We start from the raw sequence: 54,179 nt of genomic DNA on the forward strand, positions 1-54,179 counted from the left end.
CCGCCGCATCGATCATGTCCCGCGTTTCGGCCGTCAGCGGCACATGCAGGCTGACCACGTCGGACCGTTCCAGCAACGTGTCCAGCGACATCCGGTCGGCCTGCAGCCAGGCCGGGTGGCGTTCGGGCAAATGCGGATCGTAGGCGGCGATGGTGAAGCCCAGCGCGCGGGCCTTCTGTGCCGTCAGCCGGGCGATGGCACCATAGCCGACCAGGCCTAGCCGCTTGCCCGCCGCTTCGCGCCCGATCAGGTCCATGCGCGGCCAGGTGCCGGCCGCCACGCGGTCGGATGCGAACCAGGACCGGCGCAGCAGCATCAGGGCGGCTGTGATGACATATTCGGCCACGGCCAGGTCATTGGCGCCCGTGGCTGGGCGGACCTTGACATTGCGGGCCGCACAGGCGGCCGTGTCGATATTGTCCAGCCCCACGCCCAGCCGTCCCACCACCCGCAGCTTCGGCGCCTTGGCCAGCAGGGCTTCACGCACCTGGGTGCGGTTGCGCACGACCAGGGCGCGGGCGTCCGCCAAAGCTGCCGCCAGCTTGTCCGGATGGTCGACCAGGGTGGGGTCGTACCGCACGTCGCGGCCGCCCAGCACATTGGCGATCGCTTCCTCGTCCATGAATTCGGTGATGACGATGTCGGGCACTTCTTCCTCCCTTGTTTTTATTGGACCTACGCCGCCAGCCCCAGAATCTCCGCATGCAGGGCCGCCGGGATGGTCACCCCTTCCGTCGCCGCCTTTGCGCGCAGGGCCAGCCGGCGGTCGCCGGGCAGTCTTGCCGGCGCCTCTCCCGCCACGGTCAGCAGCAGATGCGCCATATGGTCGACATAGCCATCGCCGCCGAACCGGGCCGGGTCCAGCACGATCAGCAATTGGCCCAGGTCCGGCGGGCCGCCGTCCCCATCAAAGAAGCCGCTGGCATTCCAGGCGAAATTGCCACCGACCAGCGCCGCACAGATCACTTCCACCATCAGGGCGAGCGCCGCCCCCTTGGCACCGCCGATGGGCAGCAGACTGCCCCCCAGAGCGGCCTTCGCGTCGGTGGTCGGGTTGCCGTCGGTGTCCAGGGCCCAGCCATCGGGGATGGGCTTGCCGGCCTTGGATGCCGCCATGATCTTGCCGCGCGCCGCCACCGACAAAGCCATGTCGATGACCAGCGGGCTGCGGCCGGGCAGGGGGGCGGCAAAGGCGATGGGGTTGGTGCCCATCAGTGACCGCCGCCCGCTTGGCAGCGCCATGGCGCCCGGTGTGTTGGCAAACGCCAGGGCCACCAGTCCCCGGTCCGCCAGCCGTTCGACATGTCGCCCGGCCTGGCCGAAATGGTGGGAGCGATGGATGGCAGCCGCGGCGACGCCGGTCTTCCCCGCCAGCGGCACCAGCCGTTCGATCGCCAGATCGACGGCCGGATAGGCGAAACCGTGCCCGGCATCGATGCGGACCCCGGCTTCGCCGGCCGTCGCTGCCTGTGGCACCGCCTTGCCATCCACCTTGCCGACCCGCGCATGCAGCGCGTAGGAGGGGACGCGCGACAGGCCATGGCCCGCCTGCCCATCCACCTCTGCCGCGACCAGCGCGGATGCCGTTGCCAGTGCGGCCGCCGGGGCGACGCCGCTGTTCCGCAGCGCCCCCTCCGCCAGCCGCAGGGCCTCGTCCAGGCCAAGCGTAACCGTGCTCATGCCGACCGGTAGAGCTTGGTCATCACGAACTCCTTATGGCCCAGCGCCTCGGCCGCGGTCAGGCGACCGTTGGCGGTGCGGGCGATGACGTCGATCAGGGCGTCGCCGGCCTGATCGATGGTCATGTCGCGGCGCACGATGCCCGACACGTCCACATCCACATGCTCGCTCATCAACCGCACGGTGCGCGGATTGCCCGTGATTTTGATGACCGGCATGATCGGATTGCCGATGACATTGCCCTGGCCCGTGGGGAAGCAATGGACGACATAGCCGGCGGCGGCCTGCAAAGTGCAGCATTCGGCGGCGGCCGACGACGTGTCCATGAAATAGAGACCGGGCCCCTTGGCCGGCGCTTCGGCCGGTTCCAGCACGTCGATGAAGCTCGTCTTCTTGCCGATCTTTTCCAGGTTGCCCAGGGCCTTTTCCTCGATCGTCGTCAGGCCGCCGGCGATATTGCCCTTGGTCGGCTGGCTGTCGGACAGGTCGGAGGTCTTGTGCGCCTCGATCACGTCATCCTGATAGGCCTGCCAGGTCTTCATGAACTTGGCGGCGACCTCCGGATTGGCGGCGCGGGCGGCGGCCAGATGTTCGGCACCGGTCAGTTCCGACGTCTCGCCAAAGCAGCCATAAAGGCCCAGTTCCACCAGCTTGTCATACATGTTGCCGACGGTGGGGCAAGAGGCCAGACCCGTCGTCGTGTCGCTTTCACCGCATTTGGCGGCGACCCAGACTTCCGACAGCGGGCAGGGCGTGCGGACCAGTTCGGACGCCCATTGGGAAAATTCCTTGGCCTTGCGGCTGGCGGCGGCCACAGTGGCAATGTCACCATTGCCTTCGATCCAGAAGCCCGCAACAGGCTTGCCGGTGGCGGCGATGCCTTCCACCACCTTCTGCGTCCAGCCTTCCTCGATCCCGATCACCACACAGGCGGCCACGTTGGGGTTGGCGCCGGTGCCGATGATGGTGCGGAAATGCAGGTCCAGGTCGGCACCGAACTGCAACCGTCCATAGGAATGGGGCAGGGCGATGGTGCCCTGGATATGGGCGGCGACGGCCTCGCAGGCCGCGTTGGAAATATCGTCCAGCGGCAGGATGACGACGTGGTTGCGCACGCCGACACGGCCGTTTTCACGGCGGTAGCCCCAGATTTTACGATCGGACAATCCCATGATCCGGGCTCCCCTTACCAGCGCTTGGTTTTCAGATTGTGGGTATGGACATGGGTGCCGGCCGCGATCGGCTGCACCACCTTGCCGATATCCTCCCCGTACTTGATGACCGTGTCGCCCACCGCGAGGTCACGGAGCGCGACCTTGTGGCCGATCTGGACGGGCTGGCTGACGGCCAGGCGGAACTCGCTGTTGTCCTCCGTCACCACGCACAGCATGTCGGTGCCGGCGGCCAATCCTTCCACGACGACGACGCCGACATTGTCGCGCCGGTCATGGACCAAAAGATGTGGTGCGCCCACAGGATCCTCCCTCATTCGTTGGCAAGTCTGAAGTCTTATATAAGACACATATGTTCACAAGGTTTGGGGCTTGGCAAGCGGGCATTTTGAAGATTTTCAGGAATGGCGGTATTCCGCCGATTTTTGCATTGACAATGGGCGATAAAGGGCTGTTCATGTCGGCGGTCTTATATAAGAGCTGGTGACATGACGAACCCGCCATCCGACCCGAAACGCCCCCTGCGCAGCGCCCGCTGGTTCGCATCTTCCGACATGCGCGGCTTTGCGCACCGGCAGCGCACGCAGCAGATGGGATTGCGCCGGGAGGAGTTCATGGACCGCCCGGTGATCGCCATCGTGAATACCTGGAGCGAGATGAGCCCCTGTCACATCCATCTGCGTGATGTGGCCGACGCGGTGAAGCGCGGGGTGCTGCGTGCCGGTGGCTATCCAGTGGAACTGCCGGCGTTGAGCGTGGGGGAGGTGATGGTGAAGCCCACCACCATGCTCTACCGCAACTTCCTGGCCATGGAGGTGGAGGAACTGCTGCGCTCCCACCCTATTGACGGGGCGGTCCTGCTGGGCGGCTGCGACAAGTCCACGCCGGGCCTGATCATGGGGGCCATCAGCGCCGGCCTGCCCGCGATCTATTGCCCGGCCGGCCCCATGGCCAACGGGCAATGGCGCGGCACCAAGACAGGGGCCGGCACCCATACCAAGAAATATTGGGATGAATTGCGGGCCGGGAACATCACGCAAGCCGACTGGCTGGACCTGGAATCGCGGATGACGCGGTCCATCGGCACCTGCAACACCATGGGCACGGCATCGACCATGACCGGCATTGTCGATGCCATGGGGCTGACGCTGCCCGGTGCCTCCTCCATCCCCGCCATCGACAGCGGGCATCGGCGGATGGCCTCGCTGTGCGGGGAGCGGATTGTGGAGATGGTGGCGGAAGACCTGACCCCGGCCAGGATCCTGACCCGCGATGCCTTCCTGAATGGTGTGGCCGCCTATATGGCGCTGGGCGGGTCGACCAATGCCGCCATCCATATGATCGCCATGGCCGGCCGGTCCGGGGTGGACCTGACCCTGGATGATCTGGCCGATGCCGCCCGGCGCATCCCGGTCTGTGCCAACCTGTTCCCGTCGGGCAATGCGCTGATGGAGGATTTCTTCTTCGCGGGCGGGCTGACGGCGCTGCTGGCCAAGCTGAAGGACCATCTGCGGCTGGATTGCCTGACCGTCACGGGCCGGACATTGGGGGAGAATATTGCCGACGCCGCCTGCTATGATGATGACATCATCCGCGACCCGACCAACCCGGTGGTGCCGCTGGAAAGGGGGGCGACGCTGGCCCTGCTGCGCGGCAATCTGTGCCCCGACGGGGCGGTGATGAAATCCAGTGCCGCCGATCCGCGTCTGCTGAACCATACCGGCCGGGCCATCGTCTTTGACAGCAATGCCGACATGCTGGCCGCCATTGATGATCCCGCGTTGGATGTGGACGCGGACAGCGTCATCATCCTGCGCCATGGCGGCCCGGTGGGCGCCCCCGGCATGCCGGAATGGGGCAATCTGCCCATTCCGAAGAAACTGCTGGCCCAGGGCGTACGCGACATGGTCCGCATCTCCGACGCCCGCATGTCGGGCACGCATTACGGCGCCTGCATCGTGCATGCGGCACCGGAGGCGGCCGTGGGCGGCCCCCTGGCGCTGGTGCGCACGGGCGACCTGATCCGGCTGGACGTGGCAGCCGGCACCCTGGACATGCTGGTGGATACTGCGGAGCTGGACCGTCGTCGCGCTGCCTGGGTGCCGCCCGCCAGCCCCTATGATCGATCCTATGCCGCCCTTTACCGCGCCCATGTCAGTCAGGCGCCCAAGGGCTGTGACTTCGACTTCCTGGCGGGCACCGCATCCGTGCCCGAACCGCCGATCTATTGAGGACACGCACCATGCATTCCCCCCTGAACCCGCTGAAGCCGCGGCTGGCCGACATTTCCCGTCTGCTGACCGGCACCTGGCTGATGTCGGGCGCGCCCAGCACGGCCGAGGCGCTGGGCCATTGCGGCTTCGATTTCCTGGTCGTGGATATGGAACATGTGCCGGTGGAGATGACCGACCTGGCCAATATCCTGCGCGCCATCGAATGCACGCCAGCGCAAGCCATCGTGCGGCTGGCCTGGAATGATCAGGTGCTGGTCAAGCGCGTGATGGATGCCGGCGCCCGCACCCTGATGTTCCCCTTTGTGGAGAATGCGGAAGAGGCGCGGGCCGCCGTGTCCTATACCCGCTATCCGCCTGACGGTGTGCGCGGCGTGGCGGCCGTACATCGCGGGTCGCGCTATGGAAGGGAGCCGGATTATCTGAAACGCGCCAATGACGCGGTGGCGGTGATCCTGCAACTGGAGACGCCGGGCGCGGTGGACAGGCTGCCCGAGATTGCCGCTGTGCCAGGGGTGGATGCCTTGTTCCTGGGGCCGGGCGATTTGTCGGCGGCCATGGGCCTGATCGGGCAGATCGGGCATGCCGATGTGCAGGCCAAGATCGCCCAGGCCGCCAGCCTTGCCCGCGCGGCGGGAAAGCCCATCGGCATTGTCGGCCCCAATCCGGACATGGTCGGGCGCTTCATCTCCTACGGCTACAGCTTCGCGGCCGTGGCGTCGGACATGGGCATGATGACGGGCCGGGCCGTGGAATGGCAGCAGGCGCTGCGCGGACAGGAAGTGGTGGCGGCGGCACCGGCGGGGCCTTATTGAAAGGGATATCGACGGCCCGTCGCCAAGGGGGAACCCGCCATGCCAAATACCACCGTCATTACCCTGTCCGCCGGCCCGATGCGGGTGGAGATCGCGCCCGGACTGGGGGCGTGCATCCTGTCCCTGACGCATGACGGCCGATCCATCCTGCGGCCGGCAACGGCGGAGATGGTGGCAGCCGGCGGGACGCGGCTTTCCGGCTGCTATCCCATGCTGCCCTTTGCCAACCGCATCGCCCATGGCCGGTTCCTGTTCGCCGGCCGCTGGCAGCAATTGCGCGCCAACGCGCCGGAGATTGTGGGGCCGCACGCGCTGCACGGATTGGGCTGGCAGCGCGCCTGGGAGGTGCTGGAGACGGGGCCCGATCGCCTGGCCCTGGGCCTGACGCACCGGCCGCAGGCCGACGGCGACTGGCCTTATGCCTTCACCGCCCGGCAGGAATTCCGCCTGTCGCCCGGCGGGTTGCAGATCGGGCTGCGGCTGGTCAATGATGAGAAGTGCAACACGCTGGCCGGCATGGGCCTGCACCCGAATTTCGTCAATACTGCCGACGCCATGCTGCGCTTTGCCGCCCTGTCGCACTGGCGGCCGGGCGGGGATGGCTTGCCAGCCACGGTGACCATGCCGCCGGACCCCGATTTCCGCCATGGCCGCCTGATTGCGGGCACGGGCCTGGACGGTGATTTCGCGGGTTGGGCCGGCATCGCCCATCTGACGGGCCTGGTGCCCGACCTGCTGGTCACGCTGAAGGCGGACCGGCTGTTCGGCACTCTGCGCGTCTTCACCCCGGAAGGCCGCGATTTCTTTGGTGTGGAGCCGGTCAGCCACGGCGCCAATGCCATCAATCAGCCGGGCCTGCCGCCCATGACCATCCTGGCACCCGGTGCCGCGCTGTCCGGCACCATCAGCATCCTTGCGGAGCCGATTGCATGACCCTGTTCACGCCCGTCCTGCCCCTGCGCTGCGCGCTGGGCGAAAGTCCCGTCTGGGACGACGCGGCCGGCATCCTGTCCTTCGTGGATATTCCCGGCCGCTGCCTGCACCGCTTTCGCCCCGCCGACGGGCGCCTGACCAGCCTGGGCCTGCCCGAACATGTGGGCTGTGCTGTGCCACTGGCGGGCGGCGGGTTCGTCGCGGCCCTGCGTACCGGCATTTTCCGCATCGGTGCCGACGGTTCCGTCGGGCCGATGTTGGCCGCCAATCCCAGTGATGCCAGCGATACAAGGTTCAATGACGGGCGCGTCGATCCATCGGGACATCTGATCGTCGGCACCATTGATGAGCCGAAAGCGGGATCGCGCGGTGCCTTGTTCCGGCTGGAACGGACGGGCCTGCGGCGACTGTTCGATGGGCTGCTGACCTCCAACGGGCTTGCCTTCTCCCCCGACGGGCGGACGATGTACCATGCCGACACGCCGCGCTTTGTCGTCCATGCCTATGATTACGATCCGGAAAGCGGGCAGGTGGCGAACAAGCGTGTGTTCGCGCAGCTTGACCCCGACGCGCCGGACCGGGGCCGGCCCGATGGGGCGGCGGTGGATGTCGATGGCTGCTACTGGACGGCGCTCTATCAGGGCGGGCGGGTGCAGCGCTACGATCCGGATGGAAGGCTGATGGCCGAATACCGGGTGCCGGCGCGGTCGCCGACCATGCCCTGCTTCGGCGGGCCCGACCGCAAGATGCTGTATGTCACCAGTGCTGCTGCCGGCAATGACGGGGCCCAGGATGGGGCCCTGTTCGCCATGCCGGTGGATGTGGCCGGCCTGCCCAGCCCGCTGTGCCGTCCGGAGACCCTGCCATGAACGCCGCCGTCCGTTATCACAGTCTGGAAGGCCGTTCGATCCTGATCACGGGCGGGGCGTCGGGCATTGGTGCCGCGATGGTGGAGGCGTTCGTGGCGCAAGGCGCCCGTACCAGCTTCATCGATATTGATGAGGCGGCCGGCAAGGCCATGGCAGCGCGCACGGGTGCCCGCTTCGCCGCCTGCGACGTGACCGACATCGCCGCGCTCCGCGCCGCCATCGCCGATATCGAACAGGCGTCCGGCGGCATCGACGCGCTGATCAACAATGCCGGCAAGGATGACCGGCAGGTTGTGGAAACTGTGGAGCCGGAAAGCTGGCGGCGCATGCTGGCGCTGAACCTGGATCACCAGTTCTTCGCCAGCCAGGCGGTGGCCCCGGCCATGATGGCGCGCGGCAGCGGCGCCATCATCATGCTGGGCAGCATTTCCTGGATGCGCGGCCGGCCGGGCATGGTCAGCTACACCACGTCCAAGGCCGCCATCAACGGTCTGACCCGGACGCTGGCCCGTGAATATGGGCCGGGCGGGGTGCGGGTGAACTGCATCGTGCCGGGCGCCATCCTGACGGACCGGCAGGCGGCGCTGTGGCTGACACCGGAGTTGAATCAGCAATTCATCGACCTGCAGGCCCTGAAATTCCGCCTGACGGCCGAGCATGTGGCGCGCATGGCCCTGTTCCTGGCATCGGACGAAAGTGCCGGCTGCACCGGTGCCAATTTCATCGTCGATGCCGGCCTGACGCAGAATTGAGTGAAGCCGCGCATACGACGCCAGCGTTTGAGGCAAATTATAGAGCCATTTCCGGGTGACCGGAAATGGCTCCGGCGGCGACCGCCGCCGCGCCGCGCGTGCGGCGTAGCCAAGCTGCCGGAGGCGGCGCCGGCGAGTGAGGAACGGCAAAGAGCTTGACCTGTTTCCGGTCATCCGGAAACAGATAAAGTGTGTGACAAGGGGTGTGTGACGTCACACGTCTGTCAGGAAATCACCCACCAGACGGGCAAAGCCGGCCGCCTGCTCGATCTGGGTCCAGTGGCCGCAGCGGCCGAAGACATGCAACTGGCTGCGGTCGATCCATTGATGCAGGTTCAGCGAACTGGATAGCGGAATGATGCGGTCGTCGCGGCCATGGATGATCAGCGTCTCATGCGGCAACGCCTTGATGGCGACCGGATCGCTGGCCAGGGCATCGACCCAGCGCTGGCGCGGGGCGGGAAACAGGGCGGCGAACGCTTCCTGTGCGCCCGGCCGCAGACTGGCCTGATAGCGCAGTTCCGCCAGTTCGTCGGTGACCAGGGTGCGGTCATAGGCGAACAGGTCCATCATCTGCCGCATGGCCTGGAAACTGGGTTGATAGCCCCAGATGCGGTCCAGCCCGTCGGTAATGGGAAAGGCCGTACCCGCCGCCCCCATCAGCACCAGCTTGCCCACCCGGTCGGGATGGGCAATGGCCATGGCCAGCGCGATGGCCCCGCCAAAACTGTTGCCGATGATATGGGCGCGGTCGATGTCGAGCGCGTCCATCAATGCTGCCAGTTGCGCCACCCAGACGGATTTGTCGCAGACCATCCGCTCTCCCCCCGGCCGTTCGCTGTAGCCGAAGCCCAGCATGTCGGGCGCGATGGTCCGCACCCGCCGGGACAATTCCGGGATGGTCAGCCACCAGTTGGCCCAGGCGGTGACGCCGGGGCCGGAGCCATGGATCAGGATGACGGGATCGCCATTGCCGTAGTCATGGTAATTGACAGCCACACCGCCGGCCAGGATGGACCGACCGATTTCGGGGGAGGGGGACATGGGTCGGCTCCTCACTTCACCGTAAAGCCCGTGGCGCCCAGATGCTGCACATCCAGCGACACGGACAGGCCGGGCGACAGGGAGTCCGCCGCCGTCGCCCCGCCGGCCAGGATGATCCAGCCCGCCTCCAGCCGTAGCCCGCTGGCCGCGACCAGGCGGGACGCCGCCGCCAGACTGCGGCCCGGATGGCCCAGGATGGCGGCGGAAGAGCCCACCTGCATCACCTTGCCGTTGAAGCGCATGACCATGCCCAGGTTTGACAGGTCGATATCCGGCCGGTTCCAGGCGCCCAGCACGAAGGAGGAGGAGCTGGAATTGTCGGCGATGACATCGGGCAGGCTGAACTTGAAGTTCCGGTATCGGCTGTCGATGATCTCCAGCGCCGGGGCCACGGCCTCCACTGCGTTCAACGCCTCCGCCATGGTCACGATCCCTTCCAGTGGGCGTTTCAGCAGGAAGGCGATTTCCGGTTCCACGCGCGGATGCACATAGCGGTCAAACTGGATCGCTTCGCCATCCTCCACCCGCATGGCGTCGGTCAGCCGGCCCCAGATGACGTCATGCACGCCCATCTGGTTCATCTTGGCCCGGCTGGTCAGGCCCATCTTCATGCCGATGATGCGCTCCCCCCGTTCCTGCCGGCGGCGGATGGACAGGGCCTGGATGGCATAGGCTTCGTCCAATCCCAGATCATGGCTGTCGGCCAGCTGCGGGATCTCGGTGGCGGTGCGCGCGGCCTCGTCCACGGTGCGGGCGAGTTCTGCCAGGAGTTTCATGGTGATGTTCCTGTTTTTTGGGGGGGCGGAATTACGGTGAAGCGGCTTCTCCCGTCCTCCCGGTGACAAACCCTTGGGCGCCAAGTTAACCCCTTGGAATAAGGTGCCTTCCCCGCGGAAGCGGGGATCCAGGGGCCACAAGCAACAACGGTTGGTGCCCCTGGCCCCTGGACCCCCGCTTGCGCGGGGGAGGCAGGGAGGGTGCAGATGGCTAAGTCAGCGCCCAGGGGCTTGTCGCCAGGAGGATGGGGGAGAGAACCTGCCCGGGCCCCTACCCGAAATGCCCCCGGACGCTGCCCAGGCCGTTGATGCGCAGCTCGATGCTGTCGCCCTTGGCGACCGGTGCCAGCGGCCCCAAAGCGCCCGACAGGACGATGTCGCCCCGCTTCAGCGGTCGGCCCACGGCCACCATCTTGCGCGCCAGCCACAGGGTCGCGGTCAGCGGGTTGCCCAGACAGGCAATGCCGGCACCGGTGGAAACCGGTTCGCCGCGCTTGTCGATGACCATGCCGCACAGGACGGGATCGAAATCCGACAGGGCAACCGGTCGCGTGCCCAGCACGAACAGGTCGGCGCTGGCATTGTCGGCAATGGTGTCCAGGATCTTGATGTTCCAGTCCTTGATGCGGCTGCCCACGATCTCGATCGCGGGCAGGGCATAATCGATGGCGTGGATGACATCGGCGATGGTCAGGCCGTCCCCATCCAGATCATCCTTCAGGGCAAAGGCGACCTCCCCCTCCACCTTGGGCTGGTGCAACTGATCAAAGGGGATTTCCTCCCCGTCGGTGAAGGCCATGTCGGCGAACAGCATGCCGTAATCCGGCTGGTCCAGGCCCAGCATGGTCTGCACGGCCCGCGAGGTGGCGCCGATCTTGCGCCCTACCAGCCGCCGCCCGCCAGCCAGCCAGTGACGCGTGTTCGCCTCCTGGATGGCATAGGCGATGGTGGGATCGTTGGTGCCCAGCGTTTCACGCAAGGGCTGGATGGGCGTGCCGCCCGCCTTGACGGCGCGCAAGCTGGCGGCTGCCGCTTCGATCTGTTCAGGGGTGATATCGGGCATCATGCCTCACAGCTTCACGCAGATGTTGGTCAGTTCGGTGTAGAATTCCAGGCCGTGGACGCCGCCCTCCCGCCCGATGCCGGACGATTTGGACCCGCCGAAGGCCGTGCGCAGGTCACGCAGGAACCAGCTGTTGACCCAGACGATGCCGGCTTCGATCCGGGCGGCGACGCGGTGGGCGCGGCTGCTATTCTCCGTCCAGACCGATGCCGCCAGCCCATATTCGGTGTCGTTGGCCCGGGCAATCACCTCTTCCTCGCTGTCGAAGGGGCTGACATGGCAGCAGGGGCCGAAAATCTCCTCCCGCATGATCGGGCTGTCATCAGACAGGCCGGTCCAGATGGTGGGCTCGATCCAGCTTCCATCGGCCAGGGCACCCGGCATTTGCGGGATGCCGCCGCCGGTGACGATGGTGGCGCCCAGGTCGCGGGCCTTCTGGTAATAGGAATGGACCTTGGCCTGATGTTCCTTGCTGATCAGCGGGCCAAAATTGGCCTGGGCATCGGAGGGCACGCCCAGGCGCAGGGCTTCGGCCCCTTCCTTCAGCCTTGCCACGAATGTGTCGAAGATCGGCCGTTCGACAAAGACCCGTTCCGTCCCCAGACAGACCTGCCCGCAATTGGCGAAGACGGACCGCAGCGTGCCTTCGATGGCCTTGTCCATGTCGGCGTCGGCAAAGATGATGCCGGGATTCTTGCCGCCCAGTTCGAAGCTGACGGGGCGCGTGCCTTCTGCGGCGGCCTTCATGATGGCCGTGCCCGTGCGGGTCTCGCCCGTGAAGGTGATGCCGTTGACGCCCTTGTGTGTGGTCAGGAATTCCCCCGCACTGCCGGGACCGAAGCCGTTGACGACATTATAGACGCCGGGTGGCACGCCGGCCGCGTTCATCACCTCGCCCAGCAAGGCTGCCGTGGCCGGTGTTTCCTCCGACGGTTTGACCACGACGGTATTGCCGCAGGCCAGCGCCGGCCCGACCTTCCAGGTCATCAGCAGCAGCGGCAGGTTCCACGGGCAGATGACCCCGATGACCCCGCGCGGACGGCGCACCCCGTAATTGACGGCCCCGGTGCCGTCCGGTGTCGGCATGGTGAAGGCTTCCGTGGGCACATTCTTGATCAGGTCGGCGAAGACCTTGAAATTGGCGGCCCCGCGCGGAATGTCGATATGGCTGGCCAGGCTTTTCGGCTTGCCCGTGTCCAGGCATTCGGCTTCCAGGAACTCCTGGAAGCGGGCCGTGACGCCGTCGGCCACACGGTGCAGGATGTCGGACCGTTCGGCCATGCTCATGCGGCCCCACGGCCCGTGCAGGGCGGCACGCGCCGCCTTCACGGCCGCATCCACATCCTGCGCATCGGCCTCCGCCACCTGGGCGATGATGCTGTTGTCGCAGGGATTGCGATCCGTAAACCAGCGGCCGGAACTGCCAGCCACGAAGGCTCCGTTGATGAAATTCAGGATGCGCCGGTCGGTCATGGCGGGGTTCCTTTGGGGGGGGGGAGGGTCGTGGGGGCCGTGTTAAGGCGCTGTCTGTTCATTTTTGGCTGACGGTTCCCTTCTCCCTCCCGTCATCCCGGCGAAAGCCGGGACCCAGGCGCAGAGCGGCGTCTGCCGCGATATTTGTCATATCGGCGCTGACCGCGCCTCACGCTGGGCCCCGGCTTTCGCCGGGGTGACGGGAGAGGAAGGGGGACATGACCGCACAAGGGGGTCCGCAACAAAATCCCCCATCCCCGGCGCTGTCGCACCGCCGGGGCCGGGGGCGTGGTTCAGGTCACCACGGTCATGAAGCGGTCGTTCAGCGCGCGCTCGTAATAGAAGATGGCCTTTCCGGCCTCGTCCGCCGTCCAGGTGCGCACGGGATTGTCGGGATAGAACTGGTAGCCGCCCGCGAACACCTCGTTCCGGTTGCCCGACGGGTCGAAGAAATAGATGGTCTGGCCGCGGGTGATGCCGTGGCGCGTGGGGCCGATATCAACCGAAACGTTGTAACGGGTCATCAGGTCGGCGGCGTGGCCGATATCATTCCAGTTTTCCAGCAAGAAACTGACATGATGCAGCTTGCCCTTGCCGGGGAAGCGGACCAGCGCCAGGTCATGCGCCTTGGTGGAGCAGGTCAGGAAGATGGCGATGGTTTCCGCCCCGTCCGGTGTCACCACCTGTTCGGTCAGGTTGAAGCCCAGCACATCGCGGAAGATGGCGGCCGTGCCGTCAATATCATCGCCATAGAGCAGGCAATGGTCGAAGCGGATGACGCGCATGCCGCGCGGTTCGGTGCGCCACAGGTCGGGATTGTCGGTCATGGGGCCATTGTCCGACCGTTCCATGCTGACATACAGGTCGATCAGATGGCCCGTCGGTGTGCCGAAGCGCACGCGCCGGCCCAGGCCCGGCTGTTCCCCGGCGGGCACGTCCTGCGTGTCGATACCGGCTTCGTGCAGCCGGCCCGTCAGGGCGATCAGCGCATCTTCGGATGCGACCTTGAAGCCCATCACATCCAGGCCCGGCTCGTCCGCCTCGCGCAGCACGATGGAATGGCGGTCGAACTCGTCATAGGCGCGCAGATACGCGCGGCCATCGCCGGCCACCTCCACCAGTTCCAGGCCGATACGGTCGCGGTAATGCACCAAGGCCTCGTCCAGATCCAGCACGCGCACCTGGGCGAAGCCGGGGCGCAGGACACCTGTCATGCTCATGATCGTTTCCTTCCCTGTTTTGTTTTGGATGTTTCCTCAAGCGCCGGGCGCCGCCATCCGGCGACTTGGCTCACGGCGCATGGGCGCAGGGCCGGCGGTCGCCGGCCTGCAGCCCTCCGGGTTGCTTTCATCACGCAGAGGTGCGGTCGTATCCGGCACCGGGTAAAGGCAATCCGGGCTGACATCGAGTGCCAGGACCAGGTCGCCGCGGGCGTAAAGCCGACAGGCCAGCGCCAGGCCGCGCGCCTTCTCGACCGGCCCCACATGACGCTTGCTCATCGGCCCCGTCTCATAGGCGCCTTCCAGCACCTGCACCCGGCAGACGCCACAGCCGCCCCCGCGGCAGCCGACGGGGATATCGGCCTGTCCGCTTCGTTCCATGGCGATCAGCACCCGGTCATCGCTTGTGCAGGTAAAGCTGCCGCCATTGTCGCGGACGGTGACGCGGTGGCGTTGGTCCTGTCCCATGGCCTCAGATCCTTTTGTAAAGCGGGCTTTTCGTGACGGTGGCGCTGTCTGCCTTGGTCACGAAGCTCTCCATATGGATGTCCTTTTCGAACAGCCGCCCCTTCATCAGGCTTCTGACGCAGGCGTCGATCATCACGGGCGGGCCGCAGAGATAGGCCTTCATGCCCTTGAAGCTGCTGTTGAAATGGCGCTCCGCTACCTCATGCACAAAGCCGCGCTCGCCTTCCCAGCCATCGCCTTCGGACCCCTGGCAGGTGGCCGGGATATAGGTGAAGTTGGCGTGCCGGCGGGCCAGTTCGTGTAGCAGGACGCCGTCATAGGCGTCGCAGCTCCTGCGCACGCCGTGGATCAGCGTGATGGGGCCGATCCAGCCGCCAGCCAGCAGGTCCAGCACCATGCTTTTCGGGCTGGACAGGCCCGACCCGCCGGCCAGGAACAGCATCGGTTCCGGCTGGGATTTGTGGACATGGAACCGGCCCAGTGGCCCGGACAGGTCCAGCCGGTCGCCGACCGCCAGACGCTCGTGGATATAGGTCGTGCCCACCCCACCCGGCACCCGGCGGACCTGCAATTCCAGCAAGGTCGGATCGGAAGGGGCCGACGCGATGGAGAAGGCGCGCGGCTCCTCCAGTCCCGGCAGGCGCAGGTTGACATATTGCCCGGCCTGGAAGGGCAGGCCCGCACCCGGCACGCGCAGCCAGACGGCCTTGATATCGGGTGTCAGGTCGGCGATGGCCTCTACCGTCGCGGTCACGTCCTGCACGGGGTGATGCTCGGCGTCGGGGTCCACCTCCACATCCGCCTCGATGGTGACGTCGGACAGGGCCCTGGCACAGCAGGCCAGCGTGCGGCCTTCCTCCCGTTCGAAATCCATCAGGGCAAAGGGGCTGGACGCGGCGTGGTCGACATCGCCATCCAGCACGGCCACCTTGCAGGTGCCACAGAGCCCGTGGTTGCACTGGTAGGGCAGGTAGATGCCGTTGCGCAGGCAGGCATCCAGCAGCGTCTGGCCTTCCGCCACCTCGATGGTTTCGCCCAGCGGCTCGATGGTCAGTTGGTAACCCATGACAGCCTCAGGCGTGGGAGCCGTTGATGCCGGTCAGGCCCCGCGTGCGCAGGACCAGCACCGATTTGTGCCCGATGCCCTGCGCCTTCAGACCCTGGGCCGGGTCCGGCGTGAAGGGCGCGCCGTCCAGCTTCCATTCCGCCTTGGCCCAGTCGATGGCGGCAAAGTCCGGATGCTGGGCATAGGCCGCCGGCACGATCTGGTCGTGGAAGGCGGCAAAGGGCATTTCGGGCGGCAGCGGAAAGGCCACCGGTGCGCAGAACAGCAGATGATCTTCCCAATGCAGGTAGACGACCTGGTTTCCGTGGAAATTCTCCAGCCGGTCCTTGGGCTGGAATTCGTAAGGGCCGATCGCGGCAACCGCCATGGCAAACCTCCCCTGTCGGCCGCCCGCAGTGGGGGCGGCCGTTGATGATTGTGTGGTATTTCCGTCGCCGCCGATCCGCCTTTTCCCGTCATCCCGGCGAAAGCCGGGACCCAGGGGCCAGAAGCTCAAAGCTGTCGGCAGTGTCGATCAAAACAGCGCATAGGTCGGGCGCTTGGCCCCTGGGTCCCGGCTTTCGCCGGGATGACGGAGAAGAAGCCAGGCCAACGCCCCCCCTCACCCCGACGCCTTCCCGCGATCCTTGGTCCAGGCGTCCCACAGCTGCTGGTCGGGGGAGCCTTCGTAATCCAGATTGTCGGCGCCATTGTTCAGATGGTACCAGGCCAGCACGTCGGGGATGGTGGCCCCGCCGCAATTGCCCTGGAAGATCTGGTGAACGGGCAGCCAAGACTGGATGTATTTCTCCGGCTCGTCCTTGAAGATGTCGCAGCAGCCGTCAGAGCAGAAATGATAGGTCTCGCCCTTGTACTCGGCCCGGCGGAAGCAGATCTTGGTTGGATCGTCCGGCTCCGTAAACAGCATGGGGATCTGGCAGACGGTGCAAAGCTGGGGCAGGCTGTTATTGTAGAAGCGCTTACCTTCCTCCTGCTGTTTCTGCCAGTACTCGAAGCGCGGGCGGTACAGCTTGTCGAAGGTGTCCGGGTATTTCTCCGACAGCCAGGCCAGTTCGTCCGGCTTCGGCACCCAGGTGTGGAAGGCCGCGGCCTGGGTGTAGTTGTAGAAGGTGCACCAGGCCTCATGGCTCAGGCGTGATTTTTCCTTAGCCGCCACGTCGGCATATTTCGGCTCGCGGATGCCATAGCGGGCCAGATCCTTGAACAGGGCGCCGCCGGCTTCCTCGAAATACATTTCCCAGGCTTCCGACCAGGACATGACGCGCTTGGGCAGCATGTAATCCATCATCATGGCGACGATGGTCAGCAGCCGGTAGCCACGCCAGAACCATTTATCGATCCATTTCTGGACGATGGGCACATTGCCTTCGTCCTGCTCCAGCATGAACTTGATGATCTCCAGCCCCAGCGTCATGTGCCGGCTCTCATCGCTCTGCGCTGAAAAGCCGAAGGTGACCGTGGCCATGTCGCCATTAAAGGCGGCACCCGACATGAAGGGCACGAACAGCAGGTTGGTCAGCACATATTCAAAGCTGAAGCTGATCGCCGTCAGGAATTCGAACGGCCCGGCGCTGGACGCATCGTCGAAGAAGCTTTTCGGCACCGACAGGTACCAGACGCGGTCATGCATGTGCCGGCTGTCATGCAGCCCGTCGAAGAATTTGTTGTAGTGGCTGATCGTATGGATCTGCGTCTGGGCGTGGCGCAGCTCGTCAATGGCCTGCATCTGACAGGCCACGCGCGGGCCGGCGCCGACGAAATGGCGGCCGACCTGGGCATATCCCCGATGGGCCATATATTCCAGGGGCGACACGCCCGTCAGGAACAGCTTGATGGCGTTGATGTAACGCGCATCCGTGATGTTCATCTGCCCGTTATTCTGGGCAAAGCTGTCGATCACGGCATAGAGCTTGCGCTCCTTCTCCGCCTGATATTTCCAGTAGGCGTCCATGGTCAGGCGGAACGGGTCTTCCCAGGCGTCCCAGTCATGGATCTTGATGCCTTCGTAATCGGCGAACGGGAACACCTTGCTCATCGGCTGATAGGTGGTTTCCCAGCCCAGGCCGCGGGTCAGGTGCGCGTAACGCTCCTTCAGCCCCAGCTTGCGGGCGGCCTTCGGGTCCTTCAACAGCGTCGTCATGGATGATGCCTCTGTCGGGATGGGTGGGATCAGTTCTTCCAGGCGATGATGATGCGCTCGTCATCCTCATCGACATTGCCGGCCAGGCTGATGATGCTGAGCTGCAGCTCCTGCAGGTCGTAATCGCGGCCCAACTGCGCCTCGACGCTGTCGCGGCGGATTTCCAGCCGGCCGGGGCAGTTGATCTTGGTCAGCGATGGCATGCTGCTGACGCTGGCTTCCGGATTGTCGCCCAGGATGGCCGTGGTGATGGCCCGGCCCTCGTCCGTGTTCTGAAGCGTGATGGAAACATTCTGCGCCATGGGGCGATCCTTCCTTAAACCGCGAGGCCGATTTTGCGGGCGCGGGTGTCCAGCGCCTGACGGATCTCCGCCAGCGCCGTCACCCCGTCGCAGCCCAGCACATGTTCTGCCAGCGGCAGCAGGGCGTCCTGTGCGCGGGTGGCCCAGGCGGCGTACCAGCCGGACAGAAGCTGTTTGTTGGCGTCATTTTCCGCCGCCACGCGCTTGATGACGGCATCGACCCATTTGGCATTGTCATCCTGCCAGTCGACCATGAACTCGGTCAGCATCGACAGGCCCTGGGCGCCGTGGCGCTGGCCGGCCGCGTCGAAGCGGGCATAGACCAGCGGATAGACCATGCCATCCATGGACAGGTTCTGTGCCACCAGCATTTCAAACCAGTCGGACAGGACGAAACTGTCCTCCACCATGCGGCGCACGCCCTGCCAGACGGGATCGTCCAGCCAGGCCTTTTTCGCTTCCGACAGGGTTGAACCGGAATTGCCGTCCATCACCAGGCCGACGCGGCTGATGATCTGGGCGATGCCCAGCCGGTCCATGGTGATGAACTGGGTCGCCTCGGTGATCGCGGCACCATAGCCGACGGCCGTGATCTCTGAATTGTTCATGTTGGCGCCCCATTCGTAATGACGCAGGGGCAGCAGATAGAGCCGGACCATCTCCGCCCATGGGGCGTCGATGTTGGACAGCAACGCCCGCTTTTCGACGAAGCTGAAATTCTTTTCCGTCGCTTCCATCATCCGCGACCGGGCGATGGTGTAGGAACCATAGTAAAGCTGACGCGGATCGCGCGGCGCGTACCAGTCTTCCATGGTGATGGAGGTGCGCGACTTGTCGAACAGTTCATATTGCGGGGCCCAGGTGGGGCGGTAATGGAAGTTCGCCTCGGGCTGCATGTCGTACATCGACTCTTCATAGCGCGAGGCGGGGCGGTCGGCGCCCAGCCGGCGCGCGACATTGGCAAAGGTCTGCCGCCGCTGCTGAAGGGCGGTGGTCTTGATCTCCAGGCTCATGCCGGGCTCCTGACGGGTTCGGATGATGCGGGATAGCGGGCGGAAAGAAGGGCGAAGCCGGCGGCGGCTTCACCCTCCACCACCATCTCGGCCGCGTTTGCGACGCGGAATTCGCGGAAGGCCGGCATGGGCAGCACCAGCTCCACCGTCAGGTCGGGATCGCCGATGGTGAAATCGAACAGCACGAAGGACCCGCGTGTGCCGGTCACACGGACGCGGCGCTTGGAAATATCGATAAGTGGCGGGTCAGCCGGCGTGGCACTGGCCATGAACATTCCCTCCCTGAAGGGGACCGCCCCTGGTCATCCCCACCGTCCTGGCGGTGGTGGCCCTCTTTCCCTTGGGGTTGGGACGGGGCGGGGTCGGCATCTGCATCCTGTTTCGCAAGGCCCGTGCCAGAGACGGGGGGCAACGGGCACTTGCGGTCAGAATTTATAAGATATTGATATGTATGGAACTATTAGGCCTTTTCGGCGGGGTGGCCGGGGCCGGTTTCTCTGTTGCCCCGGCCATGCCTGCCGGCTTGATCTTTCGGTGAAGCTGGCCTATCGGACCGATTGATCATTTCATCAAGGGCGATCACAGCTTCGCCAGACGCAGCTCTCGCAGATGCTCTTCCAGGAAGTCCACGCGGTCATTGCCCCAGAAGACCTGATCGCCGACGACGAAACTGGGCACACCGATGACGCCTTGATCGAATGCCAGCTCGCTGTTGCGGGCCAGGGTGGCGGCGGATGCCGGATCATCCAGCGTGGCGGCCAGTTCCGCCCGGTCCAGGCCGATGGCGGCCCCGACATCCAGCACGATGTCGCGCTGTCCGATATCCATGCCTTCGGCCCATTCCTTGCGCATCATCTCCACGATATAGGGACGCAGCAGCCCGCGCTGATCCGCCAGCAGGGAACCGTAGCCGGCCAAGGTCGGCTCGGTGGTCGGCGGCGGCGGGTTCAGCGGCACGCCCAGCCGCCGGGCCCAGCGGGCCAGATCCTGCCGGACCAGCGGGATTTTCACCTTGGCCCGTTCCGGCGGCGACCGCCCGTCCCAGCCACCGAGCGGCCGCCAGACAATATTGACATGATACTTGTCCAAGACTGGCCACAGCGTCTTGGAGACGAGATAGCAATAGGGGCTGCGGAAGTTGAAATAGAAGATCACATCGGTGGGGGTCATGGGGGGCTCCGGTTTGGGAGAGGGGGGCGATTTCCCATCCTCTCTCCCGTCATCCCGGCGAAAGCCGGGACCCAGCGCAGAGCGGCGTCTGCCGCGATATGGACTTATATCGGCGCTGACCGCGCCTCACGCTGGGCCCCGGCTTTCGCCGGGGTGACGGGAGAGAAGGGGAGAAAGCGACGGCGTGTCGAAACGCTGGCCGACATCGAAAACAAAAGCCGGACCGGCGGTCGCCCGTCGGTCCGGCAAGGGGGCCGGCGGCTGGATGGGGACCGCCTGGGCGGGAGGATTACCTTCCTTCGGCGCGCATGTTCTGGACGTTGAACATGTTGGCCGGCGACAGTTTGGGATCGACCTGGCCCTTGAACTGGCCTGTCGTGCAATGGCCCGACAGCACATCGATCATGCTGAAACTGTCATCGATGGCCACGCCCGTGCCCTTGTTCACGGCCAGATGATGGTCGGGATGGGACTTGCCGATGGTCCAGGACTTCCACAGGTCGCCCTTCCGGTCATAGATCAGCGTGCGTTGGATGGTCATGGCCTGGGCGTCGATATGGAAAACGCGCTTTGAAATCGGGTGGGCGGGGTCCACCGGTTCGGCTTCCAGCACATAGGTCTTGCGCAACTGCCAGGTGATGTTGGGGAAACAGCCGCCCTTGCCGCCGAAATCGACATATTGATACCCGTCCGGGTCCTTGATGTCGGTCGCCAGCTTCAGGTCGTTATGGTTGTAGAAGGGCAGAAGCATCATCTTCGTGCCCTTGTAGGTCCATTTCATGTCGGCGATGCGGCCGTTATAGCCCTCGAAATCCTCGATCATCAGATCGGAGCCCAGGAAGGCGTCAGTCACCTGACCCGTGGCCAGACGGCGCACGCGGCGCTGGAAGCCCAGATACAGCCAGGCATCGTCGCGCTTGCCATCATCCTCGTAGCGCAGGATCAGCAACTGGGTGTTCTTCAGATCACCCGGTTCCAGCACCTGCACATAGATGCCGCGGAAGATGTTGGACGGATTGTCGGGCAGGTCGGGCAGCGGCGACTGGTCGACGCGATGCTTGAAGTTCAGGAAGTGGAAGTTGAACTTGATCTCGCGCTCAATGGCGCCGGAGCTCAGGTTCTTGAAGCGCCAGTAGAAGGGGTAGATGGCGGCGCTGTCCCCCCAGTTATAGCCGTGCTTGTAATTCCAGGCCAGTTTCTGTCCGGCCAGCGGGTCCTTGGGGTCGGGGTCGGCGGGGAAGGGCCGGCCGGCGACATAGCCGGACAGGTTGCCATCCTGGCCGATGGTCACCTTGCCCACATTCTGTTCCGACGCCTTCACATAGGAGGCGGGCAATGGGAAGTCGGTGGTGGCGCCGACCGTGACCTCCACCCAGCCATCCTTGATGAACTGGTACATGGCCGGGTCCAGATAATCCTTGGCCGCGTCCACATTGCCCTTGTTGATGACCAGACCGGGCGTGATGCCGGGAACCTGCGGCATGCCCTTCTTGTAGGGAAAGAAGCTTTCCTGAAGGTCCTGCGCATTCTGGGCGTCGGCCGTGCCGCCGATGGCCAGGGTGCAGAGCGCCACACCGACCGCTGCGGTCATGCGCAGGGTGCGGGCGAATTTCATCGCTTTCATCTTTGATCCTCCCAGGAATGCTCAGAACCGGTAACGGACGGTCAGTTGGACTTCGTCTTCGCGCTGCGCCATGCCGATGGGGCCGGAGCGGAAGCGGCCCAGCGGCTCGAACCCGCCCAGGCCGATGGAACCGGGCGCCCCGCCCGCATGCAGCGGCGTGGCGGTAAAAGGCGGGAACGGGTTGCAGGACCGGCAATCGTCGAAGGTGCGGATGCCCTTGCCGACCTTGAAATTGCCGCCCAGCACGACCTGCCAGCTGTCATTGATCAGCCAGTCGACGGACGGCGCGATGGCGGCGGCCTTGGCCTTGAAGTCATAGGCCGTGATGATCTGCGGCGACAGGCGGTCGTTCAGGTAGAAGCCCTTGATCAGCAGGGTACCGATCCAGCTGTTCTTCCAATCCGGCATGCCCATCGGGCCCAGCGGCCCCTGTTCCAGTTCATGATCCAGCAGATGCTGACCGAAGATCTGGCCGGAGATCAGGAAGGACCGCGTCGGGTTCAGGAAGGGGATGAAGGTCTGGCGGTCGATGCCGACGACATAGCGGATGACATCGCTGCTGCTGAACAGGCGCGGCCGCAGGGTGTTGGCGAACTCCTCCCCCGTCGTATAGGCGAATTCCATGCGCACGGCCGATTTCAGGCTGTCGACATAGAAATCCAGCGAGGTGCCATAGAGATCGACCTTGGGAAAGTCGATGTCGAAGGCGATCAGATAGGGCCAGGCCTGCGCCTCCACCCCCGGCGTGAAGGCATTGTCGGCCGGGATGCCGCCGCGCAGCGTGGGCAACTGGGCGCGGGTGTGCAGATAATTGAAGCTGAAGCCCACGCTCTGGAACACGCCTTCGACCTTGCCGCCGAACTGCGTATCATCCAGGCTCCATTTCGGCAGATTGGCCTGGCGGATGCCGATGACATGGGACGGGAAGTCGGTCGCCAGATTGCCATTGGCGAAGTTCGACACGGTGCAGCCATTATCCCAGCAATTCTTCATGCCGCGGAAGAAGCTGCCGGCATCCAGGATCGTATAGGGCGTGCCCGCCTGACCGATATTGGACGGTCGGAACTTGTCGAAATTCCAGACGAATTGCAGGTTCAGATCGTCAAAGGGACCGGTGCCGCCCATACGGTATTCGGCCGTCGCGATCCATTGCGGGATGCGGATATCCTCCAGCTCGTCATAGATGTTGTTGCGGCTGTAATCGACGGGGTTGATGACATCCAGCACGCGGAACAGGTCGGTGCGGCCCCAGACCACCTGCTGGCGGCCGATGCGCACGCCCAGTTCCTCGGCCCCACCCACATCCCAGGCGGCGTCGACATAGGCTTCGCGCAGGAAATCCAGCCGCTTGTTGAATTCCGGATAGCGCAGGTCGTTCAGGCTGTAATCCAGATAACCTGGAATGCAGCCGCGGCTATCCACGTCACAGGGGCGCACCGGTACGCCGAAACTGACGCCACCATTGGCGTCATGCAGCGGCTGGCCCAGCACGATCATGCCGTCATTGGGATTCTTGGTCAGGTTGATGGGGCCGGCGGGCAGCGGGATGCCGCCGCCATGGGGCACGGATTTCCCCATGGCCACGCTTTCCAGCAGGATCGACCCGCCGGCATTTTCGCCGAAACGGGTGTCGCGCAGGTCATAGACCGCGTCGTAGCTGCCGCGCAGGATGGCGTTGAAGGACAGGCGGCTGAACCGGCCCGTCGGTTCGAAATCCTTCTGGATTTCGATCTGTGCCGTGGTGCGGGCCTTCACCAGCCCATCATCCTTGCGCACATGGGTTACGTTCTCGACGAAGCCGCCGACATCCGCGTCCTCGGCAAAGGCGCCGGCGGGTACGGCCAGCGCCGTCGCGGAAAGCAGCAGGCCGGCCAGTTGGCGGCTCATCAAACCCCTGATCTTGGGCATGTCTCCCTGTCCCCCTTTTATGCGGGCGCAAAGGCCCGTTGACGTCACCGCCTGGTCATGGGCGGACGCCTGGTTTCAACGGCAAGGCACTGGGCCGCGCGGCACCCGGCTGGGTGGTGCGGCGGGATCGCTACCGGGTAAGCGGGTTCTGTGGCTGGATGTGCATGTTTCCCCCTGTTCGAAGGCGGATGGATGGGCTGTCCCCCATCCGTCGTTGCCTTGGTCGGCCGCCGCCGGTTCATCCGTGCGATCGGGCCTTTGATCCCGGCATGCGTAGGCCGGGTGCCGGCGCATATCGCAATCACCGTGCCAGCCACGATCGGGTGCTCGCATGGCCCGTGGTTTGCACCAGGAAGGACAGGCCGGAAGGCCAGGAACGGCCTGCGCTTGACCATTGCTTTCAACAGGGCGGAAGCGGGCGCGGGTGGATGGAAAACGGGTGGATGGACGCGACCGTGGATCACCAATTGATCAATTGGCAAAAGTGCGGCGCCGTCATGATGAATGATTTCATCATGACGCAGCGCAGCGCGTGCGACGCACCATCCATCCCCGACGAAGGACAGTCCGGTCACGGTTCGATTGGCGATTGCCAGCCGGTCGGCCCCGACATACGCTTTGATGACAGAGGCGCCAAAGAAGCGCCCTTGGGAGGAACCATATGGCCGACAAGCAGGCGGGTAACCTGCGCGGTGGCGGCATCATCCGCCCTACCGACGCGGTTGGGAAATGCGGCACACAGGTCTTTGATCAGTTCGATCTGCCGGACATTGAGGATCTGGCCAGCCGGCTGCGCTTTTCCCCCAAGAAGGGGCGCATCTGGCTGGACAATAACCGCATGATCCTGATGCATACACGCGCCCTTGGTGCGCTGCGCCGGGAGCTGGTGGAAACACTGGGCATGTCGGCGGCGCGCGCCCTGCTGATCCGCATGGGCTATGCGTCCGGTGCCCAGGATGCGGAACTGGCCGTGAAGGTGCGCGGCAAGGCCAGCTTCACCGATTTCTTTCTGGTTGGCCCGCAATTGCATGCCCTGGAAGGCATCGTGAATGTGGAGCCGATCCGGCTGGAAAGCGACAGCGCCACCGGCCATTTCTATGGAGAGTTCCTGTGGCACGACAGTGCCGAGGACGAGGTCCATATCGAGAATTTCGGCTTCGGGTCGGAGAATGTCTGCTGGATGCAGCAGGGCTACGCCTCTGGCTACACGTCGGTTTTCGTGGGCCGGCCCGTGCTGTTCCGGGAGGTGGAATGCCGGGCCACCGGGGCGGCCGCCTGCCGTATCATCGGTAAACCCGTTTCGGAATGGGACATCACGGAGGATGAGCTGCGTTATCTGCAGCCCCAGGCCTTCGCCAACCGTGACAAGCTGTCCGTATCCAATGCGACGGCGCGGGGGGGACCCGCCAGCACCCTGCCGGCGCCGGCAGGGGAGGCACCGCCGGCTTCTGAAAAGCAGCTTGTCGGCGCATCCGCCGGCTTCAACATGGTCTGCCACATGCTGGAAAAGGTGGCGGGCACCAATGCCACCGTTCTGCTGCTGGGCGAAAGCGGGGTGGGCAAGGAGCTGTTCGCCCAGACCCTGCATCGCATTTCCAAGCGCAGCACGGGCCCGTTCGTGGCCATCAATTGTGCCGCCATTCCCGAACATCTGATCGAAAGCGAGCTGTTCGGGGTGGAGAAGGGCGCCTTCACCGGCGCCACCGAAAGCCGGGCCGGCCGCTTTGAACGCGCCCATGGCGGCACCCTGTTCCTGGACGAGATCGGGACCCTGACCCTGCAGGCCCAGGGCAAGCTGCTGCGTGCCCTTCAGGAAGGGGAGGTGGAGCGTGTGGGCGACCGCAAAAGCCGCAAGGTCGATGTGCGCGTCGTGACCGCCACCAATATCAATCTGCGCGACTGTGCCCGGCGCGGCACCTTCCGCGAGGATCTGTTCTTCCGCCTGAATGTCTTTCCCATCCAGATCCCGCCGCTGCGCGACCGCCGCGCCGATATCCCGTTGCTGATGGACCATTTCCTGACGCGTTTCCGCACGCGGCACGGCAAGCACATCACCGGCTTCACCCAGCGCGCCATCAACGGCCTGTTCTCCTATGACTGGCCAGGCAATATCCGCGAGTTGGAAAACATGATCGAGCGCGGGGTAATCCTGGCCTCGGATGGGGAGGCGATCGATCTCTGCCACCTGTTCACCTCTGGCGAGATGGTCAGCGGATCGGTGCTGGCCATGTCGGGAGAGGGTTTCCTGAACACCTCCCAAGCGGCGACGCGCGAACCCGCCAACAAGACGCCGCTTCCCAACGCGGGGGCCGATGACCTGATCGACACGCTACTGGGTTCCGGCACCTCGCTGGACGATCTGGAGGAGCGGCTGCTGCATGCCGCCGTGGAGCGTGCGCAGGGCAATATCTCCGAGGCAGCCCGCATGCTGGGCATCACGCGGCCACAGCTGGCCTATCGGCTGAAGCGCAAGGTGATTTGAAGGGTCGGGTCCACGCCGGCGCCTTCACCAAATCATCACCCGCTTTCATCTACCGGGGCCGCTTTCGATGAAATCATCAAGGCGGCCCCGGTCCATCCGCCGGGAAGCCTGGATTTCCGGCCCTGGCATGCAGGTTGCTAATCTTTTCCTTACCGAAGAAGCGCCCCACCCGCAGCAGGGGCGGCAATAGTCCGGGACCGGGACGGCCATCGCGCCGCCCGCGACCCGTGCGTAAGGGGGAAATCCAAAAATGTGCGACGCGCCTTTCGCGTGGCGATCCCGCTTGTCCCGCGGGCGCCGAACCCTGAACCCTGCCCGTTGCCTGACGGCCCTGGCTCTGGCGCTGGCCACCCTCACCGGGGCGGCGGCGGCCGACGGTTTCGGCCGCACCGACCTGTTGCAGGCGGTGGCAAGGTCGGAAAAGACGGGTACCATCGTTGCTGTCGGCCTGCGCGGTGTCATCGGCACCAGCCGGGATGGCGGGGCGTCCTGGCATCGGCATGATCTGGATGATCGCACGGGCGGCCTGCGCCCGGCGCTGCTGGATGTCGCTGCCTGCCCCGATGGGCGTTTTGCAGCGCTGGACGGGCGCGGTCAGGTCTTCACCAGCACCGACGACGGTGACCGCTGGACCATGCGGGCGCTGGAGGGCAAGGAGGTGCCGCAGGCCATCGCCTGTGATGCGGCCGGGCGGCTGTGGGTGGTCGGCGGCTTTTCCACCATCCTGGTCAGCGCTGACGCGGGGACAAGCTGGGAGGACCGGTCGATCGGGGAGGACCTGATCCTGACCGATATCCAGTTCCCCAATGCCGACACCGGCTATGCGCTGGGGGAATTCGGGTCGGTCTACAAGACCGCCGATGGCGGGGAAAGCTGGACCGTCCAGCCCCCCATTCCGGGGGAGTTCTATCCCCAGGCCGCCCTGTTCACCAGCGCCGATGACGGCTGGGTCGTGGGGCTGGACGGCGCCGTGATGCACACGGCCGACGGTGGCAAAAGCTGGGTCAAGCAAGGCTCCGGCACCCAGGTCGGCCTGTTCGGGCTGGCGTCACTGCCGGGCGGCGGCGTCATCGCTGTGGGCGACCGCGCCACAGTCCTGGCCACCGGCAAAGGGGCGGGCTGGTCGCTGGCGCAGCCATCCAAGGCCGGCGCGCCCTTCCTGACCAGCGCCGTCGCCACCGGACCCGACACCATCCTGGCGGCCGGGGCCGCCGGCACGCTTGCCCAGATCAGGTTGACGCCATGACCCACAACCATCCGCTTGCCGGCGCCATGGCCCGGTTCGAACGCATGATCTTCACCCGGCCCGGCCTGTTCCTGGCCATCATCCTGTCCATCACGGCCCTGTTCGCGTTCCAGCTGCCCAATCTGCGCGTCTATACCGATTTTGCCGACCTGCTGCCGCAGGAGAACGAGTTCATCCGGCTGCATAATGACATTCGCGACACGTTCGGCGGCGCCAATATCGTCACCGTGTCGGTGAAGGCGCGCAACGGCGGCATCTTCACGAACGAGGCCCTGGCCGCCATCCACCACGCGACCCAGATCGTGGATGAACTGCCGGGCATCAACCATAATCTGGTGACCAGCATCACCCACCGTACCGCGCGGCGCGTCACCGTGTCGGAGACGGGGGCTGTGGTCGCCACACCCTATTACAACCCGTCGGCCGCCGAACCCCTGACGGCGGACGAGCTGGAACAGCTGCGCGTCGATGTGATGGCCGATCCGCGGACCTATGGCCTGACCATATCGCCGACGCTGGACGCCGCCCTGATCAAGGGACAGCTGGCAGAGGGCGATCTGGATTATCACGCCATCTTTGACAAGCTGGCAGCATTGCGGGCCGACCTGTCGGCCAAGGGCTTCGATGTGCATGTCATCGGCCAGCCCGTCATTGTCGGCTGGATGTACACCTATATGGTGGAGATCCTGCAGATCTTCGCAGCCACGCTGGCGGTGATGGTCGGGCTGCTGCTGGCCTATTTCCGCCGCGCCTATGGTGTGCTGATGCCGGTGGCGGCCATTACCGTATCCACCATCTGGGGGCTGGGCTGGGTGGTGCTGTTGGGCATCAATCTGGACCCGCTGACCCTGGTCATCCCCTTTCTGATCTCCGCCCGCGCCCTGTCGCACGGGGTGCAGAAGGTGGAACGCTATTTCGTGGAACTGGCGCGCACGGGCGATACCAAGATTGCGGCGCGGGCGGCATTCCACGCTCTGTTCCGGCCCGGCGCGTTGGGCATTGTCGCCGATGCGGCCGGCATCTTCCTGCTGATCTTGGGATCGATCCCGCTGGATCACAAGCTGGCGCTCTATGCCTCGCTCTGGGCGCTGTCCATCGTGCCGGCCGTGCTGCTGCTGGTGCCGCTGATGCTGGCCGTGGTGCCGGGGCCGGCCCCGATGATCCGCAAGGAAGGAACCGTCACCGACAGGGTGCTGCGCGCCATCGGCACCTATGTGTCGCGCATCGGCGCCGCCAAGGCCACCATCGCCATCGGCGTCACGCTGGTCATCGGCGCCATCGCCCTGCTGCCCGCCATCCAGATCGGGGAAAGCGAGCCGGGATCGCCCCTGTTCTATCCCGACCATGACTATAACCGGGCATCGGCCACCATCAATGCCGACTTCCCGGGATCGGAGGAACTGTACATCGTGGCCCGCGTGGCCGAACGCGGCGACCTGAAGCGGCCGGACGTGCTGCAATCCATCCAGGATCTGCAGGTCCATATGATGGGCGACCCGGCCGTGGGCGGGACCAAGGGCATTCCCGACCTGATCGCGCAGGTGAACCGGCTGTTGCATGGCAATGACCCGCGCTGGGCCACCATCCCATCCGATGCCCCCTATGTCGGCGGCCTGATGTTCGCCTATATGGCGTCCAGCCCCATCCCCGGCGCCTTGAATGAATTCGTCACGCCGGACGAGCGCACGGCCAATCTGGTCTTCTTTTTCAAGGACCATAAGGGTGACACGATCAGCACGGCCATCGACCGGGCCCGTGGCTGGATCGCAGAGCATGGCCAGGACGTGCCGGGCCTGTCCTTCCACCTGGCGGGCGGGGTCATCGGCGTGAATGCCGGCATCAACCAGGCCATCCTGCATTCCAACCTGCTGGTCGTGCCCGTCGTGCTGCTGGTCATCACTCTGCTGACCGCCATCTCCTATCGCTCGGTGGCGGCCGGTGCCATGATGCTGTCTTCCATGGTCTTCGCCACCTTGCTGACCTATGCCTGGTTCGGCATCACCGGGGCGGGGCTGAACATCAATACCGTGCCTGTGGTGGCGGTCGGTATCGGCATCGGCATCGACTATTCCATCTATATCATGGACCGGATAAGGCATCAGTTCGGCCTGTCCGGCGACCTGTCCCGGGCCATCCGGGAAACGATGATGACCACGGGCCGCGCCATCAGCTTCACGGCCTTCACGCTGATGTTCGGCGTGGTCATGTGGGTGTTCCTGTCCAGCCTGCGCTTTCAGGCGGATGCGGCCCTGCTGCTCTGCCTGATGCTGGTGCTGAACATGGCGGCGGCCATCTTCCTGGTGCCGGCCTGGACCCTGCTGTTCCGCCCCGCCTTCATCCTGGCCGTCGACAAGGCGGAGGAGAAGGCGGAGGAAGCCGCCGATCACGGGGCGGAGGAAGCGGCCGCGTGAGGGCGATGGGCGGTCCTGCTTGCGGGCGGGCCGCCCTTTCGCGCACACTCCCGCCCCATGACAAGGATGGGGGAGCGGGCGGATGCCCCGGCGCAAGGATATATGGCGATGCGGGCTGATCGCCCGGCCGCTGGCCGAACTGCTGGAAACGGGGCTGGCCGGGGCCGAGGTGCATTGGCTGGCCGAAGAACCGCGTTTCCATTTCCTGGCCGACCCGTTCCCCTGGCGCGACGGGGCGGGGCGACTGCATCTGTTCGTCGAAGCCTATGATTATGGCCGCCGGCACGGCACGATTGAGCTGCTGACCCTGGATGATCAGTACCGGGTGGCCGAGCGGCGGCCCTGCCTGATGGAGCCCTGGCACCTGTCCTATCCAACCATTTTGGAAGCGGAAGGATCGACCTGGATGCTGCCGGAGGCCCATCGGTCAGGCGGGCTGCATTTATACCGGATACGGAACGGTCCTGATGACTGGGTGCGGGAGACGGAAATCCGGCTGGACCGCATCCCCGTCGATGCCACCCCGCTATATCACCAGGGGCGCTGGTGGCTGTTCTATTCTCCCGCCGACAGCAAGGCGACGAAGCTGGGCCATCTGCATGTCGCCTGGGCGGAGCGCATCACCGGCCCCTGGTTTCCGCATCCGGGCAACCCGGTGCGCATCGACCGGGCGTCTGCCCGCCCCGGCGGCACGGCCACAATCATCGATGGGCGGATCATGCTGCCCATGCAGGATTGCACCCGCACCTATGGCGGCGCTGTCCGTCCGCTGTGGATCGACCGGCTGGACGAAACGGGCTTTGAAGCCACGGCGGCTGATGCGCTGCCCTTCCCGGCCAGCGCCGGCCGCTACACTGACGGCATGCACACACTGAGCACGGGCGGTGGGGTGACGCTGATCGATGTGAAATATATCGACCAGTCGCTGTCGGGTCTGTGGTTGGAGATCAGGCGGAAGTTCCGATCCGCCGCATGATGGCCGTGCCCGCCGCGTGGAAGCGCTGGGGGGAGAAACGGTCCATGATATGGGTCCGCGATGCCGCCCCCATGGCATGCAGGGCTGCCGGATCGGACAGCATCCGGCCCAGCCGGTCGGCCAGGGCCGCCACATCGCGCGGCGGCAGCGTATGGCCTGTCACCCCTTCGATGACCGAATAGGGGATTTCACCGACGGCAGAGGCCAGTACGGGCAGGCCCGCCACCATCGCCTCATGCGCCGCGATGCAGAACCCTTCGGAGCGCGACGGCTGCAAATAGAGATGCAGGCCGGCCAGGAATTGCTTGGGCCCCTCGACATAGCCGGGCATCACCACCTGGGCCAGATCGCCGATGGCGGGCACCAGCGCTTCCAGGGCGGCGCGTTCGTCGCCTTCCCCGGCGATGGTCAGGCGCAGGCGGCAGGGCGGGCGGAAACCCTGGGCGCGCAACAGTGCCAGGGCCTGCAGCATCTCCGCATAGCCCTTGACCGGATGCAGCCGGCCCAGCGTGCCCAGTTCCAGGGTCTGGCCCGGCTGCCAGGCGGGAGCGGGGGGCTGATCCGGGTCGGCGGCAAAAATGGGCCAAGTCATCAGCCGATCTTCCGGCACAGCCAGTCGCTGCTGCGTCAAGGCCGTGACGGAGGCGGAATCGCCGACCCATAGCAGGGCGCGTGCTTGCAGAAGCCGCATCAGCCGCTGGTTCCACGGCTTCAGGAAGGCGGCATGCTGCCAGCTGATAACGGGCAGGCCACGGCGCGGCCCGATCAGCAGGCCCAGGATGGTGGCGCGGCTCAGCGAGGTCCAGATATGGGTGGCGCCCCAGGCGCGGATTTCCCGGTCCAGCCAGGTGTATGCGTTCCAATGATCCTTGGTGCCGCCCTCGCGCACCAGCGGGTCCAGACCGGCGGCGACCATGGGCGGCAAGGCGCGGCCATCGCGACGGGTCAGGGCGAAGACGCGCACGCTCGCCCCGGCATCGCGCATGACGCGGGTGACGGCGGGCACGGGCAGGGCGGCCCCGCCGCCTTCGACGGAATTGATCACATAGGCGATGCGCAGGGGCTTGGTCATCGCTGTCCGCTCCGCCGCCAGGCCAGGAACAGCAGCAGCAGACTGGCCGCCACCGACTGGCCGATGGCCTGATAGCCGGCGCCATCCAGCCCGAACAGCTTCAGCAGCACGGGCAGGGCCGGCAGGAACAGCAGGCTGGCCACCAGATTGGCCGTCATCGACCAGCCGGGCCGGCCTAGGGCTGCCAGCGCAGAGCTGCAGGGCTGCCCCACCAGGGCCAGGGCGCGGGCCAGGACCAGCACAGCCATCAGGCCCGACGCCTCGGCAAAGGCCGGACCGGCGATCAACTGCACCAGTTGCGGGGCGAACAGCCAGACAATCAGGATCACGGGCACACAGGCCGCCAGCGCGATGCCGACGACACGCAGCAGCGTATGGCGCAGCACGGCCCCGCCATGCCCGCCTGCCACCATGCGCGCCAGTTCCGGGTAGGCGGTATTGCCCAGGATCTGGGCCGGCTGGGCAATCAGGACGGTGGCGCGCTGCGCCACGGAAAACAGGCCTGCCGCCGCCGGCCCCAGCACCCAGCCCACAATCAGCGGTGCGGCCCGGCCCGCCAGCTCCGACAGGGTGACATCGGCATTGCTGGCGATCATGAAGCGCCAGATGCCGGGATTGTCGATCACGGGGCTGCCGGGATCGGGCCGGTGCAGATGGGGACCCAATTGCTTGCGCGCGAAATGGATGCCCAACGCCCACAGCACGGCGAATTCCGCCAGGGCGGCCAGCAGCCAGGCCACCAGAAAGCCCTTCAGCCCCCAGCCCGCCAGCGCCGCCAGCCCGGCGCCAGCCAGCCGCACGATGGGCTGCACCATGTTGTGCAGGCCCAGCAGGTCGAACCGGTTGATAAGCTGAAGATAGCCCGCCGGCGTGGACCGGACGGAGCCCAGCACGGCCAAGCTGTAGGGCAGGGCCAGGACCATGGCCGTCTGCGACCAGCCCAGGCGCGGCCCGATGACGGGGGCCAGAATGGCGGCAGTCAGGATGGCGGCCAGCCCGCCCAGCAATTCGACCTTGGCGCCGAAGCGCAGCAGGCGAGCCAGACGGTGGCGATGGTCGTCACGCTGCGCCTCCGCCCCATAGCGGACGATGGCCTGCCAGGACGGGAATTCGACAATGCCGACGACGGTGGTCACATAGCCATGGACCAGCACCAGCACGCCGTAATCCTCCGGCCCCAGGGCGCGGGTGGCGATGACCAGATAGGCAAGGCTAAGCAGACCGGCACCGGCCTTGCCGCCCAGTACCAGGCCCAAACCACCGAATATCCTGCGCAGGGCCCCCTGGGGTGCTGTCTTGGCTACATCCAATCCTTGGTCCTCAAAGCGACGGAGAATGCGCTTCTACGCTCCAACCGGCGCCAGAGGAAATCATAAAAGAACCAGTCCATCAGGCGCTGCGGCGTGTACCGGTACAGCAGCCTTTCATACCATGTCCAGCTTACAGCGCGGCGGTCGGTCCGCCGCTGCGATGGAAAGCAATAATGGCCGGGGTCATAGACCACGGTGCCTTCGCGCAGCACGCGATGCACGATCTCGTGATCTTCAAGCACGAAGGGCCACAGGCCGATATCGAATCCCCCGGCGGCGCGCAGTGCGTCGGTGCGATAGGATTGGGCATAGCCGCCGGCATGGCAGCGGCTGCGGAACAGCCGGCTTTTGCGCAAGATACGGCCGATGCGCTGCTGTGCTGCCTCCGATCCAGCCGGATCGTAGATGTCGATGGCCATGATGGCGGCGGCGTCCGGCCGGGCGGTGAACAGGGCCAGACAGCGTTCCAGATATTCGGGCGGATAGCGTGTATCGGCATCACAGACGGCGACATAGGGGGTGTCGACCAGGGCCAGCCCCGTGGCCAGCGCGTTCACCTTGCCCGGCACGGGCGCATCGACGATGCGGGCATCGATATCGGGCAGGGCGGACAGATGTTGCGCCGCCTCCGCCCTGCCCCCGTCGGTGGAGACATTGTCCAGCAACAGCAGTTTGAAACGCCGGTCCTTCTGGCCGGCCAGGCTGTCGATGGTGGCACCGATCCAGCCCTGTTCATTGTAGAAGGGCAGAAGCAGGGTGATAAGGGCCGTCATGCCATCCTGTTGTCGGCTGGTGGTTACCTGGATGCCGCCCCCGCCAGCCGCATCAGGACCGCCGCCGCACGCTGCGATGACGGTTCGCCCGTCAGGTCGAAGCTGCGGGCGAACATTTCCTGCTGCACGGGCTTGTAGGTGGCGGCGTGGGTGTCAATGGCAAGGCGAAGCCCGGCTTCCAGTTCATCGGGGGAATTGATGACGGGGCCGGCTTGCCAATGGGCGTAATTGGGGTCGTTCTGCCAGTCCACGCCATGGCTGTTCAAGAACAGGCAGGGGCGTGGGGTCAGCAGGAATTCGTAGATCTGGCTGGACACATCGCCCAGATAGATGTCGGCCATCTGGGTATAGGACATGTCGGTCGACGCCCGGCTGCCCAGGTCGATATGGATGTTGGGCGCATCGCGATAGCGTTGGGCGATATGGCCCGGCCGGTCGATGCGCAGCTTGTCGATGGTCAGCACGAAGCGCCGTTCGAACAGCATGACATGCGGCGCGAAGATCAGCTGATATTCCGGATGGGCCAGGAAGAAATCCAGCACCTGCTTGCCATGCACGAACCAGGAGGACAGGTGGGGCGAGCAATGGGGGTTATAGACCACGGTCGGCTTGCCATTGCCGGCCGGAAAGACGCTTTGCACGGGATGGATCGTGTCGAACTTGGGATAGCCCACGATGCTGACCCGGTCGGCGGGCAACCCCACCTCCGTCACCAGCCGTTCCTTGATCTTGGGGCCTGAGCACAGCACATGATCGAACCCGGCCGACGCCTTGTCGAAACCGATGGCGCGGTCGCCGGCCCCGTGGCGGGTGTGGATGATCTTCAGGTTCTTCAGACCATAGATATTCTTCAGGACCAGCGAGGTCTTTTCCGCCACGACCAGGAAGTCCAGGCTGCGGAAGAAATCCAGATTGTCGCCATAGACCAGCAGCTTGCGCGAGGGGATGACGGATTCCAGGACGCGCGACAGGAATTTCGACCGGCCCTTCAGGTCCAGGTCGACATGCCGGATACGCCGGCCGATCTCCTCGCCGGCCATGTGCAGCACTTCCCGCTTCATGCGCTCGTTCGTCGTGGCGACGATGATTTCGCCCGCGAAACCACCCTTGGCCAGCGCCAAGGCGATGGGCAGGCTGTGGGCGACCTGATGGGTCTGGTCATGGTTGAACAGGAAACCGATGCGCATGCCGGGCTCTTCGGGGTTTTTATCGTGACGGAAGGAAGGTTTGATGATGCGTCCAGGGGCGCGCCTTTACGACCCGCCTTTCTGTCGCTGCCCGGTGTAACATCATCACCATCCGCTTGGAACTGCGTCCCTCTGCACCTCCGTCCCGGGTTGGTGGCGTAGCACCCTGTCAACCATCGGTCACCACGATCACGGGGAAGATTTGACGTCCTCGCGCTGTCCGTCGGTCCATATCTTCCCGGTCGGACCAGTTTGAACAGGATGCGGCTTCACTCCCACGCCGCACAAGGTGGCGCACTGTCGCGTGGGATTCAGGAAATTTTGCGGGGACGGGGGCATGCACGCCCTTGGCCTGGCGGCGTACGAGCGCCGGGCCGGCATGATACGCAAAAGGCCTGTTTCCGCTGACCGGAAACAGGCCTTTGCCGTGGGGCTCCCCCAGGGGCTGCCGCTGACTATTCTTTGACGTGGTTGATCAGGCTGTATTTCAGGAAGAAATCGGCTTCCTTGTAATCAGGATAGAGGGCGGTGATCTGCGCCATGGCGTCGGCCCGGTTCTTGGCGGTTGCCACGATGCGCAGGTAATTGTCGAAATAGGTGATCAGGTCATCCACCATGGTCATGCCGCCGGGATCGCCATGGCCGGGGTAGATGGTGGGGTTCAGCGGGCCATAGTCCCGACGGAGGCGCACCAGTTCCTGCTTCCAGGCGACCACCCGCTCGATGGTGATGTCGTCGCCCATCCAGGGATGCACCTTGTTGTAGCCAAGATCGGCCAGGAACAGGGCATTGATGGACTTGCAATAGAGCGTCGCCATGTGCGGCGCTTCGGTAGCCGGATAGGTGGCCATGACATCGCAGGCCCCGCCGCCATCGAAATTCAGGACCGGCCCCTTCAGCAGGCCGATGCTGTTCTCATAATCGAACCCTTCCGGGAAGGATGCCGATTTCGGACGCAGCGGCCGTTCCAGGGGCGTTTCCGCCTCCGTCGCCCCGCCCTGATCCATATAGATCGCATATTCCTTCACGTCGCGGCGGATCGCCTCGTCCGCCACCAGGATGCGGGCCTTGGGGAACTGGTCCCGGAAGACATGCATGCCGGTGAAATGGTCGGTGTGACCATGGGTGATGAAGATTTGGGTCAGCGGCAGGCCCAATGAGCGCACCAGATCGGCCAGTTTCTGCGCCTCATAGCCCTTCCGCTGCACGTCGATGACCGTCAGCGTTCTGCCGTTGGAGATGATGTAGGAATTCACCGTGGCAAAGCCGCCCTTATGGACCGTCACGGTCAGGTCCGGGCCGGCAGCGCGGACGGGCAGGGAAAGGGCGGCCAGGGTCAGGCCGGTGGCCGCCAGGATCTTACAGCTTCTTGAAATCATCGGTCTGTCCCGCCAGCAGTTCGAGATAGCGTTGCAGAAAGGCGCTGCGTTCCGGCACCAGGGCCTGGCCGGCCTTCGACATCACCCGCGACGGCACGGCCTGCAGATTGGCTTGCAGGCCCTTGACCACCGTGGGACCGTCGGGCGATCCGCCGATGACGGTTCCGGTCAGGTCGACCGTGGCCGTCAGGCGTGCGATGCCGATCGCCCCCAGCCATTCCAGTGCGTCGGCGTCGTGCAGATACAGCGCCTCCGGCCCGGCCGGATCGCGGAAGAACATGTGCGTGCGGATGGCCGACTGTACGGCGGGCAGCTTCGCCATAGGGAAGCCGGTATCCTTCAGGACGCCGCCGACAAGCTCCACCGCCCGGTCCGCATGATCGACATCCTTGGCGGCATAGGCCGGGAAGGCGGCCATGTCGTGCAGCATGGCGGCGGCGAACAGGACATCGTCATCCAGCGCGACCCCGTCCTTGGCGGCCAACTGGCGGGCCAGATCATAATCGCGGACGCTGTGGCTGTAGCCCCAGGCCGGATGCCGGAAATTGGACTCCGCGAAGTGGCGGATCTTTTCGCGCCAGCCGGCATCGGACGCGGACTGTGTCTGCGCCGCCAGGCCGGACGTTGTCCCCCCGGCCAGCAGGGTGGCGGCCACAAGCAAGGCTCTCATGCTCATTTCAGAAAGTCCTTGGCCAGATCGTCAACCCATTGGTCCTGGAATGCCTGTGTGCGGGGGGCCGGTTGCCAGAGCGTGAACATCTCCAGTTCCGGGTCCTCCACCGCCGTGCGGACGCCGGCCAATGTCTCCAGCATCGCGTGACCGCAGAAGGGTACGTAGGCTTCGGAATAGCCGCCCTCATGGATCACCACCAGCCGGCCGTCGCACAGCTCGTCCGCTGCAGCCATGATCAACCGCGTCAGTTCGCGGTAGGTATCGCTGTGCAGCAGCATGCGGGCCAGGGGATCAACGGCGTTGGCATCCAGGCCGCTGGCGACGATGATCAGTTCCGGCTTGAACGCAGCCAGGGCCGGCAAAACGATGCTTTGCATGGCGCGCAAATAGGTGTCGTGCCCTGACCCGGCCGGCAGCGGGATGTTGATATTGGCGCCTAGGCCATCACCCGCCCCGCGATCCTCCGCCCCGCTGTAACCCGGCGGGAAGCAGCGATCCTGGTGGATGGAAATGGTCAGCGTGTCGCCGCGGTCGTAATAGACATGCTGGGTACCGTTGCCATGGTGGACGTCCCAGTCCAGCACCGCGACCCGCCCGACCCCATGCCGCGCCCGCGCCGCCTCGATGGCGATGGGGATGTTGCACAGCAGGCAGAAACCCATGGGCATGTCGGGCAGGCAATGGTGCCCCGCCGGCCGGCAGAGCGCATAGGCGTTCTTGAACCGGCCGGTGACGACGGCGTCCACCGCCTCGATGCCCAGGCCCGCAGAGATGCAGGCGATCTCAAACCCGCCCTTGCTGAAGGGGGCCAATTGGCCCAGGTCGCCGCCGCCGGCATCGCTGGCCGCCTTGAACCGGTCCAGATAGTCGGCGGGATGGATGCGCAGCAGGTCTTCCCGGCTGGCCGGCGGCGCCTTGGGCAGGGCCAGCGCGTCGACCAGCCCGGATGCATGGGCCAGGTTCAGCAGGCGGCGCTTGCTGTCCGGCGTGTCGGCACCGTACGAACCCGTCGGCGGCTGGACCCAGGTGTCCAGCGGGATATAGAGCGCCTGGACGCCCGTGGAGTGCCAGAAGCAGCGTTCATTCTGAAAAAGGGCGGTTTGCGACATCATTGCTTGCCTCGCTCACTTTGCCGTGGCGGGCGCATCGGCCCGGGTGAAGACCTTGGCGCCGGCGATCCAGGTCTCAACGGGCTGGATCGTGTGGATCTGGGTCACCGGCATGTCGAAGGGGTTGCGGTCCAGCACCAGGAAATCCGCCCATTTGCCGGCCGTCAGCGACCCGGCCTGTGCCTCGATCCCCATGCGCTTGGCGGCATTGATGGAGAACATCTCGACCGCCTGCTTCAGGGTGATGGCCTCGCCCAGACCGAAGCTGCGCTCGCTGCCGCCGGGATTGCGGCGGGTGACCGCCGTTTCAATGCCGATCCAGGGATTGGGGCTGGGCACCACGGCCCAGTCGGACCCGGCGATTACCAGCGCGTCGGCTGCGAAGGCTTCCCGGATGGGCCAGACGCGATCGATGCGCGGCGTGCCGACGGCCGAGGTGATGTCGTCATTGATGGGCTGCGGGTCCCAGAGATAGGGGGAGAATTCGGCTGCGGTCTTCAGCTTCTTGAAGCGCGGCATGTCCGCCACGTCGATGAAGGTGGAATGCCCGATCTGGTGGATCGGCCCCTTCATGCCGTTGGCCTTGCGCGCCGCCGCGATGGCGTCCAATCCTTCGCGCACCGACCGGTCGCCGGCCGCGTGGAACATGACGGTGACGCCCTGCTTGTCCCAGGCTGTGACCAGCTTGGCCATCTGTGCCGGATCGAACAGCAGCAGGCCCGTGGCCGGGGCGTTGGGCTGACCGGCATGGTACGGGTGCAGCATGGCCGCCGTGTGGCTTTCCGTCGGAACGCCATCGGCGAACACCTTCACGCAATTGGCGTTGAAGGTGGCGCGGGTATAGTGGCCGCGCGTCGCCAGCGTCTCATCAAAGGCGGCATTCGCCCGGCCTGCTTCGGAGAAGGCGATGCAGGCCTGCACCCGCTGCTTCAGGATGCCCTGATCAGCCAGGGTGGCGTAGACCTCCAGATCGTCGCGATAGGCCATGGCCTCGATATAGCCGACGACGCCGAAGCCGGACAGCATGTCCAGATGGTGGCGCAGGTTCGCGGCTGTCTGTTCCTTGGTCTGCGGCGGGATCTTGGCGGTGACCAGCCGGCCGGCGGTCTCGCGCAGGATGCCGGTCGGCTTGCCCTTCTCATCCCGCTCGATGATGCCGCCTTCGGGATTGGCGGTGCTGTCGGTGATGCCGGCTGTCTTCAGCGCCAGCGAATTGGCCCAGACGCTGTGGCCGCTGACATCGAACAGCATCAGCGGATTGTCGGGCGAAATCCGGTCCAGCGTCTCCGCCGTGATCGGTGTGCCCTGCATCAGCGATGCCTGCCATTGTCCGCCGGTGACCCATTCGCCGGGCTTGGCGGCCTTCACACAGTCGGCAACCAGGGCCAGCAACTTGGCCGCATCCGCATCCTGCGGCACCCGGCATCGGCCTTCCTCACCCTTGGCCTGAAGCACGGGATGCACATGCATGTCATAGAGGCCGGGCAGGATGGTCTTGCCGCCCAGGTCGATCACCTGTCCGCCGCCTGTCCGCCATTGCGTCGCGTCCGCGTCACCGCCGATGCGCGCGATATGGCCGTCCTTGACCTGCATGGTCGTGCGCCAGCCGTCGGGCGTATAGATCTTGCCATTGACGAACAGGAAATCGGCCGCCGCAACCGGGCCGGCGGCTGCCAGGGCAAGGGCCGCAACAAACGGGGCCAGGAAGGCCGAAGCCGATTTTCGATTTTTCGCCATGGCGCGGGTCCTTTGCAAAGATCTTGGGAACGGCAGTCGATAAAGGAAAAACGGTGGGGGGCATTATGGCCGCCCCCCACCCGTGAACCGGGTTGATCAGTAGCGATAGCCGACCGTGACCCCGAAGGTGCGGGGACGGATGACTTCCCGCCGGAAGAACTCGTTCGGGTTGGACGCGCGCTCACGCCGCGTCCAGGTCGTCTTGTCCAGGATGTTGTTGACGAAGATGGACACGTCAAAATCCCCCGGCCGTGCGCCGATGCGGGCCGACCAGACACTGACGGCCGGCGGCAGGGTCAGGTCCGTATCGATGGCACCATTGGCGGGGTTCAGGAAGGGCGGCAGCTTGGTCTGCTTGGACCGGTAATCGAAATCCGTGCGGACATAGGCCGGCAGCGTGCCTGTGACGTCGAAATCGTACTGGCCGTGCAGGGACACGGTCCAGGGCGAACCCTGAACGCGGTCGCCCTTGCTGACGAAGGGGGCCGTGGCCGTGGGGCCGCCGCGCACGGTTTCCAGGAACTGGGCGTCGGTGTAGCCCAGTTCCGCCTGCAAGGACAGGCCATCGACGGGCCGCACTTCCACCTGTACGTCAAAGCCGCGGCTGCGCGCCTTGCCCAGGTTGGAGGTGAACTGGAAGCCACAGGAATTCAGCCCCACCGCCTGCTGGATGTTCTTCCAGTCGATCTGGTAGACGCTGGCCTGGATGCTGCCCAGGCCGGCGAAGCGGCTTTTCACGCCCACTTCCTTGCTCCAGACGGAGTCTGAATCATAGTTGGTGGGGCGTCCGTTGGGATAGCCGATGGAGGTCAGTTCCGCCCCGCACTGCGTGCCCACCTGCGGGTTGTAGCCGCCGACACGGAACCCGCGCGACGCCGACGCGTAGAGCAGCGTATCCGGCGTCGCCTGATAATTCAGGCCGACCTTGGGCGTGATCGGGTTCTCGCTCTGCCGGCCCCGGTCATCCACCAGCGGCCCCACGACGAAGCCCTGGGCGATGTCCTGGATCTTGAAGATGGTGTGGCTGTAGCGCAGGCCGGCGATGGCCGACAACTGATCGGTGATGTTGTAGGTCAGCTGACCGAAGGCCGCCACCTGCTCGTCGGTGGAAACGGCGTTCTGGTCATAGACGGAATAGCCCGGCACCGGCTTGCTCTGCCCAAACAGATAGACGGGCAGATAGGGGTCGACGACCTGCTGGATGGAGGTCTGTTCGGCATGGGCGTAGAAGCCGCCAACCACCCATTGCCAATGGCCCGTCGGCTCGTTGGATTGCAGCCGGACCTCCCCGGTCCAGTTCTTCTGCGCCACCACGAAGTTCGACGGCGCCTGCTGTTCGGGCAGGTAGGGCAGGTGGTTCACGCCCGTGAACAGGGTCTGGTCGAAGGTGGTGTAATCCTGCACGAATTCCTGGCGGCGGTCGTAATAGGAACCGACGGCGATCAGGTCGACACCATCAAAATCGACGCTGACATTGACGGCCGGCAGATAGAATTTGTCGCGGCCCGACTCCCGCACCTGATTGGCGTTGCGGAAGACGCTGTCATCGTAGTTGGAGTATTTCTCCCAGGTCTCCGGGCTGTCGTTGGTCTTGACGTCCTGGTAGTAGAAGGACGGCGTGACCTTGATCTTGTCGCTGGCCTGCCAGGTGGCGGCCAGACGGCCGACATAGCTGTCGGTGCGGTTCGCATTTTCATCCACCACCTTGCCGGTGAAGGAACTGATGCGGTCGACGAAGCCACCGTCACGGCGGTAATAGGCGCTGGCCGCCAGGGCCAGCTTGTCGTCCACGACCGGACCGGTCAGCGACAGGCCCAACTCGCCATTGGCGGCCCCATGCTGGGTGCTGGAAAGCTCGCCGCGGCTATAGACCTTCAGGCCGGAGAAGGAGGGCTGCTGGGTGATGAAACGCACGGTACCGCCCATGGAGCCGGCGCCGAACAGCGTACCCTGCGGCCCGCGCAGCACTTCCACGCGTTCAAGATCGAACACTACCGGATAGGCATTGCCGCCGCCATAGCCCAACTGGCGGATCTGGATCGGCACGTCATCGATATAGATGCCGGTGGTGGCGGCACCCACGGCGGAATTCACACCACGGACGGAGATGTTGGAGGTGGTGTTGCTGCGTTCGATGGTGATGCCCGGCGTCTGGCGGACGATGTCGGAAAAGTCGCGGATGCCCCGGCTGTCCATCGCCTCGCTCGACAGGGCGCTCACGCTGACGGGCACCTTGATGATGCTCTGGCTCTGCCTTGTTGCCGTGACGATGATCTCGTCCAGTTCCACCGTCTCGTTGTTGGATTGCGCCAGCGCGGCATGGGTTGAGACCAACAATGCCAGCGGGCTGATAGCCAGCAGTGCGAAGCGATTCTGATGTCGCATGGGTTCCCTTTAGCCTCCTTGTATGGCCCGGTTCCGGGCGGTTATCGATCAAGGATCGATAGTAACAGGATTGAACAGGTGGCTCTGTCCCCAGTACTGATGACAGTCTCTACTGCGGTTGCGGGTAGAGTTTTTCTCCGCCGATAAAGGTCATCATCACCCGCGTTTCATGAAGATGGTGGATCGACACTGAGTAAGGATTGTCCTGTATGACTATAAAATCGGCAGCCATTCCCGTTTTCAAGGCGCCGACCTGATCGCCCAGCCCCATCAGCCGGGCACCATTGGCCGTGAAAAGCGTGAAGGCCTGCTCCCGGCTGATGGCTTGGCCGGGTGCCAGCTTTTCCGGGCTGCCGCCCGGGCGTTCGCGCGTCACCAGGGTTTCCAGCGCCAGCCACGGATTGACAGACGGGATCACCGGCCAGTCCGAACCGGTCACTACCAGCGCCCCGGTCTTCAGCGCGTCGGCCAGCGGCATCCAGCGTTGCATGCGCTCCGCCCCCACCGCCTTGGCGATGTCGACCGACGCGATGGGCGTCGGGTACCAGATATAGGGGGAGAATTCCCAGGCCGCGTTGATGGGCCCGACGCGGGGAATATCGGCTGGATCGACAAAGGTGCTGTGGCCGACGGCATGCACGGGCCCGCCCGTGCCGTTGGCCTGCCGAGCGAAGGCGATGGCGTCGATGGCGGCACGCACGGCCGCATCGCCGGCCGCATGGAACTTCACCGACAGGCCCATCTTGTCGAACCGGGCGACGGCCGGGTTCAGGTCGGCCGACGCCATCATCAGGATGCCCTTCTCCGGGCGGCTGTCCTGTGGGCCATGGTCGGCATAGGCATGCAGCATGGCGCCCGTATGGCTTTCGGTCGGCACGCCATCCATGAAGATTTTCACGCAGTCGGGCTTGAACCGGTCAGTGGTGTAGTCGGCCCGTGCCGCGATCAGGCGTTCGCCCATCTCGTGCTGCACGCCCGGCAGGGCGTCCCAGACGATGCAGCCCCGGATGCGCTGCTTCACCGCCCCTTCCCGCGTCAACTGCGCGAAGGGTTCGATATCGGCATCGCGGATGGAGGCCACGGTGAAGGCGGTGATGCCCTGGGACAGCATCAGGTCCGCCGCCCATTTGATCGCATTGCGCCGGGCGGCCAGGCTGTCGGGCGGCAGGGCGCGTTCGACCAGGGTGGTCGCATTTTCCCGCAGCAGCCCGGTCGGTTCGCCGGCGGCATCGCGTTCGATGATCCCGCCCACCGGGTCCGGCGTGGTACGGTCGATCCCGGCCAGCCGCAGCGCCAATGAGTTGACCCAGACGCTGTGCAGCGCCTCGTCATCCAGGACGACAGGATTGTCGGGGGCGACAGCGTCCAGCAGGGCGCGGGTCTGTTGACCTTGGATGAAGCTGGCCGCCACCCAGCTGCCGCCCTTGATCCAGTCGCCCGGCGCCCGCTTGGCCACGCAATCCCGCACCGCCGCCTGAACCTCGGCCGCACCCGCACCGGTCGGCAGCCGGCAGGCGGTGGCGGCCAGGCCGGCGAACAGCGGATGCACATGGGAATCCACCAGACCGGGCAGCACCGTGCCGCCATGCACATCGACCAGCGTCGCCGCCGGACCGGCCAGACGCCTTGCCTCACTCTCCTTGCCGATGAAGCGGATCACGCCGTCATGGACGGCCATGGCTTCGGCCCAGCCCGACGGGGTCTTGATCTGCCCGCCCATGATCAGCAGATCGGCCGGACCCCTCTCCTTGCCCCCTGCCTCCACGGGAGGCAGGCAGGTGGAAAGCAGCAATCCCAGCAGGAGCGTCCGCACCCCAGATGGCATCCCCATCATATCATCCCCAGAAAGAACTGGTTGCTGTGCGTGAAGTGGTAGCGTTCGTAAGCGCGCCGGCGGTAGGTGAGCACCGATGCCGACGAGATGCCGAGGTCGAGTGCGATGGCCTCGGCCGTCATCCCGACCATGGATCGGGCGCAGACAGCCCGCTCCCGCTCCGTGAGATTGATGAAGATGCTGCCCAATCGATGCTCGATCTTGCCGATTGTGCTGCGGGGATCGATGGCCAAGGCGCTCACTGCTCCCTCCCTTTCACCCGGCGTGGGTTCCTGGATCGTGCCTGTCCTCCGGCCTGCCGGCCGGGATGATCGGTCGTGTCATCGATGCCGCCCCATGATCAGTTAACCGTGGTGACGCGGCGGTCGACAACCCGCCGGGCCTTTCCTTCCGATCGCGCCAGGGTGCCCGGCGGCCGGACCACGACATTCACGCTGATCCCGATCAGGGACTTGATCTTGTGGGCGAAGTCGCGGGTGGCGCTGGCCTGGCCCTCCGCCGATGTGCCGGGCCGCACCTCCACTTCCACCGCCACCACATCCATGCGGCCGGGGCGGGTCAGCTCGATCAGGTAATGCGGCGACAGGGCAGGGCAGGTGAGGAGGATTTCCTCAATCTGGCTGGGGAAGACATTGACGCCGCGGATGATCAGCATGTCGTCGCTGCGTCCCGTGATCTTGGCCATGCGCCGCATCGGCCGTGACGTGCCGGGCAGCAGCCGGGTCAGGTCGCGGGTGCGATAGCGGATGACCGGCATCGCCTCCTTGCTGAGCGAGGTGAAGACCAGTTCCCCTTCCGACCCGTCGGGCAGCACGGCGCCCGTCTCCGGATCGATGATCTCCGGATAGAAATGATCCTCCCAGATGGTGGGGCCGTCCTTGGCGATGCCGCATTCCTGCGCGACGCCCGGCCCCATCACCTCCGACAGGCCATAGATATCGGTGGCGGTGATGGCGAACGCGCCTTCAATCTCCCGCCGCATGGCCTCGGTCCAGGGTTCGGCGCCGAAGATGCCGATCTTCAGCGACGTCTGGGCCGGGTCCAGGCCGCGCTTGTGATATTCGTCGATCATCGCCAGCAGATATGTGGGCGTGACCATGATGATGTCGGGCCGGAAGTCGGCGATCAGCTGGATCTGCTTTTCCGTCTGCCCCCCGCTCATGGGGATGACGGTGCAACCCAATGCCTCCGCCCCGCCATGGGCACCCAGGCCACCGGTGAACAGGCCATAGCCATAGGCGATGTGGACCTTCATGCCGCTGCGGCCGCCGGCGGCATGGATCGACCGTGCCACCAGCTGCGCCCAGGTTTCCAGATCGTTCTTGGTATAGCCGACGACGACCGGCTTGCCCGTTGTGCCGGAGGAAGCGTGGATGCGCGCCACCTTGTCCTGCGGCACGGCGAAGAAATCGAACGGATAGGCGTCGCGCAGGTCGGTCTTGGTTGTGAAGGGGAACTTTGCCAGATCATCCAGCGACCGCAGGTCGTCGGGATGAACGCCGGCCGCATCGAACTTGGCCCGGTAACGCGGGTTGCCTTTATAGGCATGGTTCAGCGACCAGCGGAGCCGGTCCAGTTGCAGCGCCCGCAATTCATCCACGGACGCCCGCTCAATGGGGTGCAGCGTCGCGATCATGAGTGGATCACCTGCACGCAGGTGAATTCGGCCAGACCCAGGCTGGCGAATTCCAGGCCGATACCGGACTGCTTGACGCCGCCGAACGGGGCATCGGGCCGGATGGCGCCGTGATTGTTGATCCAGACGCTGCCGCATTCCAGCCGGGCCGCCAGGGCCCGCGCCTTTTCCAGATCCTGCGACCAGATGGAACCGCCCAGGCCGCTTTCGCTGGCATTGGCCCTGGCGATGACATCCTCGATATCGGTGAAGCGGATGATGGGCACGGCGGGGCCGAATTGTTCCTCATCCACGATGGCCATGCCGTCGCTTGCATCGGCCAGGATGGTCACGGGATAGAACAGGCCGGGCCCCTCGGCGGGTTCACCGCCGCACAGAACGCGGGCCCCTTCCTGCTTTGCCCGTTCGACCAACTGCTTCACCCGTTCGAACTGCATGCGGTTCTGCACGGGCCCCAGATGGCTGCCGGCGTCCAGCCCGTTGCCGGTGACAATGTTCCCGGCATAGGCGACCAGCCGGTCACAGACGGCGTCATACAGGCTGTCATGGACATAAAGCCGCTTCAGCGCCGCGCAGGTCTGACCGTTATTGATAAAGATGCCCCAGAACAGCTTGTCGATATGGGCATCCAGGTCGGCATCGGGCAGCACGATGCCGGCATCATTGCCGCCCAGTTCCAGGGTCAGCCGCTTCAGGTTGGCGGCGCTGCTGGCCATGACCTTGCGGCCCGTGGCGGTCGAACCGGTGAAGACGATCTTGTCGATGCCCTTATGGTCGGCCATGGCCTGGCCGATCGTGTCCAGACCCGACACGACGTTCAGCACGCCGGGCGGCAACGCCTCCTGCAGCAATTGACCCAGGCGCAGCGTGGCCAGCGGCGTGTAGGGGGAGGGCTTCAGGACCAATGTATTGCCGGCCAGGATCGCCGGCATCATGTGCCAGATGGCGATCATCACCGGGAAGTTCCAGGGCGTGATCGAGCCGACGACGCCGAGGGGCTTGCGATGCAGGGTCACCCTTCCGCCGGCATCGTCCTGGATGATCTCCGCGGGCAAGTCCAGGCTGGCCGTATGCCGGGTCCAGGCGATGGCACCGCCGATTTCCCATTGGGAACCAAGGCCGGCCAGCGGCTTGCCCTGTTCGCGGGTGATCAGTTCCGCCAGCTCCGTGGCGTTGGCCTCGATGATGTCCGCCATCCTGGATATGGCGGCCTTGCGGTCGGCTGCCGACCGGGCGGCCCAGGCGGGAAAGGCCTTGCGTGCGGCCGCCACGGCCGCGTCCAGCTGGTCGATAGAGGCGGCGGGTGCCGCGGCGACAACGGCATCTGTGGCCGGATCGCGGACATCGTAGGTGCCGCTTCCGGCCATCGGATGGCCGTCAATGGTCAGAGCGAAATTGCCATTCATGGCAGGCTCTCTCCCTATGGTGAGATCTTGTTGTCAGCGGGTTGCCGCACCGAGCATCGCGGCGCGACGGTCGGCGGACATCTGCTCGATCAGGGCGGCGCGCACGCTATTCACGTCCTGCAGACGCATATGGCGCAGCCGGTTGATTTCATCGGTGGTGTAAGGCGCGAACCCGTCCGGCACGTCCGGTCCCATGGTCGGGACCAGCCAGTTCATCAGGGCCGTCAGGTCATCGTCATTCAGGGTCGAATTGGCCACGCCGGGCACGCGGATCAGAAATTCGCGCCCGCCCGGAACCGTCAGGAAATTGGCCAGGTGGCCGCGCATCGGCGGCACCTTGCCATACATGCCCTCGCCCCCCGGCAGGTGGCAGCCCTGGCAATTGGTCATGTAATTGATGCGCGGACTGCGCGATGGCGGCTGGGCTGTCGCCATCGGCAGGGTCAGCGCGGCGGCAAGACAGGCGATGGTGAGTGCCCGTCGCATCGCATCAGCCCGCCGCGCCCAGCACGACCGCCGTCGAGCAGTTATAGACGATGCCGGCCTGCGTCCCCAGGCACCAGTTGATGTCGTTGGCGCCCTGCGGCTGATAGACGGGCGTGTCGCCTTCATTGCGATTGCAGATGCAGCGTCCGCAGGCCGCCTTGCCGCAGCAATCATTGTAGGAGATGACATAGTCCTTGCCATCGGCCGGGTTGCGGCAGGTGCCAACCCAGGTGATGGGTGATGGTTCCGTCCCCGGCGGGCAGGACGACACCGACCCGCCGCAGCAGGAACAAAGGAACCCGTCGATGGCGCAATAGCGCCAGTAATCGCACGACGCCGGGTCGCCGGTTTCCCCGGGCGGCGCCTTGGCTCCCTGGGCCGCGGCCCTTGCCACGGGCAGCGCCGGCAGGCTGGCGGCGGAGGCAAGCGCGCCGATGCGGCCCAGGATACTGCGCCTGGAAATCGACTTTGCGGCCTGCCGGGCGAGAATTTCTGTGATGCGATCCAGTCTCGTCACGGTCTTACCTCCCAACGCTTTCAATCTTCGCGCGGTCCTGCGCGGTCTTGGTCACGAATTCCTGCAAGGACGCGACGCCCAGATCCTGGGCCGTCAGCAGGCTTTCCAGATGTTCGCGGTTATTCACCAGGCCGGTGGCGGCCAGCTTGCCGTCGGGCCCGATCAGGGCCGCGTGCGGCAGCTTGGATACGCCATAGGCCATGCCCAGTTCCGTCGACAGGACCAGGGGGAATTCCTCCAGCTTGTGCTGCCGGATCATCAGCTGCTGTGCAGCCTCGTCCCCGTCGCTGGCCAGGACGACGTCCAGCCGGCTGCGTTCGTCTGCTGCGACCCGCTTGATGATGGGGATCAGGGTCTTGCAGACGGGGCAGGTGGGCGACAGGAAGAACAGCAGCGTGGATTTGGCCCCGCCTTCCTGGCCGATCACCACCTGGCGGCCGTCAATGGCGCGCAGGGCGAAATGCGGGGCCTTGGCACCGGCCTTGGGTCCGCCCGGCAGAACCAGGGCGCCGACAGGGCCCAGCCGTTCATGCAGCATGCCGACCTGCCGGAACAGCGCCACGACGGCCGCCGCCAGGGCCAGGATGATGACCCATTGCAGGACAAGGGCGACATAGAGGGCTTCCATCATGACGCAGCTCCGCGGGAGGGCAGGGAAATGGCGGTTTCGAACGCGGCATAGAGCAGGGCGGCACCCGGCAGCACGGCCAGCAGGCTCAGATAATCGATCCAGACCAGGGACCGGTCCGTGACCGGCTGGAATGCCGCCAGCAGCGCCAGCCCGGCCAGGACCGCGTTGCGGATGACCATGGCCCAGCGCAGCCGCGGCCGTGGTGCGGCGAAACCGATGCAGCCGCAGTCGATCCGGTCATTGCCGCGCAGAATGTTGAATCCGATGCCGGCGGCATAGGCGGCCAGCAGCCCGGCCGCCAGCCAGAGGGCGACCGGCGACAGCAGGACCCCCACCGCAGTGGCCAGTTCCAGCACCGCCAGAATGGCGGCCACGGGACGGCTGGCTGCGCGCGGAAACAGGCGATATCCGCTGATGACCGCAGCGATACGCGGCCAGTCGCGCAGCTTATGCCAGGCAGCGAAGGCGAACAGCAGTGCCATGCCCGCCTTGATCACCAGGGGAAAGACCGGATCGACGGGCATCGGCTACCTTCCCATGCTGGCGGGTTGGACGGGGGCGGGCTGGATGACGGTCAGGGTCTGGCCCAACTGGTCGACCGCGCGCAGCTTCTTGCCGCTGGCCGCGTCATAGATGGCGAGGGCAGGGACCCCAAACTCGACCGCATAGAGCAGCGGCTTGGCATCCTGGCTGACGGCGATGGAGGTGGCGGCCGCCTCCAGGTCGATCTGCTGGATCTTCTTACGGGTCTTCAGGTCGAAGACCCAGACCTGCTTGCCGGGGTCCTTGCGTGTTTCCGGCCCACCCTGATGCATCAGCACGTAAAGCCGGCCCTGTGTGCTGTGGTAGGCACTGGGCTGCAGGCCGCCCACGCGCCAGCCGTCGGAATTGGCCCCGACCAGCGACCATTGGTCGACGACCTTCGGTTCCTTGCCGGCGCCATCGACGATGATCACCTGGCTGTTATAGGTGAAGAACATCCAGCGGCTGTCGCCCACGCGCACGGCCTTTTCCGTCGCCAGATCCTCCTGGGTCCAGAGCGGCTTGGACACGCCCCCCAGCGTCACCTTGCCGTCGGCATCCATGGATGCCAGCTGCATGGACCCATCGCCACATTGCATCATGAAACGGCGGGGGCCGACCGGGTAGATCAGGCCGCAGCCCGGCGTCGGGTATTCCCCCACCACCGCAGCCTTGTCCAGGTTCGCCACCGTCACCGACTGTTCGGGGGTGAAATTATAGATCAGGGCGAAACGGCCATCGTCGGTCAGGGTGGAATTGCCGACAAAGGGGATGCCGCTGAACTTCTTGGGCGGGATGACGATTTCCGTCCCCGGCGCCAGGTTCTTCGTATCGTAAAGGGTCAGCACGTCGGTGCGATCCCCGCGCGATCCCCGCGAATAGAAGGTGGCGGGCACGACGAACCGGTTGCCGCGCGGGTCCAGGCCCAGCGTGCCATGACCATAGCCGCCGCTGACCATTCCGGCAAAGCGGCCGGTATCCGCGTCGATCAGATAGGCCCTGCCGTCGGCCATGTTGAAAAAGGCGACGTCATTGACCCATACCCAATGGGGCGGCAGTTTTTCCGGCAGTGCTTCGACCGACAATTGTTCGGCCTGCAATTCGGCACGGGCAGGTCCTGCCAGGGCCAGGGCTGCGCAGAGGGCGATCAGGGGAAGGCGGGACATAGCGGAATCCTCCGGTCAGAGGCTAGTTCTTTGTGGCCAGGAAGGCGATCAGGTCGGCCCGCTGCGGGGCGTCGGCGATGCCGGCGAATGTCATCCGGTTGCCCTTGACGGCGGTCTGCGGCGCTTTCAGGTAGATATCCAGGCTGGCATTGTCCCAGACCAGATTGGCCCCCTTCATGGCGGGCGAATAATTATATCCCGGCAGGGTGGCGGACTTCCGTCCGACCACGCCCGCCAGATTAGGGCCCATGCCCGACCCCTTGGCCGGGTCCACCTGATGGCAGGCCTGGCACTTTGCCGCGAACAGCCGGGCGCCGGCGGCGGCGTCCTGTGCACTGGCCGCACCCGTCATTCCAAGGATTGCGATGGCGGAAATGGACATTGCCTTGGAAATTCGCATGCTCGGGTCCTTGCTAAGGGGTCAATGATCGTCGGCACGTCGAATTCTGGTGCTGTCGACCCTAATCGAAACGGACAGTCAGGCTGGCGCCCAGCCATCGCGGCCTTGCATAGGCCTGGTTGGAGATGCCAAGGGCACTGGACAGGTCAAGGTTGTAGATACGGTAGCGGCGGTCCAGGATATTGTTGGCGAAGACCGCTGCTTCGGTCCCGTCATCGAACATGTAGGCGATGCGGGCATTGCCGACCGCACGGGCACCTTCATGATCGATCGGGGCATTGAAGGTCGAAAAGAACTGCGCGCTGTCGTATTTCCAGTCCGTCTGCAGGGCCAGGCTGCCGCTGCCCAGCGCGAATTCATAACGCACCATCCAGCCAAGGCTGAGTTCGGGCGCCTGGGGCAGTTCCCGGTCGGCGACGGCACCCGATGGCAGCACGATATCCTTCACCTTGGTGTCGAGATAGGTGCCGAACAGTTGCAAGGTCAGGCCCTTGACGGGCTGTTTGACCAGTTCGAATTCCGCCCCCGTCACGCGGGCCGGATTGTTGCGGATGAACTGGGACAGCGCCACGATGGAGAAGGCCTGATAATCCTTGTAATCGTAATGGAAGATTGCCGTGTTGAACTTGGTGGTGCGGTCCAGCGTCAGCTTGGCTCCCATCTCGTAACTGGTCAGCTTCTCGCTGCCGAACGGGATGGTGTTGGGGTCGATCGGCGTGAAGGCCTGTGTGCCGAACCCGCCGCTCTTGGTGCCGCGATTGACCCCGCCATAGAACAGCGTGTCCTTGGTGGGCTTGTAGTTCAGTTCCAGCCGGCCCGACCAGTCATGGAAGGTACGGCGGGCGAGCGCGGGGTTGGTCGTCTGATTGAAGGTGAAATCGCCGATCCCGTCCGTCTTATGGGCGAAATCATAAGTCTTCACGTCGCTTGAATAGCGCCCACCGACCACGGCGGAGACGGTGTCGGTCAGGTTATATTCGAACTGCCCGAACCCGGACCAGTTCTCCGTCTTCAGCCGCCCGCCATAATTCTGCTGCGGCAGAATGCTCAGCGGGGAGGTGATGGCATAGGCATTGTCCGACCGGATCGACAGGAAATAGGCGCCGGCCAGCCAGTTATAACGATCCGTATCCTGGGCCAGACGCAGTTCCTGGGAGAACTGCTTCAGCTTCTGATGCGTATCGAAATTGAAGATCCCGTCAGGCGACATGTCGGTATCTTCGCCGTAGGATTTGCGCAGTTCCTGGTAATCGGTGACGGAGGTCAGGTCGATCTCCCCCACCTTCTGGGTATAGCGCGCCGTGGCGCTGGACAGCTTGCGGTCGAAAGCGCCGATACGGTCGTTGGAGGCCGTGAAGGGATCGCTGTCCGGTTCGCGGTACCCGAACGGATCGGCGCCGGGGCCCGTGCCGTAATAATCCTCGGTGGCGCCCACCGCCACGCCCAGCCCGTTCGCGTCGGGATGGGCGGCGACGTGGGAGTAAAGGCCGCCGCTGCGCTCATGATCGTTGCGCAGATGCTGAACCTTCAAGGTCAGCTCGCCATCCTCGCCGACATCGACCGCCAGCTGGGGTCTGATCCCGTAGAATTTCGAGTTTCCCAGGTCCGCCCCGATGCGGTTTTCGATATAGCCCTTGTGATGGTTGGTCGTGAAGGCAAGGCGCCCCCGGACCCGGTCGCTCAAAGGACCACTGACGGCGCCTTCGGTGGCGATCTGGCTGTAGCTGCCGACGGTCGTTGTCAGAAACCCTTCGAAACGGTCGGTGGGTTTGGCGGAAACAATCTGGATCAGGCCGCCGGTCGCGTTGCGGCCGAACAAGGTGCCCTGCGGCCCGCGCAGCACTTCCACCCGTTCAAGGTCGAAGGTCTGCCCACTGATGGCACCCAGAGCGGAAATGTAGACTTCATCGGAATAAAAGGCGATCGGCGCTTCCTGGCTGTCGGCGAAGTCGTTCTGGCTGACGCCGCGCAGGTTGAAGATCGTGATCGTCGGGCTGTACTGGTTGACCTGAAGCGAGGGAATCTGCCCCGCAAGGGCCGTGACATCCTGTCGACCGATGGATGCCAGCGCGTCCTCTCCCAAGGCCGTGACCGACGCCGGAACCTCCTGCAATCCCTGCGCTCGCTTCTGCGCTGTCACGATGATTTCAATTAACCCTTCCCCTTCCGAATTTCCCGGGCCAAGATTTTGCGCGTGCACGGAGGTGCACAGCGCAAAAGCGGCCGGGAGCGCCATTAGTTTCCTCATTTGGCCCCCCTAATTCGAATTTTTTCGAATTCTGGGGTTTGCTTTTTCTGTTGTCAAGCGGGAAAGATGAGCCGAAAGAACGGTCGTCAGAAGTTTGAATTCGATTGAGGACGAATATGGCAGGTGCGGTCGGTACCCCACGGGCTTCGAGCAGCCGGGCGACCCAGGCGCGGGGGCGGGCGAGGAGGGCGGAGCTGCTGGCCGCTGCACGGCAAGTGCTGGGCGAGCTACCGCTGGATCAGGTGGGAATGGCGGCCGTTGCGGAGGCTGCGGGGATACCCTTGTCTTCGGCCTACCATTTTTTCGGCGACATCATGGAGCTGTGGCGTGAACTGGCGCGGATGATCGCCACCCAGCAGGCGTCGGAGGATCTGGACCTGCCGCGCGTCTCCAGTTGGCAGGAACTGATCAAGGCGTCCCTGATCCACCACCAGTCGGCCTTCAACAAGGACCCGGCCGCCCGCAAGCTGATGCTGGGTCCCCACACGCCACCGGACATCAAGAGTGCGGCCTGCAAGGAAGATTTCCGCTTTGGCACCGCCTTGTGGATGGCCGTGAAGAAGCAGTTCCTGCTGCCGGAACTGGCCGACTCGCGTGAGCTGTTCTTCAAGGCGCTGTTGATCGCCGACGTCTTTTTCTCCCTGTCGGTGGCCGACCACGATCAGGTGACACAGGAAGCGCTGGATGAGGCCATCCTGGCTGTGGTGTCCTATCTCAGCATCTATCTGCCACCACAGCTTGCCACACGGGAGTGAACGGTGCCGGCAGATGCTGTTATAATTTCCATAATGTAACTTATCACCGTAGCGGATTGCCGCCGGTGGGTTCTATTTTGAAGTGCGACATTCCTTTAATATCAGATGGTTATCTATGG

General features: G+C 65.0%; 49 protein-coding genes (1 of these 49 only partly in view). 10 read left to right on the forward strand and 39 right to left on the reverse strand.

The genetic code is table 11. The annotated features are described in order from the left end of the window. The 4 genes in view from ACODTW_RS19695 to ACODTW_RS19710 are tightly spaced (at most 26 nt apart) and all read right to left on the reverse strand, a layout consistent with a single transcriptional unit that may run on beyond the window. Positions 1-649: the 5' portion of a hydroxyacid dehydrogenase gene (locus ACODTW_RS19695; RefSeq protein ID WP_488947777.1), read on the reverse strand. Its footprint begins 278 nt before the window's first position; the window shows 649 of its 927 coding nt (coding positions 1-649); its start codon is at positions 647-649; its stop codon lies beyond the left edge, outside the window. 26 nt (positions 650-675) lie between these two features. Next, the gene (locus ACODTW_RS19700) at positions 676-1,680 is read right to left on the reverse strand and encodes an Ldh family oxidoreductase (RefSeq protein ID WP_488947778.1); all 1,005 of its coding nucleotides are present in this window, start codon (positions 1,678-1,680) and stop codon (positions 676-678) included. Beyond that, a complete protein-coding gene (locus tag ACODTW_RS19705) occupies positions 1,677-2,852 on the reverse strand; it encodes a UxaA family hydrolase (protein ID WP_488947779.1) in 1,176 nt (391 codons plus the stop codon). The genes ACODTW_RS19700 and ACODTW_RS19705 overlap by 4 nt, the downstream gene beginning before the upstream one ends. A 14-nt stretch (positions 2,853-2,866) precedes the next feature. Next, a complete protein-coding gene (locus tag ACODTW_RS19710; protein WP_488947780.1) occupies positions 2,867-3,154 on the reverse strand; it encodes a UxaA family hydrolase in 288 nt (95 codons plus the stop codon). A 186-nt stretch (positions 3,155-3,340) separates the two neighbouring features. Between ACODTW_RS19710 and araD the strand changes: the two genes are divergently transcribed. Genes araD through ACODTW_RS19735 form a run of 5 tightly spaced genes read left to right on the forward strand, consistent with a single transcriptional unit; the run spans position 3,341 to position 8,452 of the window. Continuing rightward, positions 3,341-5,083, forward strand: coding sequence for an L-arabinonate dehydratase (araD, locus tag ACODTW_RS19715; protein WP_488947781.1), 1,743 nt, complete (start codon positions 3,341-3,343; stop codon positions 5,081-5,083). Between the two features lie 11 nt (positions 5,084-5,094). Further along, positions 5,095-5,898, forward strand: coding sequence for an HpcH/HpaI aldolase family protein (locus ACODTW_RS19720; protein WP_488947782.1), 804 nt, complete (start codon positions 5,095-5,097; stop codon positions 5,896-5,898). A 39-nt stretch (positions 5,899-5,937) separates the two neighbouring features. After that, positions 5,938-6,831, forward strand: coding sequence for an aldose 1-epimerase (locus ACODTW_RS19725; RefSeq protein ID WP_488947783.1), 894 nt, complete (start codon positions 5,938-5,940; stop codon positions 6,829-6,831). Continuing rightward, the gene (locus tag ACODTW_RS19730; RefSeq protein ID WP_488947784.1) at positions 6,828-7,700 is read left to right on the forward strand and encodes an SMP-30/gluconolactonase/LRE family protein; all 873 of its coding nucleotides are present in this window, start codon (positions 6,828-6,830) and stop codon (positions 7,698-7,700) included. Before ACODTW_RS19725 ends, ACODTW_RS19730 begins: the two co-directional genes overlap by 4 nt. After that, positions 7,697-8,452, forward strand: coding sequence for an SDR family NAD(P)-dependent oxidoreductase (locus ACODTW_RS19735; RefSeq protein WP_488947785.1), 756 nt, complete (start codon positions 7,697-7,699; stop codon positions 8,450-8,452). The genes ACODTW_RS19730 and ACODTW_RS19735 overlap by 4 nt, the downstream gene beginning before the upstream one ends. A 213-nt stretch (positions 8,453-8,665) precedes the next feature. Here ACODTW_RS19735 and ACODTW_RS19740 read toward each other — a convergent pair whose 3' ends face one another. From ACODTW_RS19740 to ACODTW_RS19810, 15 genes are all read right to left on the reverse strand, one after another. Continuing rightward, positions 8,666-9,496, reverse strand: coding sequence for an alpha/beta fold hydrolase (locus ACODTW_RS19740; protein WP_488947786.1), 831 nt, complete (start codon positions 9,494-9,496; stop codon positions 8,666-8,668). Between the two features lie 11 nt (positions 9,497-9,507). Further along, positions 9,508-10,272, reverse strand: a complete 765-nt coding sequence (locus ACODTW_RS19745; protein WP_488947787.1) for a 2-keto-4-pentenoate hydratase — start codon at positions 10,270-10,272, stop codon at positions 9,508-9,510. A gap of 271 nt (positions 10,273-10,543) precedes the next feature. Further along, positions 10,544-11,338 carry a 2-keto-4-pentenoate hydratase gene (locus ACODTW_RS19750; protein WP_488947788.1) on the reverse strand — a complete coding sequence of 265 codons (795 nt, stop codon included), beginning with the start codon at positions 11,336-11,338 and terminating at the stop codon, positions 10,544-10,546. A 3-nt stretch (positions 11,339-11,341) separates the two neighbouring features. After that, a complete protein-coding gene (locus ACODTW_RS19755; protein ID WP_488947789.1) occupies positions 11,342-12,808 on the reverse strand; it encodes a 2-hydroxymuconic semialdehyde dehydrogenase in 1,467 nt (488 codons plus the stop codon). A 293-nt stretch (positions 12,809-13,101) separates the two neighbouring features. After that, the gene (locus tag ACODTW_RS19760) at positions 13,102-14,028 is read right to left on the reverse strand and encodes a catechol 2,3-dioxygenase (protein WP_488947790.1); all 927 of its coding nucleotides are present in this window, start codon (positions 14,026-14,028) and stop codon (positions 13,102-13,104) included. Positions 14,029-14,064: 36 nt separating this feature from the next. Continuing rightward, positions 14,065-14,496 carry a 2Fe-2S iron-sulfur cluster-binding protein gene (locus ACODTW_RS19765; RefSeq protein WP_488947791.1) on the reverse strand — a complete coding sequence of 144 codons (432 nt, stop codon included), beginning with the start codon at positions 14,494-14,496 and terminating at the stop codon, positions 14,065-14,067. Between the two features lie 4 nt (positions 14,497-14,500). Continuing rightward, positions 14,501-15,562, reverse strand: coding sequence for an NADH:ubiquinone reductase (Na(+)-transporting) subunit F (locus ACODTW_RS19770; RefSeq protein WP_488947792.1), 1,062 nt, complete (start codon positions 15,560-15,562; stop codon positions 14,501-14,503). A gap of 7 nt (positions 15,563-15,569) precedes the next feature. Continuing rightward, positions 15,570-15,929 (reverse strand): phenol hydroxylase subunit P4, encoded by a 360-nt coding sequence (locus tag ACODTW_RS19775; RefSeq protein WP_488947793.1) that lies wholly within the window; start codon positions 15,927-15,929, stop codon positions 15,570-15,572. 234 nt (positions 15,930-16,163) lie between these two features. Beyond that, positions 16,164-17,702, reverse strand: a complete 1,539-nt coding sequence (locus tag ACODTW_RS19780) for an aromatic/alkene/methane monooxygenase hydroxylase/oxygenase subunit alpha (RefSeq protein ID WP_488947794.1) — start codon at positions 17,700-17,702, stop codon at positions 16,164-16,166. 29 nt (positions 17,703-17,731) lie between these two features. Further along, positions 17,732-18,004 carry an MmoB/DmpM family protein gene (locus ACODTW_RS19785; RefSeq protein ID WP_488947795.1) on the reverse strand — a complete coding sequence of 91 codons (273 nt, stop codon included), beginning with the start codon at positions 18,002-18,004 and terminating at the stop codon, positions 17,732-17,734. Positions 18,005-18,018: 14 nt separating this feature from the next. Then, on the reverse strand, positions 18,019-19,017 hold the full coding sequence (locus ACODTW_RS19790) for an aromatic/alkene monooxygenase hydroxylase subunit beta (protein ID WP_488947796.1): 999 nt from the start codon (positions 19,015-19,017) through the stop codon (positions 18,019-18,021). Then, positions 19,014-19,286, reverse strand: a complete 273-nt coding sequence (locus ACODTW_RS19795) for a phenol hydroxylase subunit (RefSeq protein WP_488947797.1) — start codon at positions 19,284-19,286, stop codon at positions 19,014-19,016. Before ACODTW_RS19795 ends, ACODTW_RS19790 begins: the two co-directional genes overlap by 4 nt. Before the next feature lie 310 nt (positions 19,287-19,596). Beyond that, positions 19,597-20,187 (reverse strand): 2-hydroxychromene-2-carboxylate isomerase, encoded by a 591-nt coding sequence (locus ACODTW_RS19800; RefSeq protein ID WP_488947798.1) that lies wholly within the window; start codon positions 20,185-20,187, stop codon positions 19,597-19,599. Positions 20,188-20,476: 289 nt separating this feature from the next. Further along, a complete protein-coding gene (locus ACODTW_RS19805; protein WP_488947799.1) occupies positions 20,477-21,811 on the reverse strand; it encodes a DUF1329 domain-containing protein in 1,335 nt (444 codons plus the stop codon). A gap of 21 nt (positions 21,812-21,832) precedes the next feature. After that, on the reverse strand, positions 21,833-23,719 hold the full coding sequence (locus ACODTW_RS19810) for a DUF1302 family protein (RefSeq protein ID WP_488947800.1): 1,887 nt from the start codon (positions 23,717-23,719) through the stop codon (positions 21,833-21,835). A gap of 661 nt (positions 23,720-24,380) precedes the next feature. Between ACODTW_RS19810 and ACODTW_RS19815 the strand changes: the two genes are divergently transcribed. The 4 genes from ACODTW_RS19815 to ACODTW_RS19830 all read left to right on the forward strand — a co-directional run bounded on the left by ACODTW_RS19815 (position 24,381) and on the right by ACODTW_RS19830 (position 30,834). Further along, positions 24,381-26,201 (forward strand): sigma 54-interacting transcriptional regulator, encoded by a 1,821-nt coding sequence (locus tag ACODTW_RS19815; RefSeq protein ID WP_488947801.1) that lies wholly within the window; start codon positions 24,381-24,383, stop codon positions 26,199-26,201. A gap of 283 nt (positions 26,202-26,484) precedes the next feature. After that, on the forward strand, positions 26,485-27,447 hold the full coding sequence (locus tag ACODTW_RS19820) for a WD40/YVTN/BNR-like repeat-containing protein (protein ID WP_488947802.1): 963 nt from the start codon (positions 26,485-26,487) through the stop codon (positions 27,445-27,447). After that, on the forward strand, positions 27,444-29,858 hold the full coding sequence (locus ACODTW_RS19825; protein ID WP_488947803.1) for an efflux RND transporter permease subunit: 2,415 nt from the start codon (positions 27,444-27,446) through the stop codon (positions 29,856-29,858). The genes ACODTW_RS19820 and ACODTW_RS19825 overlap by 4 nt, the downstream gene beginning before the upstream one ends. 82 nt (positions 29,859-29,940) lie before the next feature. Next, positions 29,941-30,834 (forward strand): glucosamine inositolphosphorylceramide transferase family protein, encoded by an 894-nt coding sequence (locus tag ACODTW_RS19830; protein WP_488947804.1) that lies wholly within the window; start codon positions 29,941-29,943, stop codon positions 30,832-30,834. On the opposite strand, the gene ACODTW_RS19835 is transcribed toward ACODTW_RS19830, so the two are convergent. The 20 genes from ACODTW_RS19835 to ACODTW_RS19930 form a co-directional block, all read right to left on the reverse strand. Beyond that, positions 30,806-31,906, reverse strand: a complete 1,101-nt coding sequence (locus ACODTW_RS19835) for a glycosyltransferase family 4 protein (protein ID WP_488947805.1) — start codon at positions 31,904-31,906, stop codon at positions 30,806-30,808. The genes ACODTW_RS19830 and ACODTW_RS19835 overlap by 29 nt on opposite strands. Continuing rightward, entirely contained in the window at positions 31,903-33,216 is a 1,314-nt protein-coding gene (locus ACODTW_RS19840; protein ID WP_488947806.1) for a lipopolysaccharide biosynthesis protein, read from the reverse strand. The genes ACODTW_RS19835 and ACODTW_RS19840 overlap by 4 nt, the downstream gene beginning before the upstream one ends. After that, positions 33,207-33,989, reverse strand: coding sequence for a glycosyltransferase family 2 protein (locus tag ACODTW_RS19845; RefSeq protein ID WP_488947807.1), 783 nt, complete (start codon positions 33,987-33,989; stop codon positions 33,207-33,209). The genes ACODTW_RS19840 and ACODTW_RS19845 overlap by 10 nt, the downstream gene beginning before the upstream one ends. A 23-nt stretch (positions 33,990-34,012) precedes the next feature. Next, the gene (locus ACODTW_RS19850) at positions 34,013-35,176 is read right to left on the reverse strand and encodes a hypothetical protein (RefSeq protein WP_488947808.1); all 1,164 of its coding nucleotides are present in this window, start codon (positions 35,174-35,176) and stop codon (positions 34,013-34,015) included. Positions 35,177-35,631: 455 nt separating this feature from the next. Beyond that, positions 35,632-36,555, reverse strand: coding sequence for an MBL fold metallo-hydrolase (locus ACODTW_RS19855; RefSeq protein WP_488947809.1), 924 nt, complete (start codon positions 36,553-36,555; stop codon positions 35,632-35,634). Beyond that, complete coding sequence (locus tag ACODTW_RS19860; protein WP_488947810.1) at positions 36,536-37,225, reverse strand: HD domain-containing protein; 690 nt, start codon at positions 37,223-37,225, stop codon at positions 36,536-36,538. The genes ACODTW_RS19855 and ACODTW_RS19860 overlap by 20 nt, the downstream gene beginning before the upstream one ends. A gap of 2 nt (positions 37,226-37,227) precedes the next feature. Then, positions 37,228-38,340, reverse strand: coding sequence for a class II histone deacetylase (locus ACODTW_RS19865; protein ID WP_488947811.1), 1,113 nt, complete (start codon positions 38,338-38,340; stop codon positions 37,228-37,230). A 12-nt stretch (positions 38,341-38,352) separates the two neighbouring features. After that, positions 38,353-40,074, reverse strand: coding sequence for an amidohydrolase (locus ACODTW_RS19870; RefSeq protein WP_488947812.1), 1,722 nt, complete (start codon positions 40,072-40,074; stop codon positions 38,353-38,355). A gap of 96 nt (positions 40,075-40,170) precedes the next feature. Further along, positions 40,171-42,459, reverse strand: a complete 2,289-nt coding sequence (locus ACODTW_RS19875) for a TonB-dependent receptor (protein ID WP_488947813.1) — start codon at positions 42,457-42,459, stop codon at positions 40,171-40,173. Between the two features lie 109 nt (positions 42,460-42,568). Next, positions 42,569-44,272 (reverse strand): amidohydrolase, encoded by a 1,704-nt coding sequence (locus tag ACODTW_RS19880; RefSeq protein WP_488947814.1) that lies wholly within the window; start codon positions 44,270-44,272, stop codon positions 42,569-42,571. A gap of 17 nt (positions 44,273-44,289) precedes the next feature. Beyond that, on the reverse strand, positions 44,290-44,526 hold the full coding sequence (locus tag ACODTW_RS19885) for a LuxR C-terminal-related transcriptional regulator (protein WP_488947815.1): 237 nt from the start codon (positions 44,524-44,526) through the stop codon (positions 44,290-44,292). A 107-nt stretch (positions 44,527-44,633) separates the two neighbouring features. Then, positions 44,634-45,929 carry a phenylacetate--CoA ligase PaaK gene (gene paaK / locus ACODTW_RS19890; protein WP_488947816.1) on the reverse strand — a complete coding sequence of 432 codons (1,296 nt, stop codon included), beginning with the start codon at positions 45,927-45,929 and terminating at the stop codon, positions 44,634-44,636. Then, complete coding sequence (locus ACODTW_RS19895; protein WP_488947817.1) at positions 45,926-47,335, reverse strand: aldehyde dehydrogenase family protein; 1,410 nt, start codon at positions 47,333-47,335, stop codon at positions 45,926-45,928. The genes paaK and ACODTW_RS19895 overlap by 4 nt, the downstream gene beginning before the upstream one ends. A 33-nt stretch (positions 47,336-47,368) precedes the next feature. Continuing rightward, the gene (locus ACODTW_RS19900) at positions 47,369-47,821 is read right to left on the reverse strand and encodes a c-type cytochrome (protein WP_488947818.1); all 453 of its coding nucleotides are present in this window, start codon (positions 47,819-47,821) and stop codon (positions 47,369-47,371) included. 4 nt (positions 47,822-47,825) lie between these two features. Continuing rightward, a complete protein-coding gene (locus tag ACODTW_RS19905; protein WP_488947819.1) occupies positions 47,826-48,338 on the reverse strand; it encodes a methylamine dehydrogenase light chain in 513 nt (170 codons plus the stop codon). 4 nt (positions 48,339-48,342) lie between these two features. After that, a complete protein-coding gene (locus ACODTW_RS19910; protein ID WP_488947820.1) occupies positions 48,343-48,969 on the reverse strand; it encodes a redoxin family protein in 627 nt (208 codons plus the stop codon). Beyond that, positions 48,966-49,493: a MauE/DoxX family redox-associated membrane protein gene (locus tag ACODTW_RS19915; protein ID WP_488947821.1), complete on the reverse strand. Its 528-nt coding sequence runs from the start codon at positions 49,491-49,493 to the stop codon at positions 48,966-48,968. The genes ACODTW_RS19910 and ACODTW_RS19915 overlap by 4 nt, the downstream gene beginning before the upstream one ends. A gap of 3 nt (positions 49,494-49,496) precedes the next feature. Then, on the reverse strand, positions 49,497-50,657 hold the full coding sequence (locus ACODTW_RS19920) for an amine dehydrogenase large subunit (protein WP_488947822.1): 1,161 nt from the start codon (positions 50,655-50,657) through the stop codon (positions 49,497-49,499). A gap of 22 nt (positions 50,658-50,679) precedes the next feature. Further along, positions 50,680-51,057, reverse strand: coding sequence for a c-type cytochrome (locus ACODTW_RS19925; protein ID WP_488947823.1), 378 nt, complete (start codon positions 51,055-51,057; stop codon positions 50,680-50,682). A 61-nt stretch (positions 51,058-51,118) separates the two neighbouring features. Further along, the gene (locus ACODTW_RS19930; protein WP_488947824.1) at positions 51,119-53,197 is read right to left on the reverse strand and encodes a TonB-dependent receptor; all 2,079 of its coding nucleotides are present in this window, start codon (positions 53,195-53,197) and stop codon (positions 51,119-51,121) included. Positions 53,198-53,421: 224 nt separating this feature from the next. Here ACODTW_RS19930 and ACODTW_RS19935 point away from each other — a divergent pair, with 224 nt between their 5' ends. Continuing rightward, entirely contained in the window at positions 53,422-54,060 is a 639-nt protein-coding gene (locus tag ACODTW_RS19935) for a TetR/AcrR family transcriptional regulator (RefSeq protein WP_488947825.1), read from the forward strand. The last annotated feature ends 119 nt before the right edge of the window (positions 54,061-54,179 follow it).

The organism is Niveispirillum sp. FG148, assembly GCF_057809655.1.

Coding starts and splice junctions, on each gene's coding strand:
- ACODTW_RS19700 (WP_488947778.1), bottom strand. CDS start 1,680: ATGAGCACGGTTACGCTTGGCCTGGACGAGGCCCTGCGGCTGGCGGAG.
- ACODTW_RS19705 (WP_488947779.1), bottom strand. CDS start 2,852: ATGGGATTGTCCGATCGTAAAATCTGGGGCTACCGCCGTGAAAACGGC.
- araD (WP_488947781.1), top strand. CDS start 3,341: ATGACGAACCCGCCATCCGACCCGAAACGCCCCCTGCGCAGCGCCCGC.
- ACODTW_RS19720 (WP_488947782.1), top strand. CDS start 5,095: ATGCATTCCCCCCTGAACCCGCTGAAGCCGCGGCTGGCCGACATTTCC.
- ACODTW_RS19725 (WP_488947783.1), top strand. CDS start 5,938: ATGCCAAATACCACCGTCATTACCCTGTCCGCCGGCCCGATGCGGGTG.
- ACODTW_RS19730 (WP_488947784.1), top strand. CDS start 6,828: ATGACCCTGTTCACGCCCGTCCTGCCCCTGCGCTGCGCGCTGGGCGAA.
- ACODTW_RS19735 (WP_488947785.1), top strand. CDS start 7,697: ATGAACGCCGCCGTCCGTTATCACAGTCTGGAAGGCCGTTCGATCCTG.
- ACODTW_RS19740 (WP_488947786.1), bottom strand. CDS start 9,496: ATGTCCCCCTCCCCCGAAATCGGTCGGTCCATCCTGGCCGGCGGTGTG.
- ACODTW_RS19745 (WP_488947787.1), bottom strand. CDS start 10,272: ATGAAACTCCTGGCAGAACTCGCCCGCACCGTGGACGAGGCCGCGCGC.
- ACODTW_RS19750 (WP_488947788.1), bottom strand. CDS start 11,338: ATGATGCCCGATATCACCCCTGAACAGATCGAAGCGGCAGCCGCCAGC.
- ACODTW_RS19755 (WP_488947789.1), bottom strand. CDS start 12,808: ATGACCGACCGGCGCATCCTGAATTTCATCAACGGAGCCTTCGTGGCT.
- ACODTW_RS19760 (WP_488947790.1), bottom strand. CDS start 14,028: ATGAGCATGACAGGTGTCCTGCGCCCCGGCTTCGCCCAGGTGCGCGTG.
- ACODTW_RS19765 (WP_488947791.1), bottom strand. CDS start 14,496: ATGGGACAGGACCAACGCCACCGCGTCACCGTCCGCGACAATGGCGGC.
- ACODTW_RS19770 (WP_488947792.1), bottom strand. CDS start 15,562: ATGGGTTACCAACTGACCATCGAGCCGCTGGGCGAAACCATCGAGGTG.
- ACODTW_RS19775 (WP_488947793.1), bottom strand. CDS start 15,929: ATGGCGGTTGCCGCGATCGGCCCTTACGAATTCCAGCCCAAGGACCGG.
- ACODTW_RS19780 (WP_488947794.1), bottom strand. CDS start 17,702: ATGACGACGCTGTTGAAGGACCCGAAGGCCGCCCGCAAGCTGGGGCTG.
- ACODTW_RS19785 (WP_488947795.1), bottom strand. CDS start 18,004: ATGGCGCAGAATGTTTCCATCACGCTTCAGAACACGGACGAGGGCCGG.
- ACODTW_RS19790 (WP_488947796.1), bottom strand. CDS start 19,017: ATGAGCCTGGAGATCAAGACCACCGCCCTTCAGCAGCGGCGGCAGACC.
- ACODTW_RS19795 (WP_488947797.1), bottom strand. CDS start 19,286: ATGGCCAGTGCCACGCCGGCTGACCCGCCACTTATCGATATTTCCAAG.
- ACODTW_RS19800 (WP_488947798.1), bottom strand. CDS start 20,187: ATGACCCCCACCGATGTGATCTTCTATTTCAACTTCCGCAGCCCCTAT.
- ACODTW_RS19805 (WP_488947799.1), bottom strand. CDS start 21,811: ATGAAAGCGATGAAATTCGCCCGCACCCTGCGCATGACCGCAGCGGTC.
- ACODTW_RS19810 (WP_488947800.1), bottom strand. CDS start 23,719: ATGCCCAAGATCAGGGGTTTGATGAGCCGCCAACTGGCCGGCCTGCTG.
- ACODTW_RS19815 (WP_488947801.1), top strand. CDS start 24,381: ATGGCCGACAAGCAGGCGGGTAACCTGCGCGGTGGCGGCATCATCCGC.
- ACODTW_RS19825 (WP_488947803.1), top strand. CDS start 27,444: ATGACCCACAACCATCCGCTTGCCGGCGCCATGGCCCGGTTCGAACGC.
- ACODTW_RS19830 (WP_488947804.1), top strand. CDS start 29,941: ATGCCCCGGCGCAAGGATATATGGCGATGCGGGCTGATCGCCCGGCCG.
- ACODTW_RS19835 (WP_488947805.1), bottom strand. CDS start 31,906: ATGACCAAGCCCCTGCGCATCGCCTATGTGATCAATTCCGTCGAAGGC.
- ACODTW_RS19845 (WP_488947807.1), bottom strand. CDS start 33,989: ATGACGGCCCTTATCACCCTGCTTCTGCCCTTCTACAATGAACAGGGC.
- ACODTW_RS19850 (WP_488947808.1), bottom strand. CDS start 35,176: ATGCGCATCGGTTTCCTGTTCAACCATGACCAGACCCATCAGGTCGCC.
- ACODTW_RS19855 (WP_488947809.1), bottom strand. CDS start 36,555: ATGATTTCAAGAAGCTGTAAGATCCTGGCGGCCACCGGCCTGACCCTG.
- ACODTW_RS19860 (WP_488947810.1), bottom strand. CDS start 37,225: ATGAGAGCCTTGCTTGTGGCCGCCACCCTGCTGGCCGGGGGGACAACG.
- ACODTW_RS19865 (WP_488947811.1), bottom strand. CDS start 38,340: ATGATGTCGCAAACCGCCCTTTTTCAGAATGAACGCTGCTTCTGGCAC.
- ACODTW_RS19870 (WP_488947812.1), bottom strand. CDS start 40,074: ATGGCGAAAAATCGAAAATCGGCTTCGGCCTTCCTGGCCCCGTTTGTT.
- ACODTW_RS19875 (WP_488947813.1), bottom strand. CDS start 42,459: ATGCGACATCAGAATCGCTTCGCACTGCTGGCTATCAGCCCGCTGGCA.
- paaK (WP_488947816.1), bottom strand. CDS start 45,929: ATGATCGCGACGCTGCACCCCATTGAGCGGGCGTCCGTGGATGAATTG.
- ACODTW_RS19895 (WP_488947817.1), bottom strand. CDS start 47,335: ATGAATGGCAATTTCGCTCTGACCATTGACGGCCATCCGATGGCCGGA.
- ACODTW_RS19900 (WP_488947818.1), bottom strand. CDS start 47,821: ATGCGACGGGCACTCACCATCGCCTGTCTTGCCGCCGCGCTGACCCTG.
- ACODTW_RS19910 (WP_488947820.1), bottom strand. CDS start 48,969: ATGATGGAAGCCCTCTATGTCGCCCTTGTCCTGCAATGGGTCATCATC.
- ACODTW_RS19915 (WP_488947821.1), bottom strand. CDS start 49,493: ATGCCCGTCGATCCGGTCTTTCCCCTGGTGATCAAGGCGGGCATGGCA.
- ACODTW_RS19920 (WP_488947822.1), bottom strand. CDS start 50,657: ATGTCCCGCCTTCCCCTGATCGCCCTCTGCGCAGCCCTGGCCCTGGCA.
- ACODTW_RS19925 (WP_488947823.1), bottom strand. CDS start 51,057: ATGCGAATTTCCAAGGCAATGTCCATTTCCGCCATCGCAATCCTTGGA.
- ACODTW_RS19935 (WP_488947825.1), top strand. CDS start 53,422: ATGGCAGGTGCGGTCGGTACCCCACGGGCTTCGAGCAGCCGGGCGACC.